The sequence below is a fragment of the Bacteroides uniformis genome (genome assembly GCF_025147485.1).
GTDB classification, from domain to species: domain Bacteria; phylum Bacteroidota; class Bacteroidia; order Bacteroidales; family Bacteroidaceae; genus Bacteroides; species Bacteroides uniformis.
In genome coordinates, this window is record NZ_CP102263.1 from 4,541,392 (window position 1) to 4,599,062 (window position 57,671).

The window sequence follows — 57,671 nt, forward strand, 5'->3', positions numbered from 1 at the left end:
AAAGCCCGGATAGCCTACGAGGTTTCCAAAAAAGAATACGAGCGTATGAAAGCGCTTGTAGGCAACAAAATCGTATCTGAAAAGGAATTCGCGCAAGCCGAACAGATTTACGAAAATGCCCGTATCAGTTACGAGGCAGTCGCAAAGAACCATTCGGCAAGCGGCCAGGCTGTTGTTTCTCCCATCAGCGGTTATGTGAAGAATCTGTTGGTGAAAGAAGGGGACTACGTCAGCGTCGGCCAGCCGTTGGTAAGCGTCACCCAGAACCGCAAGCTTTTCCTGCGTGCGGATGTATCCGAAAAGTACTATCCTTACCTAAACAGCATCGGTTCTGCCAACTTCTGTACTCCTTATAATAATAAGGTATATACATTGAAAGAACTGGGCGGGCGCATGCTTTCTTATGGAAAGGCTTCGGGTGAGAACGGATATTATGTACCCGTAACTTTTGAATTCGACAATAAGGGAGACGTTATTCCCGGCTCGTTTGTAGAAGTATTCCTATTATCCTCACCAATGGAGAACGTGTTGTCTCTTCCTCACAGTGCGCTGACCGAGGAACAAGGCAGCTTCTTTGTCTACCTGCAACTGGATGAAGAGGGCTACAAAAAACAGCTTGTCACCCTGGGTGCCGACAATGGCGAAAGTGTACAAATCCTTTCCGGCATAAAAGCAGGCGATCGCGTCGTAACCCAAGGAGCCTATCAAGTGAAGCTGGCATCGGCAACGAATGCTATTCCGGCACATAGCCATGAACACTAATCTCATGTACAATTTGACAATTTACAAAGTACCATTTCGCTATGCAGTATAAGGGCTACGTGACGAATGGGGAGTGTAAAGTCAGATAAACAAGAAATATTAGATAAAACAGCAAGTGCGGCTGACATTGCGCAGCCCAATTGTACATTGTAAATAGTAAATAAAAAGATGTTAAACAAAATAATTGGTTTTTCTCTTCAGAACCGCATCCTGGTGCTGGTAGCATCGGTGCTGTTGCTGATTGGCGGTACTTATACCGCCATGCATACGGAAGTGGATGTGTTCCCTGACCTCAATGCGCCGACCGTGGTCATCATGACCGAAGCAAATGGTATGGCAGCAGAGGAAGTGGAACAGCTGGTCACTTTTCCCGTAGAAACGGCTGTAAACGGTGCAACGGGTGTGCGCCGTGTACGCTCTTCCTCAACGAACGGTTTTTCTGTAGTCTGGGTAGAATTCGACTGGGATACAGATATCTATCTTGCCCGGCAGATTGTCAGTGAGAAGCTGGCAGTCGTCAGCGAATCCTTACCGGCCAACGTAGGCAAGCCGACACTAGGCCCACAATCGTCCATTTTGGGCGAGATGCTGATTGTAGGTCTGACAGCAGATTCGACCTCTATGCTGGATTTGCGTACCATTGCCGACTGGACCATACGTCCCCGCCTGCTCTCTACGGGCGGTGTGGCACAAGTTGCCGTACTGGGTGGCGACATCAAGGAATATCAAGTGCAGCTGGACCCGGAACGGATGCGCCATTACGGCGTGACATTGAGCGAAGTGATGAACATCACCCGCGAAATGAACCTGAATGCCAATGGTGGAGTACTCTATGAATATGGCAATGAATATATCGTACGCGGCGTACTTTCTACCGACAAGGTAGACCAGATAGCCAAGGCCGTGGTGCGGAGCAACGGAGTCTCCGGCGCCCCTATCCTGCTGGAAGATATTGCCGACGTTCAAATCGGAGCCAAACTTCCTAAACTGGGTACCGCCTCGGAACGCGGTAAGCATGCCGTACTGCTGACAGTCACCAAGCAACCCGCCACAAGCACGCTGGAGCTTACAGACAAACTGGAAGCTTCCCTGCAAGACCTGCAGAAGAATCTACCGGCGGACGTAAAGGTTTCCACAGACATCTTCCGTCAAAGCCGTTTCATCGAAAGTTCCATCGGAAACGTTCAGAAGTCGTTGTTGGAGGGAGGTATTTTCGTTGTCATCGTGCTTTTCCTGTTCCTTGCCAACGTACGTACCACAGTCATCTCGCTGGTGACACTGCCGTTGTCACTGATTGCCTCCATCCTTGCCCTGCACTATATGGGCTTTACGATAAATACCATGAGCCTGGGAGGTATGGCTATCGCCATCGGTTCGCTGGTGGATGATGCCATCGTGGACGTGGAGAATGTCTACAAGCGTTTGCACGAAAACCGACTGAAACCTGCCGGCGAGCAACTTCCTATTCTGGAAGTGGTGTTCAATGCTTCGAAAGAAGTGCGTATGCCTATCCTCAATTCAACGCTGATCATCATTGTCAGCTTCGTACCACTGTTCTTCCTTAGTGGTATGGAAGGTAGGATGTTGGTACCACTAGGCATTGCATTCATCGTGGCATTGGCGGCTTCAACCGTTGTGGCACTGACCGTAACGCCGGTACTTTGCTCCTATCTATTGGGAAAAGAGAAAACGAAAAAACAAAATAACGAAAACAGCGATTCTGCCGTAGCACGCAAGATGAAGCAATGGTATGGTTCAGCACTGACTTTTGTATTGGGGCATAAGAAAGGGGTACTTGGAGGTATTATCGGACTATTTGTAGTGGCACTCGGCTGTTTCTTCACCCTGGGCCGCTCGTTCCTGCCGCCTTTCAATGAAGGTTCGTTCACCATCAATATCTCCTCGCTTCCGGGTATCTCCCTGGAAGAAAGCGACAAGATGGGGCACCGTGCCGAGGAGCTGCTGCTCTCCATCCCCGAAATACAGACCGTGGCCCGTAAAACGGGACGTGCAGAGCTGGACGAACACGCTCTGGGAGTAAACGTCTCTGAGATCGAGGCACCGTTTGAGTTGAAAGACCGCTCACGCAGCGAGCTCGTGGCAGAAGTCCGCGAAAAACTGGGTACCATTGTAGGGGCAAACGTGGAAATAGGCCAGCCTATCAGCCACCGTATAGACGCCATGCTATCCGGTACAAAGGCGAACATCGCCATCAAACTGTTCGGCGACGATCTGAACCGCATGTTCACTCTGGGCAATGAAATCAAGAGTGCCATCCAGGGTATTCCCGGTATTGCTGACCTGAACGTGGAACAGCAGATTGAGCGTCCGCAACTTGTCATTTCACCCAAACGGGAAATGCTTGCCAAATACGGCATTTCACTGCCCGAATTTTCGGAGTTTGTCAATGTCTGCCTGGCCGGTGAAGCCGTTTCCCAAGTTTACGAAAAGGGAAAGAGCTTCGACCTGACCGTACGCGTGAAAGACAACCTACGCGACGAAATGGAAAAAATACGCAACTTGATGATTGATACGGGCGACGGACAGAAAATTCCACTGAACTATGTAGCGGAAATCCGCTCGGCCATGGGTCCGAACACCATCAGCCGCGAGAATGTAAAGCGTAAAATCGTCATCTCCGCCAACGTGGCCGACCGCGACCTGCGAAGTGTAGTCAATGATATACAAGCCCAGGTAGACGCACAAATCAAACTGCCGGAAGGATACCACATCGAATACGGCGGACAATTCGAAAGCGAGCAGGCAGCAAGCCGCACGCTGGCACTTACTTCGTTCATGTCCATCGTGGTGATATTCCTGCTCCTCTACCATGAATTCCGCAGTGTGAAGGAGAGTGCCATCATCCTTATCAATCTGCCGCTGGCATTGATAGGCGGTGTATTCGCCCTGCTCATCACAACGGGAGAAGTGAGTATCCCCGCCATCATCGGTTTCATCTCACTGTTCGGTATCGCCACCCGAAACGGAATGCTGCTCATCAGCCATTACAACCACTTGCAGCAGGAAGAAGGCTATGGCGTCTACGACAGCGTTATCCGCGGTTCGCTCGACCGTCTGAATCCAATCCTGATGACCGCCCTATCCAGTGCACTGGCACTTATCCCGCTGGCTCTCAGTGGCGACCTGCCGGGCAACGAGATACAAAGCCCGATGGCAAAGGTTATCTTGGGCGGCCTTTTAACATCCACGTTCCTGAACGGTTTCATCATTCCGATTGTTTACCTGATGATGCACCATAACCAACAACCTAAAACGTCAGACAATGAATAAAAGATTTTTCATATTCAGCGCCGCCATCCTCGCTTTTGCGGGGATGAGCGCACAAACGTCCGGCATTGATGCCGTGCTCCAGCAGATAGAGGCCAACAACAAGGAATTGCAGGCTAACTCCCACCTCATTTCCTCACAAAAACTGGAGAACAAGACAAACAACAACCTCCCCGACCCTACACTGTCATACGCCCACCTTTGGGACTCCAAGAACAGTGACGAGACAGTCGGCGAAATGGTCATCTCGCAAAGCTTCGACTTCCCCACGCTTTACGCCACCCGAGGGAAGATGAACCGACTCAAGACAAATGCACTGGATGCACAAGCCACCGCCTTCCGCCAGCAGATATTGTTGCAAGCGAAGGAAGTATGCTTGGACATCATCATGCTGCAACGCCAGCAAGCCCTGCTCGACGAACGGTTGAAGAATGCGGAGGAACTGTCGGCCATGTACACCCGGCGTTTGGAAACGGGAGATGCCAATGCACTGGAAACCAACAAGATTAATCTGGAGTTGCTGAATGTACGCACGGAAGCCCGCATGAACCAGACGGCACTTAACAATAAACTGAAAGAGCTGCTTGTCCTCAACGGAAACCAGCCGCTCACACCGGGACGTCCCAGACCCGATACCACACCCGACGCCCAAACACTCGGATTGACAGAATACCCGGCAGTGCCGTTGCCGGCCGACTTCCACCCGCTGGCCGACGAACTGCTGGCTTCAGACCCCACCCTGCAATCCTTGCAGGGTGAAAGTTCTGCCGCCCGGAAACAGATTTCGGCAAGCAAGCAAGGCTGGCTGCCCAAACTGGAACTGGGTTACCGTAGAAATACCGAATCGGGGCATCCGCTAAACGGTGTAGTAGTAGGCTTCTCTTTCCCGCTTTTCGAAAACCGCAATAAGGTCAAGATAGCCAAGACACAAGCGCTCAACATTGACTACCAAAAGGAGAACGCCGCACTGCAAGCCAGCTCTGCCTTGTGGCAACTCTATGAAGAGGCCAAGAACCTGCACGCTTCCATGGAGGAATACGAGCGCACCTTCCATCAACAGCAAGACCTTTCTTTACTGAAACAAGCACTTATGGGAGGACAAATCAGTATGATTGAATACTTCGTTGAAATATCGGTTGTCTATCAAAGCAAGACAAACCTCCTGCAACTGGAAAACCAGTATCAGAAGGCAATGGCACAGATATACAAGAGCCGGTTATAAATAGAAAGAGCTGTCTGCGGTTGACAGACAGCTCTTTCTATTTCAATATATTGTAGTTATAGTTTTGTGACTTTACCCATAAACAGAATAACTCCCGTACTCTTCTCCTTTATCAGAAAGATGAAAGGACGGTCCACATAGAACGGAATTACCGTACTTGGTCCGGGAGCGGCCACGTCCATTCCTCCGACAGTTACAGCCGCAGCTTCCGTCCCCTCTTCATTCACTTTCACATAAGTGAACTGTTGCAGCAAACTGATAAACAAATCCTCATCCGCCATTCCGGAAAAATCGGCCGATGGAGTAAAAGCCTCCTGCATTCCCATTGCCATCATATCGTCAATGAGTTCTTTATCATATTCCATTTCAAACCGGGGTAACTTAAGGTTCAAGGCAGAGCTTGATAAACTACTGTTCCATTCCCCCCAGCGCTCGTCATTCAGCTGCGGCAGGCACTCATCCAACGATTTTCCCTCTGCCGGCAAGAGCACCACCATACTGAAAGCCTCATTGCCGTAAGGCAACTCTGCCATTGAGAAATACTCATTCTCGGCATAGTTGAATCTCTCGTCACGAAGATTCATCATGTGTACAGTCGATTTGCTTCCGTCAGCATTCGTAAAAGCCTCTTCTGCCGTATCCGATTTTTTGAATTGATTCTTCCAAATCCCCTTGAAATAAAGCGCATTCAACAGATAAAGACGCGCCGTCTCCGGAATCTCATTCAAGACTTTGGGGATGCAATTATTCGTTTTCCCGGCACACCAGCCGTTTATAATGTCCGGAGCCTTGGGAGAGGCAAAATCCAGCTCCTGCACTTGCGCGTCATACATCTTTTTGTTTACGCTTACAAAGTCGTCATGAACACCGAACCCTTTCTTTATCCAGATGGAATTGGCAATTCCCAACTGTGTGGTATTGTCCAAATCGAGCAACGCCTCCACCAGCTTCTTATTATAGTTGTTCATTTCTTCCAACGAATAGCCCGAAAAGCCCAGGACATCTGTCATCTCAGATAGTGTGTTTCCCAACGCTCCATTGGCAATCATAGACAGACAGAGCGAAGCGCTCAAAGGAGAGATGAACAGATTGGGCTTTTCCACCTCAGTTTTACAAACCTGATTAAAGAAACGGAAAGCGAAATCCGTTCCTAAATCCATCATCTCCTGCTCGGCACGGGTCAAGGCAATGTCTTTGCGAGGCTTGGGTTGTGGTGAAGAGTTGTCGTCACTCTGGCAGGCTGCAAGGATACAAAGTAGGCTTAAGGCAGTAATCGTTTTTTTAAGCATAAGCAAATAGTATTAGTTTTAAAACAGTTATCTATATATAGAAAATGCTTGAACAAACAAAATACTGCATTGAAGAAACAATAAAAAATAGTACATTCCTACTCTATTATCATACTGCAAAGTTCTGCATATTTTTTGCAGTCGCACTGCATATGTGTTGCAGCACCACTGCATATGTGTTGCAGTCGCGCTGCATATATATTTGCAGTGTCACTGCAACAGCTCTGCAGTGCTACTGCAAAATATATACAGCAGCTTTGCAGTAACGTGATTGATTTCACCCGGTTATTGTTGCCAATTCCAGCACCCCTTCCGGCAAATATCCGCTGCGTATGCGCCATTCCTGGGGATAAAGATTATTGGCACGGTTACCTATATTCTTGACAAATCCTAGAGGTATCTGTTTGTAGGTGAGCAAGACAATGCCGCGCGGAGCAGTCTCCGAAAGGACAACAGCCTCCTTGCGCAGATAGCTGATGGCCTGCTCGCGGCCTATCTCTTCATGGGCAAAGGCATCCGGATTCAGTGCTATACTCATGGCGAGCCCATGAGCAGGCATCCAGTCTTTTCCTTTCAACTCGGCAACATCTACCCCAGCCTGCACGATACGGAGTGACGAACGCAAAGCCGACAGTTCGGAGAGATACGCTTTAGGGAAAGCGCTGACGTTGTTGCCATTGACGATAAATTCGTAATTATCCGGAACCGCAAACCACTCATGCAGTGCCGAAAGCTGTTCTTTGGAAACACCCGGAGTTTTCGCTCCTTTTCCTTGAGGTTTTCTTCCTTTTTCCCAGGATTTCACCTGCCCGGCCCAGGTATTCCCATCGCTCACGCCCGGTTTGCGGAGAACTGCCAAAAAGAATCCTTCCCCCTTCGTCCGATGGGGCAGGAAACGATAGGCGGGAAAGTCCTCTCCCGACAATAGATTACCCGTAATATTCCAGTCAGTAGAAATTTCCAACGGCAATACCTCCGCCCCGAATTCATCCCGTATCCAACGGATGTTCTCTTCGTTTTCCTTTGTATTATAGGTACAAGTACTGTAGATGAGAATGCCTCCGGACTTCAAGCAAGGCCAGATATCCGTAACGATGCGACGCTGGCGCTGCCAGCAGATTTCCACATTCTCCCCACTCCACTCACTTACCGCAACGGGGTCTTTACGGAACATCCCCTCGCCAGAGCAGGGGACATCCGTCAATATGACGTCGAAGAAGTCCGTCAAGGAAGAAAAATCTGCCGGGTCATTATTAGTGACCACCACACCGGAATGCCCCCACTTCGTAAGATTCTCCGCCAATACCTGCGAGCGGTTGCGGATTACCTCATTGGCCACCAGCAGACTGCCTGCGGGCAACACGCTACGGGCATGCGTGGATTTCCCGCCGGGAGCCGCACAGAGGTCAAGCATCACCACCGGTCCTTCGCCCACATACCGCCTCAAAGCCTGCTCCACAAACATAGACGAAGCCTCCTGCACATAGTAGCAGCCTGCATGAAACAGCGGGTCAAAAGTGAATGTCAGCCGCTTGTCCAGATAGTATCCGGCAGTAGACCAAGGGACATGCCTAAAAGAGGAACGAAAAAGACTGAATGAAGATTCCGGTAATTTATCTTCATTCAGTCGGATACTGACCGGCTGCTCCCCTTCCAGGGCGGCAGCCAGCTTTTCATATTCTTCCACACCCAAGAGGGCGCGTGTATAATCGGTGAAAGATGAGGGTAGCTTCATGCTTTGAACTGTTTTATGGCAGCAAAGATAGTGCAAAATACGTTTCACCAATCTACGGGGCTAAACAAAAAGCACGGTTCAATACTCTTTTTAAAAACTGAGTTTCACCCCTGCAAAATAGGAACGCGGTGCACCCGGTCCGTAGATATAACCGGAATCGCGGCTCGCTCCTTTATCAAAATCTTTCTGATAAGAATTGAATATATTCTGTACACCGGCATTGAGCTGCAAACAGAACCCTTGAAAATCAAAGTCGTAAGCTATCTTTGTTCCAAGCTCAAAGAAGTCCGGACTCTTTACCAATACATCCGCCTCACCGTTCACCTCCGAAAGCAAATGGGGAACGTACATCCGCCCGGTATAATTGCCGTTCAAAGCTATTGAGAAGGCTTTAACCGGCATATAGGTAGCTGTAAAGTAGCCGTAGACGTCGGGAGTACGCAGTATCTTGTCGCTGTAACGTTCTTTCTCCGACAAGTGCTCCTCATCCGCACTCCATTCTTCGGGAGAGTCATAGATACTTCGTTGAAGCGTCAGCCCTGCCTGCAACTGAACCTTATCCTTATAGGCAACCTTTCCTTCCAATGTGCCGCCATACACTTTAGCTCCCGAACCATTGATACGGGTCTGTATCAGATAAGCGCTACCATCCGGGTCTTTCACCGGAGGCGTCAGGACAAACGGGTCGGAAAGTTTCGTGTAGAAGCCTTCCACCAGTAGGTTTGCCTGGAAATCTCCGAAATAGTGGTACCAATCTACCGAAGCATTGAAGCTGCGCGAACGCTCTTCCTTCAATCCTTTGGCGCGGACAATGGAAACCAACTCTCCACCCACATTACTGATATGCAGATCTTCATCAAACGCTTGTGGAGCACGGAATCCCTCAGCATAACTGAAACGGATATTCACATCCTGAGTAGGATTGTAACGGATATTGGCACGGGGACTGAAAACAGCCTTGTCCATGATGCTGTTTTTATCTACGCGCCCGCCAATCAGGAAACTCCACTGTTCGTTCTTCCACTCATTCTGGGCATAGACGCTTGCTATATTCACCACTTGGTTCAACGGGGCGGGGGTATATTTCTCAATCAGTTGTTGCAAGCGGTCACCCGTTGCCGTAGGATCTTCGGCCAAAGCAGCATCACGATACTTCTGTACGTCCGTTGCCTTGTCATGCAGATTGTCGTGATTGAACTCAATGCCTCCGGTCAAATCGGCAGGCATAAACAGACACTTGTCAAAATGATAAATATACTGGGCACCCAGCACACCGGTAAAGTCCGTAGTCATTCCATAAGCGCTGTAATAACTATTGCGCACGATGTGCTGAGCCGAAGCATAGGTACTGAACGTATGTTTCTGGTTTTTGGAGAAAGCCGTGAACTTGAGTCCACCCGTGTTGATGGAATGTTTCAGCTGTTCCACCAGTCCGGGCGCCCCGGTACCGTTCAATCCGGCATCCTCGGCTATATGAGGGGGAAGGCTGAAGCCACTTCCACCACGGCGGAATTCCTCCATATGATGGTATTCAAGGCTCAGCTTGGAATAGGCACTTGTCCGGTAGTAAGCATTCAGACCGACAGTCTGGTTCTTCAGCTTCGGTAATTCGGAAAAACCGTCTCCGTTGGAGTCCCATGCCGAACGATGCCTGCTCTGGCCGTACACATAAGCCCCCATCTTACTGTCCGAAGAAACCAAGGAAAGATTCAGGGTCGTGTTGTTGTCGAACGAGCCGGAACCGTCGAAATTGGAAATGGTATGCGAGAAAGAACCGGAATTGCGAATCGGTTCCTTCGTAATGATATTCACCGTCCCGGCAATGGCCGAAGAACCGAACAAGGCTGAACCACCTCCACGCACCACTTCCACACGCTCTATCATGTTGGCGGGAATCTGTTCCAACCCATACACACCGGCCAGAGAGGAAAAGATGGGACGTGAGTCTATCAATATTTGGGTATATTTCCCATCCAGCCCGTTGATGCGCACTTGTGAATAACCGCAATTCTGGCAATCGGTCTCCACCCGCACACCTGGCTGAAAGGCCAGTCCTTGCGACAAAGTATGCGAGTTTGTCTGCTCAAACAGTTTAGGAGTGACCACTTTGACCAAAGTGGGTGCCAAGCGCCGGGCAGTCTCATTGCGGTTGGCTGTGACTACCACCCCGTCCAGTGCCACCATGTCTTCTTCCAACTCAAAGTTCTCTTCCAAGGTCTTACCACGTTTCAGAACGACTTTGCGCTCCTGCGACTTATAACCTACGGCACTGACGGACAACGTGAACTCACCTTCAGGCAGATTCTTTAGGAAATAGTGACCGGTGGCATCGGTCATGGTCCCGATGGTGGTGCCTTTCAGCGAAACTGTCATATAAGGCAAATGTTCCCTTGTACTTTTTTCTATTACATGACCGACAATATTGGCATCGGTACTCTTCAAATCTTCGGCATAAACGGTTGATGAGAGTAACAGACATACTGCTCCCACCACAAAAAATATATATTTTTTCATGTACTTCTAAAATAATATGTTAATCAATGAGGTTGACGCAATCCCACAACGGAATTGCCTTAATCTATCGGATTTGAAAAAAAGAAGGGGGAGCACGCAGGCAAATACCGCCACGAAGCTTTACACACTTGATGCATTCCGTGGTAAGAATGCTCAGTACACACAACAAAACAAGGAAAACCGTCGCGGCAACCGGAAGCAACGGAAGGGAAGAAGAGACGAAAGAGGCTAGATAGAAAATGGTTTCCAACTGCACCTCTGTATGCTCATGCTGGCCCTTGAATGGATGGGAATGCACAATGATAACACCATTCACCACATGCGAGTGGGTAAACAGCGTAATTCCTCCCAGATAGGCAATGAACAGCAGAGGGAGGAAACACTTCATTATATTCCTCAACTTCATCAAGACTTCCCAATAAAAACAGATGCGCAAAGATAACAGTATTTACAATAAGAAACAACCCGGTTTGTATATTTACCTCTATTTACAGTCGCAAATACCTACTTCTTGTTATTCCGGAAAAAAGACAATAAGACATTTTCACGGAAAAATATCGCCTTATTTCCGGTTTTCTAAAAAAAATATCTTCTCTTTGCAACTTTATAAAGGTGACGACACGTCTAACCAACAAAGAAACAAATTAAAAGACCATAGATTATGAAACGTATCATTTTTGGATTAATGCTCGCCATGATGTTCTGCACACTGGTGCAAGGCGCAAACAGAACCGTAACAGAGAACGACGGTCAGGGGAACAAGAAAAGAGTCATCGAATTGAGAGACACTGTCATCAATGGAGAAACCGTAACAGACACACTTAGTGTCATGACTTATGAAAACGGTGCCGGCAGTAGCAATGCTCCGGAAAAATGGAGAACCCACCACAGCAGTATGGACTGGAACGGGTTCGACCTCGGGAGCAAGACCTCGGAGACCGTGATTGCCGTAACAGCCATCGTCTTTGTATTCGGACTGCCGCTACTCATCATATTCGTAGTATTCTTCTTCCGCTATAAAAACCGGAAAGCCAAGTACCGCCTGGCGGAACAGGCCCTGGCCAGCGGACAGCAACTGCCTGAAAACTTCTTCAAAGAAGCCGCAGCAACGGATATCCGCAGCAAAGGCATCAACAACATATTCGTCGGCATCGGCCTGTTCATCTTCCTTTGGGCCATTACCGGAGAATTCGGTCTCGGATGTATCGGCTTACTCGTCATGTTCACCGGCTTCGGACAATTGGTGATTTTCTACAGCCAACAGAAGAAGAACGAAGAAAAATGAGTCAGATGGGTGACATATCGTTAGTCGCACAGGTCGTGGTGTTTCACAACACCAGGGCCTTCGACCAGTTGGTAAAGAAGTACCAGTCGCCCGTGCGGCGGTTCTTCCTGCACCAGACCTGCGGCGACAGCGAGTTGAGTGACGACCTGGCACAAGATACGTTTATCAAGGCCTATACAAACATCGCTTCGTTCAAGAATCTGTCCAGCTTCTCAACCTGGCTCTACCGTATTGCCTATAACGTTTTTTATGATTATATTCGCAGCCGGAAAGAAACGGACGATTTGGATACGTACCGAGTGGACGCTCAATGCAGCACACTGCAGCAGGACGTGGGACAGCACATGGACATTTACCGTGCCCTGGCCACACTGAAGGAAATGGAACGCACCTGCATCACGCTCTTCTACATGGAAGACCAAAGCATCGAAAAGATTACAGGTATCACCGGATGTCCGGCGGGAACGGTAAAAAGCCACCTCTCGCGGGCGAAAGACAAAATGGCTTCCTACTTAAAACAAAATGGTTATGATGGAAAATGATGATAAACTCCTGACTTCATTCTTTGCCGAACACCGGCAGGAAATAGCCGATAACGGGTTCAGCCGCCGCGTACTGCGACATCTGCCCGACCGTAGCCGCCACTTGGCGCAGATATGGACAGCATTCTGCTTTACTCTGGCCCTCGTACTGTTCGTCTCCCTCGACGGAGTGCAGCTGATACTGGACACCTTGCGCGAAACCTTCGATACTGCCATCCGGAGCGGAGCTTCGGAGCTTGACCCCAAGTCGTTAATCATTGCCGGAGTGGTATTGCTCTATTTCGGTTACCGCAAGATTTCATCTATGGCATAGTTGTTTTTCAATGATAAATCGTATCTTTGTCCCCTCATAAAACTAACTAAGAGGAGAAAGTTTTGAGAAAGATTCTATTCATCATATTATTCGTTTTTTCTATTGGGAATGCCGGGGCGCAAGCAACAAGCGATTCCATCGTCATGAATTACTTGAAGGAAATGGGCGCCCCCGTCACTTATAACAATGAAGTGAAATTGCTGATGACCGGCCATGACAAGTTCGTCGATCTCTTCGAGAATATCCGCCATGCCCGGCATCATATCCATTTGGAATACTTCAACTTCCGCAACGACTCCATAGCCAATGCCTTGTTCAGCCTTCTGGCAGAGAAAGTCAAGGAGGGAGTTGAAGTCCGCGCCATGTTCGATGCCTTCGGCAACTGGTCCAACAACCAACCATTGAAAGAACGCCATCTGAAATCCATCCGCGCCCAAGGCATCGAAATCGTTAAGTTCGATCCTATCACTTTTCCCTGGGTGAATCATGCCATACACCGCGACCATCGGAAAATAGTAGTGATTGACGGCAAGATAGGTTATACCGGCGGCATGAACATTGCCGACTACTACATCAACGGATTGCCTAAAATCGGTAAATGGCACGATATGCACATACATCTTGAAGGAGATGCCGTGCGCTATCTGCAGGGCATCTTCCTGACCATGTGGAACCGGGAAACGGGACAACACGTAGGTGGACCTGCCTACTTCCCGGATACTCAGCAACTGCCCGACAGTATTGCCGAAGAAATAGCCATCGTGGACCGCACGCCACGCGAAACACCACGCTCCATCAGCCATGCCTATGCAGCTTCCATACAAGCCGCACAGAAGAGCATCCGAATCGTGAATCCTTATTTCGTTCCGACCAAATCAATCCGCAAGGCAATCAAGAACGCACTGAAAAAAGGTACTGAAGTGGAAATCATGATACCTGCCGTGTCGGACATAGCCTTTACTCCGGATGCCTCATTCTACATAGCACACAAGCTGATGAAGAAAGGAGCCAAGATATATCTCTTCAACGGCGGCTTCCACCATTCCAAGATAATGATGGTAGACAGCACTTTCTGCACGGTGGGTACTGCCAATCTCAACAGCCGCAGCCTGCGCTATGACTACGAGACAAACGCTTTCATCTTCGACCCCAAGACCACCAATGAGCTGAATGCCATGTTCGAACGGGACGTGCAAAACAGTACGCTACTCACTCCCGAAGTCTGGAAAAAGCGTTCCGGATGGAAGAAATTCGTAGGCTGGGTGGGAAACCTGATGACCCCCTTCCTCTAATTATTAATTATTAATTATTAATTATTAATTAATTCTCCTACCTTTGCGTTCGGATAAAAACAGAGCATTACATCATGAAACAATATTTAGACCTGCTGAACCGCGTACTGACCGAAGGCGTAGAGAAAAGCGACCGTACGGGTACCGGCACCATCAGCGTATTCGGCCACCAGATGCGTTTCAACATGGATGAAGGCTTCCCCTGCCTTACTACCAAGAAGCTACATCTGAAATCAATCATATACGAACTGCTATGGTTCCTCCAAGGAGACACCAATGTGAAATATCTTCAGGACAACGGTGTACGTATCTGGAACGAATGGGCGGACGAAAACGGTGACCTGGGACATATTTACGGGTATCAATGGCGCTCCTGGCCGAACTATAAAGGTGGATTCATCGACCAAATCAGCGAAGCTGTAGAAACCATCAAGCACAATCCCGACTCACGCCGGATTATAGTCAGCGCATGGAATGTAGGTGATTTGGACAACATGAACCTCCCTCCCTGCCACGCCTTCTTCCAGTTCTATGTCGCCAACGGACGGCTGAGCCTACAACTGTATCAGCGTAGTGCGGACATTTTTTTAGGAGTGCCCTTCAACATTGCTTCCTATGCCCTGCTCCTGCAGATGATGGCGCAAGTCACCGGACTGAAAGCCGGAGATTTCATCCATACCTTAGGAGATGCTCACATCTATCTGAACCATTTGGAGCAGGTAAAACTCCAACTATCTCGTGAACCGCGGGATTTGCCGCAGATGAGAATCAATCCGGATGTGAAAAACATCTTCGACTTCAAGTTCGAGGATTTTGAGTTGGTCAACTATAACCCGCATCCGCATATTGCAGGAAAAGTGTCAGTATAAATCCTACAATAAAAAGATAGAAAGAGAAAAGAATTTTACACACATATGATTAGTATTATTGCTGCAGTAGACAGAAAGAGAGGTATCGGCTATCAGAACCGGTTGTTATTCTGGCTTCCCAATGATTTGAAGCGTTTCAAAGCCCTCACCACGGGAAATACCATCATCATGGGCCGAAAGACTTTTGAATCTCTCCCCAAAGGTGCGCTTCCCAACCGCCGCAACGTTGTTCTGTCCACTCAAAAAGATTTGATCTGTCCCGGTACAGAAGTTTTTCCCTCATTGGAAGAAGCACTAAGCAGTTGCCAGCCCGACGAACACGTCTACATCATCGGCGGTGCAAGCGTTTATCGCCAGGCACTCCCCTTTGCAGATACCCTCTGCCTGACCGAAGTGGATGCAGAAGCCCCTCAGGTGGACGCCTACTTTCCCGAAGTCGCTCCGACTGTATGGCAAGAAAAAAGCAGGGAGTCCCATCCCGCAGATGAGAAGCATCCCTGCCCTTATGCATTCGTCGATTATATCCGTCGGTAGAATCAATCTTCCTCTTCTTCTACCGTTATAGGCATCTGCCGCTTGATGGCTTCATGGAAAGATATCAAGGTTTCCGTACGCGCCAGTCCCAGCGGTTGCAACTTATCATGTATGATGCTCAGCAAATGATGGTTGTTGCGGGCATAAAGCTTTATGAACATATCATACTTGCCCGTTGTAAAATGGCATTCCACAATCTCGGGAATAGCTTCCAATGCTCTCGTTACAGCATCGAAGGAAGCAGGATCCTTTAGGTAGATACCGATATAGGCGCATGTTTCATATCCTATCTTCTCCGGATCAATCACATATTCAGAACCTTTCAATATACCTAAGTTTGTCAGCTTTTGAATGCGCTGATGAATGGCTGCTCCCGATACATTACAAGCTCTGGCCACTTCAAGGAAAGGAATGCGTGCATTATCGGCTATAAGTTTTAAAATCTGTTCGTCTAAAGTATCCAACTGATGATGTCCCATTTCAAATTCTAATGATTAATAAATTACTATATCTCCCGCATATCTATACGGCAACATGCAAAGTTAGCTATTTTTTCGCCAATAAAAATACGGTTTATAACTTTTCTTACAAAAAAAAGAATAATACCGCATATCAGGCATTTCAAAGTGCATATGCAAAATTCCATCTCGCACGACCGGAAAATTGCAGATGAGCTTTAAAGATATTATCTTTGTAGTAGCAATAATAATGAACCGTTATGAAAAAGTATTCCTTATTCCTATTATGCCTGATGGCAGCAATATCCTTGCATGCCCAAAGTTTTGCCGATTATTTTGCAGATAAAACCCTGCGTGTCGACTATATCTTTACCGGAAATGCAGCCAAACAAGAGATATGCCTGGACGGATTGTCTTGTCTCCCCTCTTGGGCAGGAAGGAAGCATCATTTATCTGAGTTACCCCTGCAAGGAAACGGACAAATCATTATGCGAGATGCAGCCAATGGCAGCGTAATCTACAAAACATCCTTTTCTTCGCTCTTCCAGGAGTGGCTGGAAACGGATGAAGCCAAAGCGGTGACCAAAGGATTCGAAAACACCTTTCTCCTTCCCTATCCCCTCCGTCCTGCAGAAATAGAAATAACACTTCTCGACCCGCGTAGAAATGTACGGGCAAGCATGAAACATACGGTCAGTCCCGACGACATCCTGATACATCAGAAAGGTACTGCCCACATCACACCACATAAATATCTGCTGCAAAGCGGCAATACGGCCAAATGCATCGACGTAGCCATCCTTGCAGAAGGATATACTCCCGAAGAGATGCCGGTATTCTACGAAGACGCAGCCATTGCCTGCGAAAGTCTGTTTGCCCACGAACCCTTCCGGTCCATGAAAAAGCACTTCAACATTGTAGCAGTGGCCAGCCCCTCCGAAGACAGCGGAGTAAGCGTACCACGCCTCGGAGAATGGAAACGGACAGCATTCAGCTCTCATTTCAGCACATTCTATTCAGACCGGTATCTGACAACCTCCCGTGTCAAATCCATACACGATGCGCTGGCGGGAATACCGTATGAACACATCATCATCCTTGCCAATACGGAAGAATACGGAGGCGGTGGAATCTATAATTCCTATACCCTTACTACCGCCCACCATTCCATGTTCCGCCCCGTTGTGGTACATGAGTTCGGGCATAGCTTTGGCGGACTGGCCGATGAATACTTCTACGACAATGACGTGATGACAGATACCTATCCACTAGATGTGGAACCCTGGGAACAGAACATCAGCACAAGAATCGATTTCACTTCCAAATGGAAAGATATGCTTGCTCAAGGAACTCCCGTTCCTACTCCCTCTTCTGAAAGTGGAACATATCCCGTAGGCGTATATGAAGGAGCTGGCTATTCTGCCAAAGGCATCTACCGTCCGGCAGACAATTGCCGCATGCGCACCAATGAATACCCTACTTTCTGCCCGGTCTGCCAACGGGCCATCTGCCGCGTCATTGAATTTTATACTGAATAAAAACAAACTAAACTAAAAGAACTTATGATCAGACTTCAACGTATTACAACAGCTGACACAGACTTGTACAGCTACATGGAGAAATTAATGACTCAATCGTTCCCTTCAGAGGAGTACCGGGAACTGGAGGAATTGCGCAAGTATACAGATACCAAAACGCACTTCTATAACAATATCATCTTCCATAACAACACCCCGGTAGGTCTCATCACTTACTGGGATTTCGGACATTTTTACTATATAGAGCATTTTGCCATTGACCCCGCACAGCGTAACGGCGGATATGGAAAGAGCGTACTGAACCATTTATGCCAACTCTTAAAACATCCCATCGTCTTGGAAGTGGAAATACCCGAAGAAGAAATGGCTAAACGCCGCATTAACTTCTATCAACGGCAAGGATTCTCCTTATGGGAAAAGCCCTACCAACAACCACCCTATAAAACAGGCGACAACTACCTGCCTATGCTCATCATGGCCTATGGAGATATAGAATGTGGAAAGGATTTTGACTCTGTAAAGGAACACATCTACCGCGAAGTATATAATGTGAAATCTTAAAAAAACAATATACTTAAAACAATAAAGGTCGTTTCAACAAATGAAACGACCTTTATTATATCATTAAACTAACTTTTACTGACGCGGTTGCGCAGAATAGTTAATCTTCAAAGCATAAGCCTTACGAAGCGCTTCTTTGATATCTGTTACGATACCCATTTTCGTATCTTGGTCAACTTTCAAAGACACTGTCATCTGCGGCTGATCTTCTTCCTTCATACTGGCACGTTCACCAATAATGTAATCTTGAATTTCAGCAACTTCAGCATAGCTGTCGTTCAACTGGATACGGCTCTCATTACCTAACTTCTTACGAAATTCGGCAGTAGGTTTTCCTACATAGATAAACGTAACCAAAGACTTCTTTTCAAGTTTCTCCAATTCTGTAGCTTGCGGAACCTTAAACTCAACCTTCAATGTTACCTCACGCATCGTTGTTACAATCATGAAGAAGAACAACAAGGTGAAGATAAGGTCAGGCAGAGAAGAAGTGTTCAACGCCGGCATTCCACGTTTACCAGTCTTATTAAATTTTCCCATTACTTCTTTTCTCCGTACTTTTTAGGTTCTGCCTCAGAAATCTTCTGAGAATAAATTTCACGAATTGCATCTTGTTGTTCTTGATCCAACTCCATATAATTCTTCTGCCACTTTTCCTGAGCCAATTCATCACGCAACTCGTTATAAGCTGCTACCAACTCATTCTGTACAGACATATATGCTTTGTATGAAGAACCACGGTCACAACGCAAAGAAATCACATGGCCTTCCGTCACTTGTACTGTACCGAAGAAAGGAACATTCTTAGAAATCTTTTCCGGTTTTGTATCTTCGTTATACGGATTGGCAATAAATTCTTTTGCTTTTGCACGCAATTGGTCAACAGTAATATAATCATTCCCGCACATTAACTGGTCCTGCATGTTCAAGAAGACTTGCAATACGTTGCGTTCCTTCTTCTTTGCATCGTCCAACTTCTGGTCCTTTTCCGGTGGAGGCGGCAAACGTCTTGCCAAACCACGGTCGGTATCCATAGATGTTGTAATCAAGAAGAAAATCAGCAACAAGAAAGCGATGTCCGCAGTAGAACTTGAGTTAATTTCAGGAACTTCTCTTTTCTTTTTAGCCATTGTAATTATATCTTTAAATTGAGTTACCTCAATTGATTATGATAATTTTTTCTTAATGCTACTAAAAATGATTGCCAAGACTGTACCAGCAAACAAGATATAGATAGAATAAAGGAACATGTCAGTAAGCTTCAACCAGAAAGGTACGTTCTCAGTTCCGCTATAACCCGGAATAACAAGTGGTTCTTCACTACCCATAGTCCAAGAAATAACAACAACTGCAACCAATATAACCAAACCAATCAAAGATTTCAACGCTGCTCCCGGATTGTCTTTCAGTGCAGCTCCAAATTGGAACAAAACACCAACCACGGTAGCAATAATAGCTACAAAGAACAGAATGTACATCAAATAAATCAATGCGTCTGTATGAGCCGGTTGCCACATTTCTGCGTCAACGCTTGCCAACACTGCATCGCCCTGAGCATCTCCACCGAAGAAGAACATGCCCAACACTACCAAGATGATAGCGAACATGACATACAGTGCATAGTATGATACTTTATATGATAACTTAGCCATCTTAATTATTTTTTGTATTTCAAGTCATATTTGATAACCATATCCAACAGAGAGATAGAAGAATCTTCCATTTCGCTGGTCAAAGCTTCAATCTTAGCCAGGATGTAGTTATAGAATACCTGCAGAATCAAGGCAACGATCAAACCGAAGATAGTTGTAATCAAGGCAACCTTCATACCACCTGCTACAACCGTCGGAGAGATATCACCTACCTGCTGGATCTTATCAAATGCCTGCACCATACCGATTACAGTACCCAAGAATCCCAAAGACGGAGCCATAGCGATGAACAGTGTAATCCAAGAGCAACCTTTTTCCAGGTAACCAGCTTGTACACCACCGTAAGAAACTACTGACTTTTCTACTACGTCGATACCTTGGTCAATTCTCATCAGACCTTGATAGTAGATAGAAGCGATAGGACCTCTAGTGTTACGTGCGATGTCTTTAGCAGCTTCAACGTCACCTTTTTCCAAAGCAGCTTCAATAGCAGCCAAGAACTTCTTTGTGTTGATTTCAGCCAAGCTCAAATAAATGATACGTTCAATACAGAATGCAAGACCGATAACCAATGCGATAGCTACCAAACTCATGAAAGATGCAGTACCTTCAATAAACTTAGTTTTGAGTTCTTTGTGGATACCACCTTCTGTAGCTTCCATAGCGGCAGGAGCAGCAGCGTCAGCAGCAGGTGCTACAGCTGCTTGTTCAGTTTGTTCAGCTGCAGGAGCATCTTGAGCCTGAGCAAGTTGAGTTGAGCCAAATGTTAAGACTCCCATCACAGCAACAATTGCAAATAACTTTTTCATTGTGTGTCTAATTTTTAAGATTAATTAATTAATTTATTTATTATAATTTGTTGTTTTATCTCCATTTTATCACACTGCGGAGAGACGGGGATTCGAACCCCGGATACCCTTTAGGGGTATACACGCTTTCCAGGCGTGCCTCTTCAACCACTCGAGCATCTCTCCAATAGACGCCTTTTCTGAAATCGGGTGCAAATTACAAAAAAAATGCGAACCACCAGCGTTTTCAGCTACAAATGTATTCTTTTTTTTGTTGTTCTGCCTCATTCTCCCCGTTTTATATTAAATAAAATCTCAAAATTAATAAACTTTAAAATCTTAAAGAGCTTATTTGAGCATTCCGAACACTTTTAAAGCGTTATCAGAAGTAACCTGGGCCACCTTTTCAGGAGAGTTCCCATAGATTCCGGCCACCTTTACCAAAGTATCCTTAACATATGCGCTTTCGTTCCTCTTGCCTCGATTGGGAACCGGAGTCAGATAAGGGGAATCGGTTTCCAGCACGATGCGTTCCAAAGGAATATTCTTCAAGACTTCGGGCAAAGTTGATTTCTTGAAAGTCACCACACCATTTATTCCTATCATGAAATCCGCAAATTCCATAATCCTGCAGGCCTCTTCCGAGGTTCCCGTAAAACTATGGAAAATTCCTTTCAAAGGAGTCTGCTGATAGGGTTTCAACACATTATATATATGGTCAAACGCTTCCCTACAATGCAGCACTACCGGCAAACCGTATTCCAAAGCCCACTCAATCTGCTTGTCCAACACCCTTTGCTGCTCTCTAAGAAAAGTCTTATCCCAATACAAGTCCATACCAATCTCGCCAACCGCAACAAATTCATTCGGTGAAGCCAGCTCCCGGGCCACTATTTCCAACTCCTTTTCATAATCCGCACCCACAGAGGTAGGGTGCAATCCAATCATCGGATAGCAATACCCTTTATATTCACGGCACACCCGAAGCATAGGTCCTATGGTGGTACTATCGATATTGGGCATAAAAATATGCGTGACTCCTGCCTCACGGGCACGAGCCATCACTTGAGGCAAATCCTCTGCAAACTCTTCTAAAAAAAGATGGGAATGTGAATCAATCAATCTCATTCTTCAACTTACTCTTTGCGTTTCTCACCGGTACGGTAATAATAGATTATTCCATAATCACGGCATAAATCCAAACGTTTCTCATTGGGAGTGACCTCCTCGAATTTCTTTTCAACCTGGTTCCATATATCCAAAATCAAACCATCCGCCTCTGCACGCATCGAAGCCAAGGTGTCCAAACTGCGGGCTGTCAAAGATTGAAGATTCTTTTGCTTCTCATAACTATCCATGAAAATATCATAATGCACCCTCACTTTTGCAATCGTAGGGTTATAAATGGGAATTCCTCCCTGGGATATACGTTTGTTTTCCCCATCCACGATTTTACGCCCCCACTCTGCCAAGGCAGGCTCTGTCGATAAATCAGGCACATTATTGTTGCTTGTGTCCAAACCGTAATATTCCTTATGAGCAATACGCACTTCAGAACGGATGACAGCTAAATTCAACACCTGGATAAAATGAGAAATATACAGACGGGCAGTCTTTACATTAGCCTGATGCTTACGTCCCGCCCGAGCCTGCCGCTCAAAACAGTCGGCATAATAAGCTTGCGCAGCTTCAAACTTTGTAAGAAAATTCCGCGCATCAGTCAACGCCTTCAAAGATACGGCCAAATCATACACATTACATATATCACCCTTGACGACCACTGCTTTCAGCGCCCGTATTCTCGCTTGATCTGTATTAGGCAATCTTCTATAAGGCATTTTCTCCCGGATTTAAAGTTATACTTCCCGATGCATCAGGTTAGCCATCAGGTTCTTCAATTCCTCTTTCTTTTCATCTGCCACCTTCACCGCCAACAGACTTTCCATTGCGCGTTCACAATACTCTTCCATCTTTTTCTCACACAGTTCCTTGACGCCAATCCGGTTATACAGTTCCGTCACCGCAGCAACTTTCTCCTCCGGGTTGAATGCAACAGCATCCACCCAAGCATTCAAGCGGGTCAACTGCTCCTCATCCGCATGTTCAAAAGCCTTTATCAGCATGTAGGTCTTTTTATTGCACAGAATATCACCTCCAATATTCTTTCCAAAGACGGCAGCATCGCCATAAACATCCAGGAAATCATCTTTCAACTGAAAAGCGACACCCAAGTTCATGCCAAAATCATACAACTGCTCCGCATCTTCAGAAGAAGCCCCTCCCAAAAGAGCGCCAATCTTCAAGCTTGCAGCCAACAATACCGAAGTTTTCAGACGAATCATTTCCAGATACTCCTCTGCCTTCACATCCTTCCGATGTTCAAACTCCATATCCAGCTGCTGTCCTTCACAGATTTCCAGTGCAGTCAGGCTAAATATATCCATCACCTCTTTCAGGTGTTCAACCGGGCATTGAGCCATAAACTGATAAGCTAATACAAGCATTGCATCCCCCGAAAGGATGGCAGCATTGTCATCCCAAACTTTATGTACCGTCTCCTTACCACGGCGACGGTCTGCACGGTCCATCAAGTCGTCATGCAAAAGAGTATAATTATGATACACTTCAATCCCCGTTGCAGGGTTAAAAATACGGGTAATATCCTCCTGATACAGATTGTAGGCCATCAACATCAATACCGGACGGATTCTTTTTCCGCCCATGGACAACACATAGGTAACGGGAGCATATAAACCTTGAGGAGTACGGGTAAACTGCAATTCTGCAATATGAGAATTTATTCTTTCTAAAAGCTCGGAAGCTGTAAACATGGCATTTTCAGAATTTAGGGAATAGCGGATAATGAAAAGAGGCTGCATTCCGGCAGCCTCTCCCACTTATAGATATTTTATTACTGCAATCTAAACATTACAGGCACGGTATACTTAACACGAACGGGTTTACCACGCTGCATACCGGGTTTCCACTTCGGCATGCCCATAATCACGCGGACAGCTTCTTTGTCCAAATACGGGTCAACGCCTCTCAGAACTTTAGCATCTACGATACTACCGTCCTTATTAACCACGAACTGTACAGTTACACGGCCTTGAGTTCCGTTTTCCTGTGCAATAGTAGGATATTTAATATTCTTGCTCAAATACTGCATCAAACCAGCCATACCACCATTCGGGAACTCAGGCATCTGTTCTACCACCTCGAAGATAGTCTGTTCTTCCGGTTCTTCCTCTTCCACTGCTACGGGAACATATTTGATTTCCACAGCCTGGTTCAATTCTTCAGAAGATACAATGGCCGTTTCTTCCACGTCAGCATCGTCTTCAACGATAGTCAACGTCTCTGCAATTGAAGGGGCTTCGGGAGGCGGAGGAGTAACCTGCTCCGGCTGTTCTGTAATAGGGATGATTTCCTCTTCAAAAAATACGTCGGTAATAGCCTGGCTCGTGTCAATCTTGATGTCACGCTTTGTCCACTCGAACGCAACAAACATGAAAGCGAGCACGATTACATAACCGACAAGCAGCCAAGTCGACTTCTTACTCTCCAGGTCTGCCTTAGGTGATTTCTTAATTTCCATAATTTATAATATAATTTTAGTGTTTCTCATTTGGGGCAAATATAGCACTTTTCCCAAGAATGTTCACGCTCTGCTGTTTTTTTTTACACAATAGGCGCTCCATTTTCATTTTTTTAATCCTTCAAAAACCTCCATGTGCTTTTGTGCCACAAATGTAACGAGATATTTTAAAAATACCGTATCTTTGGCAAGAATTTTAAATGAAATATTGAAATTTTCTGTTTTGCAGGTGTTATACCTATATAACTATAGCATAAAAGTCATGAAAAAGATAACAATAGCAATCGACGGTTTTTCCTCTTGCGGGAAAAGCACTATGGCCAAAGACCTCGCCCGCGAAATCGGTTACATATATATAGATAGTGGTGCCATGTATCGGGCAGTAACATTATATAGTATAGAGAATGGTATTTTCCAGGGTGACCGCATAGATGCCGAAAAACTGAAAAGTCTAATAAAGGATATACATATTTCTTTCCGCCTGAACCCCGAAACCGGACGCCCGGATACCTACCTGAACGGAGTAAATGTAGAAAACAAAATCCGTACCATGGAAGTATCTTCACGTGTCAGCCCCATTGCAACATTGGATTTCGTACGCGAAGCTATGGTGGCACAGCAACAAGAGATGGGCAAGGCCAAGGGTATCGTTATGGATGGGCGCGACATCGGCACTACCGTTTTTCCGGATGCCGAGCTGAAAATTTTTGTAACCGCCACCCCCGAGATACGGGCACAACGCCGCTATGACGAACTAAAGGCCAAAGGGGAAGAAGCCAGCTTTGACGAAATTCTGGAAAATGTGAAACAACGGGACTATATTGACCAAAACCGGGATGTAAGTCCGCTGCGCAAAGCTTCTGACGCTTTATTGTTGGACAACAGCCACCTGAGCATTTCCCAACAAAAGGAATGGCTGGCGGAACAATTCGAACGGGTTATAAAGGAGAAGAACTGAACCGGATATGGCAAAAGTAGAAATAGACGAAGGCTCCGGCTTCTGTTTCGGAGTTGTCACCGCAATAAACAAGGCAGAAGAGGAACTGGCGAAAGGAGGAACCCTCTATTGTCTGGGAGACATCGTGCACAACAGCCGTGAAGTGGAACGCCTGAAGGCAATGGGGCTGATTACCATCAACCATGAGGAATTCAACCACCTCCACAACGCCAAAGTGCTGCTGCGTGCTCATGGAGAGCCCCCTGAAACTTATGACATTGCCCGCCGCAACAATATAGAAATCATTGACGCAACCTGCCCGGTCGTACTCCGCCTGCAAAAGAAGATTAAGCAAGAGTACGTCCAGGAAGACAACCGCGACAAGCAAATTGTCATCTATGGCAAAAATGGACACGCCGAAGTACTGGGTCTGGTAGGACAAACCACCGGAAAGGCCATCGTCATCGAAAAGCAGGAAGAGGCAAGGAAACTGGATTTCAGCAAAGACATCCGTCTCTACTCCCAGACCACAAAGTCTCTGGACGGATTTCAAAACATTGTGAAATACATAGAGGGACATATCTCACCGAAAGTCACTTTCGAGTCCTATGACACTATCTGCCGACAAGTAGCAAACCGGATACCTAATATCCGGAAATTTGCAGCTTCCCATGATTTAATATTCTTTGTCAGCGGCAAAAAAAGCTCTAACGGCAAGATGCTGTTCAGTGAGTGTAAAAAAGTCAATGCCAATTCACATTTGATAGACAGTGCCGAAGAAATAGATAGTTCTCTGTTAGCCGGTGCCAATTCCATCGGTGTCTGCGGAGCCACTTCCACCCCCAAATGGCTGATGGAAGAAATTTCAGAAGCCATAAAGTCAAAACTTAAATAACAGTTTGTCATCCTTTTGGAACAGCAAATTAACGTAATTTATTAGTCACCGCCTCAGCTTTTTACTATCTTTGCGGCATGAAAAAATAGTCCAAATCTATTTTTCATCATGATTATTAATACTAAACAAAAAGATTGTTATGGGAACAGTTAAGTGCATTGGTATCTTGACATCAGGAGGTGATGCTCCGGGAATGAACGCAGCCATACGTGCCGTGACACGTTCGGCTATTTACAACGGACTTTCAGTTAAAGGTATATATAGAGGTTACAAAGGTCTGGTAACCGGCGAAATCAAAGAATTCAAAAGCCAAAATGTCAGCAACATCATCCAGCTGGGTGGTACAATCCTGAAGACAGCCCGCTGCAAAGAGTTCACGACTCCCGAGGGCCGCCAGATTGCTTACGACAACATGAAGAAAGAAGGCATTGACGCCTTAGTGATTATCGGAGGCGACGGTTCGCTGACCGGTGCTCGTATCTTTGCACAAGAGTTTGACGTGCCTTGTATCGGGCTGCCGGGAACTATCGACAATGACCTTTATGGAACAGATACCACTATCGGCTACGACACCGCGCTGAACACGATCCTGGATGCTGTGGACAAAATCCGTGATACAGCCACTTCCCATGAGCGCTTGTTTTTCGTAGAAGTCATGGGACGCGATGCCGGTTTCCTCGCTCTGAACGGCGCCATCGCCTCCGGAGCAGAAGCAGCCATTATCCCGGAATTCAGTACGGAAGTGGACCAACTGGAAGAATTCATCAAGAACGGTTTCCGGAAATCCAAGAACAGCAGTATCGTACTGGTAGCCGAGAGTGAACTGACCGGCGGTGCAATGCACTATGCAGAGCGTGTAAAGAACGAATACCCCCAATATGACGTACGCGTAACCATCCTCGGTCACTTGCAACGCGGCGGTAGCCCTACGGCACACGACCGTATCCTTGCCAGCCGTCTGGGCGCAGCCGCCATCGACGCCATCATGGAAGGACAGCGCAATGTCATGATAGGCATTGACCACGATGAAGTGGTATACGTTCCCTTCACGAAGGCCATCAAGAATGACAAACCCATCAAGAAAGACCTTGTAAATGTATTGAGAGAACTGTCTATCTAATGACAGACAGTTCAGATACCCCATAAACAGAGAAGGCGACATATGCGCCTTCTCTGTTTTTTACAACCATTTTTTCACTATACTTTCCGTCCTCTCCCACAGTTCTTCCATCTGTACATGCCGGGTGTACTTCTCCGAAAGAGACTTGGGACGGCAACTGGCATTCAATGTCCCCGTACGTTTACCGGCATCCTCATCCAGCAATAAGCCGACAGCTGTTGCAGCTCCCTTACGGGGAGTACGGATAAAAGGCCTGAAAAGTATATCTGTCAGCGGGTCAAACCACATATGCATGGTGATGATATTGGTAGACACAATCCCCGGGTCGGCCGCATTCACAACAATACCTTTGTGTTTGACGCGACTGGCCAAGTCGATGGTGAACAGAGTCAATGCCAGCTTCGTGTTGCTATATATAGGAATGCGCCAAAAGCCACCCTTCCTTCCCCGGAGGAAAAAATCCGGAAAGTCAAGATGACCGATGGCATACGTACAAGATACCATATTCACAATACGGCTCCCCTCTCCCATCAATGGTAGCAGCTTGCGGGTCAGCAGGTAAGGCCCTACATAATTGACACTCACCGTCCGTTCCAGTCCGTCTTCGGTAATGCGGCGTTCCGTTTCCATGGTTCCGGCATTGTTCATCAGCAACGCCAACGGCTCTCCCCGCTTCAACAGATGCTCTGCAAATGCGGCCACTGAAGCCAGAGATGCCAAATCAATGGGAGCAGTCTCAATACGCGGATTACCGGTTTCACGCATCAGTAGTTGCCGCTTGGGTTCGGCAGCTTGGGGGTCACGGCATGCCATGATGACCTGATAGCCGGCAGTTGCCACTGCGCGGGTAATTTCCATGCCCATGCCACCGTCTGCCCCAGTTATAACAGCTAAATTCACTTTAATAATTAAAAATTGAAAATTAAAAACTAAAAATCAGCCTTTCGCTTCGATTTTCTCTATCTCCTTTTTCAGACAAGGTGGAAGCTCCTCCTTCAAATGCTGATGGCATACCATCTCGATGGAATACATCCGGGCAATGCAATAATTACTATGCCGGCAGTTGCAACGTGCATTCTCTTCGGCACGCATGCGGTTGACGAACCCCGGCTCATTGAGCAGAGCACGTGCCATTTGCACAGCCTCGAAACCGTCATCCAGCACCTCATCTATCTTGTCCCTGGAAACCAGGCCACCCACATAAACCAACGGTATCTTCAAGGCGGCACGGAATTTCAAGGCATCTTCCAGGAAATAGGCTTCCTTAAACGGTACGCTCGGTATCATCCATTTGCCTACCATGCGTACACCGTATTTCAACCACCAGCAGGTCATGTAATGCGTCATGCTGCGGATAGGCATTTCGCCCCGCATGACATACATCGGCGCCTTACTGACGAACCCACCGCTCAAGACCAGCGCATGTGCTCCCGACTGCTCCAGCCTCCGGGCCACCTGCATCGTCTCATCCAGTTCCATCCCTCCACGGAAACCGTCACGCATGTTCATCTTCACCAGCACAGCCATATCACTGCCGGCAGCCTTCATCACTTCTTCCATCACCATATCCATAAAACGCATACGGTTCTGCAACGAGCCTCCGAACTCGTCTTTCCGATGGTTGGTGGACGGGGACAAGAACTGGCTGATGAGATAGCCATGCCCTGCATGAATCTCTACAGAATCAAATCCGGCCTCCCGTGCCAGATTCACCGAACGTCCATAAGCGCGCGCCATCTCCGGCAGCTCATCGGCACGAAGTCCGCGCACAAAAGTAGGAGAATAAAGATTGAAACCGGAAGATGCGCCGACAGGCATACAACCGCAAATACTCTTATGGGACATATTGCCACAGTGTCCCAACTGGATGCCTGCCGCAGCCCCCTCCGCATGTATGGCATCAGTCAGCCTACGGAGTCCGGGGATAATCTCAGGACGCATCCACAACTGGCGGTCAAAAGACAAGCCGCTCTGAGTAACTGCCGCATAAGCAACAGTAGTCATACCTATACCGCCCGCCGCTACCGACCGATGATAGTCGAGCAACATGTCCGACGGAGCGTTTCCGGGACACATGCTCTCGAAAGCAGCCGAACGGATGGTACGGTTACGCAAAGTCAACGGTCCGAAAGTGACGGGGGTGAATAACTTGGATTCCATCGTTATGAGTTATGAGTTATAAGTTATAAGTTATGAATTATTCATTTTCCATTTTCAACTCTCCATTTTCCATTAATAAAGAAATGGAATGATGCGTTTGCGCTTTCCTACCGCCTCATCACCAAACTCCTCCCGATAACGGCGGTGAATGGCATCGGCACGGGGAACAAGGTTGGCAAACGTCCACCAGACGAACACCCAGGCGGCGGGAGAAGCTGTGAGTATGGCAAACCCCGTCCATTCCACCAGTTCACCGAAGTAATTGGCAGAAGTGACGTATCGGTAAAGCCCTTTTCCGGGAAGATAATGCTTCGTATCACCTGGCCTGCGCAGATGACGTATCACATAGTCGGAATGCAAATTGACGAACATACCTGCAAAAAACAGAATGATTCCCAACAAGGCATGAGGTTTCAGCAAATAGGCCCAGCCATCGGCATACAAGCCTTCGGGAGCGAAATAGAACAAACCGCCCGCCTGCATCATCCCGTTCAAAAGGTTGAAGACGATACCCATCGCCATAATAGCTACCGGCATCCGGCTTTTACCTTTCAGCAGGAACGGAAAAATAAAGGCCCGCTGAAGATAGTGCAACTGAAACAGCAGGAAGAAGAAATATACCGGCACGGCAAATCCCGCTCCACTCTTCCCCCACAACCCAAACATGACGATGAATACCGGCGCTTCCATAAGCACCCACGCCAGTTTATTATTGATGGAGATTCCCCACGAGGCAGTACGGAACATGCCATAACCCGCTTTGACAAAATAGAGTGCAATAAAGACAACCAATGCCACAGCACTCATTACCCACAGAAATATCTGAAAAGTTTCCTGATTCATAGTTCTTTATTTATGCGAAGCAAAGATAAAGAAAACTCACAACAAACAAATCGTTTTCCCCGGATAATTGTTTTTTCATGCAAAAACCAGTGTTTTTTACTGAGAAGATTAAGCAGTAGAGATACGAAAATCTAATCGTTCCATCATGGAGTAAATTTCATTCCACCATGGAGAAAAAACCGTTCCACCATGGTGGAACGATTTTTTCCCCGTGATGGAACGATTTAAAAGATACAAGTCTAATCCTTACCGTTTCTTAATGGGCACATAAGCCACCTCATCCAAAACATTCTTATAGGCAGGACGGATAATACGCTTGCCTTCGAAATTCAATTCTTCATTGCGATGTGCACACCAACCGACAATACGTGCCATGGCAAACAAAGGCGTGAAGATTTCCTGCGGCAGCCCAATCATCTCGTAGACAAAGCCCGAATAGAAATCCACATTACTCGAAACCGTCTTGCCATTATTCTTCACACGGCCAAACACATCAATGGCGCGCTCCTCGAGCAGTTCAAGGAAAGCGAACTCGCGTTCTTTCCCTTTTTCGCGGGCAAGGTCGCGGGCAAGCTCTTTCAGCAGAATGGCGCGCGGGTCGGAAATGGTATAGACGGCATGTCCGATACCATATATCAAGCCGGTCTTGTTATAGGCTTCCTTGTTGAGCATGCGGGTGAAGTAAGTATCAATCTCATCCACATTCGTCCAGTCCTGAATGTTTTCCTGCAGATGGTGGAACATATCGGCAACCTGGATATTGGCACCTCCATGAAGCGGCCCTTTCAAGGAACCGATACCTGCCGCTATCGAAGAGTAAGTATCCGTCCCGGTAGAAGAAGTGACACGTACGGTAAAAGTGGAGTTGTTACCACCACCGTGCTCGGCCTGAAGAACCAGCAGCAGGTCGAGCGTGCGGGCATCCAGCTCCGTGTAGTCCTTCTTCAGCATATAGAGGAAATTCTCGGCAATGGAAAGGTTTTCCTGCGGATGGCGGATATGCAGTGAACGGCCATGGGTGGCATGGCGAAGCATGTTATAGGCATACGCAATGATGGTCGGGAATTTCGAAATAAGCTCAATGCTCTGCCGCATCAGATTATCGCGGGAAGTGTCATCTGCATCAGGGTCAAAACGATACATCTCGAGCACGCTGCGCGCCAGGATGTTCATAATGTTGTTTCCTTCGAGTTCAATGATATTCATCTTGGTCTTCTGCTCCAGCGGCATGTTGTCGTTGATGAGTTCACGGAAAGAAGAGAGTTCTTCCTTGTCGGGCAGGCGACCGGAAAGCAACAAGTAGGCAATTTCCTCAAAACCGAAACGCTTCTCTTTGATGATGGCGTGTGCCAAGTCATCCACATCATAACCGCGGTAGAACAATTTGCCGGGAATAGGCTTCAGCCCTCCACCGGGGATGCGTTCATAGCCGACCACATTGCCTATTTGGGTCAACCCCACCAAGACTCCCGTGCCGTCCTCATTACGCAAACCGCGCTTCACATCAAACTTCCTGAACAGTTCATTCTCAATCCGGGTAGCTTCCTTCAAATCTTCGGAAAGCTTGTAAATCAGATACTCCTTCTTCATAATCGTTTCGTTTTATTCGTTATTCCCATTTTCTATTCTCCTTACAATCTCCCGGGTGAAAGTCGAAGTGGACAGCGAGACGCCACCCGGCATAAAACGGGCCAAGTCGGCAGTAGCACGGGCTTCTGTGAAACTTTCCTCCAAGGCGTTCTCTATAAGAGAGGCTGCTTCCTTCCAACCCAGATATTCAAGCATCATCACAGCGGAAAGGATGATGGAACAGGGATTCACAATGTCTTTCCCGGCAATGTTCGGAGCCGTCCCGTGAGTAGCCTCAAAAATGGCATGCCCCGTTTTATAGTTGATATTCGCACCCGGTGCAATGCCGATGCCGCCTACCATGGCAGCCAGTTGGTCGGACACATAATCACCGTTCAGATTCAACGTGGCAATCACGGAATATTCTTCGGGGATAAGCAACGTGTTCTGCAAGAATGCATCGGCAATGCAGTCCTTGATGACCAGACGCCCTTCTGCCAGCTCTTTACCAAACTCACATTCTGCCAGCTCGTACCCCCACTTCTTGAAACCGCCTTCCGTAAATTTCATGATGTTTCCTTTGTGTACCAAGGTCACGGAAGGCAGATGATGCTCAAGCGCGTATTGGCAGGCGGCACGCACCAAGCGCTCTGTTCCTTCTCTTGAAACGGGCTTCACGCCAAACGAGGAGGTTTCGGGAAAACGGACTTTTGTCACCCCCATGTCATCATGGAGAAAACGATAGAACTTTTCAGCCTCCGGAGTTCCGGCTTCCCATTCGATGCCTGCATAAATATCCTCGGTATTCTCACGGAATACGCACATATCCACCTTCTGCGGCTCTTTGAGTGGAGAAACAATACCCTTATACCAACGTACCGGACGTTGGCAGACATACAAATCAAGCGTCTGACGCAATGCCACGTTCAACGAACGGATACCTCCGCCGACAGGTGTTGTCAAAGGACCTTTGATGCCCACCTTATAAGTGCGGAAGGCTTCCATCGTTTCATCCGGCAGCCAGGAGCCGGTTTCGTGGAAAGCACGTTCTCCTGCCAGCACTTCTTTCCATTCAATGCCACGCCGGTCACCATAGGATTTCCTGACAGCGGCATTCACGACAGCCTGCATGGATGGGGTCACTTCTGCTCCCACTCCATCGCCGGAAATAAAAGGTACAGTAATTTTTTCCATATTCTATCTTGCATTAAGTGCAGAACCGGCCCGGAACCAGGCTATCTGCTGTTCGTTATACGTATGTTGTACTTCAAAACTTTCTTTACTCCCGTCCTCGTGATGAAGAACCACCTTCAACGTACGTCCCGAAGCAAAATCTTTCAACCCCATGACAGAAATCAGGTCGCGTTCCCGAATCTTGTCATAATCGGCCTTATCCGTAAAGGTCAGTGCCAACATGCCTTGTTTCTTTAAATTCGTCTCATGGATACGGGCAAAGCTTTTCGCCAAAATGACGCGTACATTCAAGAAGCGTGGTTCCATGGCAGCATGCTCACGGCTGGACCCTTCACCATAATTCTCTTCGGCAACGACAATGGAAGGGATACCTTCGGCCTTATACAGCTTCGCAGTGCCTGACACTGTTCCATAGGTATTGGTGGAGCGGTTCCAAACCTTGTTCGTCTCTCCATTGAAAGCATTGACAGCCCCCATCAGCATATTGTCCGAAATATTCTCCAAATGTCCCCGGAAACGGAGCCATGGCCCCGCCATAGAGATGTGGTCGGTGGTACATTTCCCTTGCACTTTAATCAATAAGGGCATATTCAGCAAGTCCATGCCATCCCAGGCAGGGAAGGGAGTCAGCAGTTGCAAGCGCTGTGAATGAGGATTGACCGTAATTTCCGTCTGTCCTTTGCCTGGAGCAATGTATCCTTCCTTTCCTCCTATAAACCCGTGTGCCGGCAGTTCTTCACCGACCGGTTCGGACAGTTTCACAACCTCTCCTTTGGCATTGACCAGCGTATCCCTCAACGGGTCGAAACAAAGGTCACCGGCAATGGTCAGCGCCATCGTTATCTCCGGGGAAGCGACGTAAGCAAAAGTGTTGGGATTTCCATCGGCACGTTTGGCAAAATTACGGTTAAAAGAGGTGACGATGGAATTTTTTCGTTCAGGGTCATCAGTATGGCGCTTCCACTGGCCAATACAAGGTCCGCAGGCATTCGCCATTATCGTTGCGCCAATATCTTCGAAAGCGGCAATCATGCCGTCGCGTTCAGCAGTGGCACGTATCTGCTCCGAACCGGGGTTGACAATCAGCGGAGAAGCAACCTTCAAATTCTTTTCCTTTACCTGCCGGGCAAGGGAGGCTGCGCGGCTCAAATCCTGATAGGACGAATTGGTACACGACCCTATCAGGCCGACTTCCATCCGGCGGGGATAGTTATTGGTTATCACTACCTCGGCAAATTTCGATATCGGTGTTGCTGCATCCGGCGTAAAGGGCCCATTGATATACGGTTCCAACAGCGAGAGGTCTATTTCAATGATGCGGTCGTAATATTTTTCCGGATTTGCCAGCACTTCGTCGTCGGCGCGAAGGTCGGCAGCTACGGAAGCAGCCATTTTTGCCACTTCTTCACGTCCGGTAGCCTTCAAATAAGTACCCATGCGCTCATCGTAAGGGAAAAGGGAGGTAGTCGCCCCCACCTCTGCCCCCATATTGCAGATGGTAGCCTTTCCAGTGGCAGACAATGAAGCGGTTCCCGGTCCAAAATATTCAATGATGGCATTGGTTCCCCCTTTTACAGTAAGAATACCCGCCAACTTCAGAATAACATCTTTGGGAGCTACCCAGCCACTCAATTTACCCTTCAAGTGTACGCCTATCAGACGCGGCATTTTCAATTCCCATTCCATGCCAGTCATCACATCCACCGCATCGGCACCACCCACACCAATGGCCACCATGCCCAAACCTCCGGCATTGGGCGTATGAGAGTCCGTGCCTACCATCATTCCACCCGGAAATGCGTAGTTCTCCAATACCACCTGGTGAATAATGCCTGCTCCCAGCTGCCAAAAACCTATGCCATAGCGGGAAGAAACATCACGGAGAAAATTATAGACCTCCTCGTTGGTCTTCGTAGCAGTCGCGATATCTTCTTTTGCACCTTTATATGCTTGAATCAAATGGTCACAGTGCACAGTGGAAGGCACGGCAACCTGCTCACGGCCTGCATTCATAAATTGCAATAAGGCCATTTGGGCCGTTGCATCCTGCATGGCCACACGGTCGGGACGGAAATTCACATAGTCTTCTCCCCGTCTGTAGTTCTTCACTTTATCCCCATCATACAAATGAGCATACAAAATTTTCTCCGCTAAAGTCATCGGACGCTGTAGTACATTCCGTACGCGTTCTATCTTCTCCGAATAAGCGGCATAAAACGTTTTGAGCATCGTTAAATCATATACCATAACCACTATTTTTTAGTTTTTCATTATTGTAAAGATTACAAATTAATATCATAAACAAATAAAAAGGCTGAATAGTTTAACAAAATAAAGCATTTTTTCCGTCGGAAGTGAAGAATGATTACCTTTGCAACCATGAAGGAACAAGATTCAAATAGTCCTATTATTCACCTCCAGCAGCAACAACTTTTGCTGCGCATGGAATACGAATACGAAAAAGAGGAATTCAAACGCCAAACCGAAAACATGGGGATTGCCCGGAAAGTGAAACGGGGACTTTGCTGGTATCCTGCCACTCCGGGACGAAGTTACTATAATTCACTGAATCAATTAGTAATAGAAATTACACACACAGAAAATACCGATATAGAACATAATTTTGAGTTCGGCCGTCCCGTATGTTTTTTCCGCCAGTCTGCCGATGGAAAAATAACCTATATGAACTTCACCGCTACCGTAAGCTATGCCGACGAGACACGGATGGTAGCGATAATGCCCGGAGCCGGTGCCGTTATGGAAGTGCAGGAAACGGACAACCTCGGCGTGCAACTTTATTTCGACGAAACATCCTATCGGACCATGTTCGAAGCCTTGGAAGATACGTTACGCTCCAAAGGCAACCGCCTGGCCGAATTGCGGGACATATTGCTGGGAACCTCGAAAGCCGGTTTCCGAGAGCTCTACCCCGTACGGTTTCCCTGGCTGAACTCCACGCAGGAGACAGCTGTAAACAAAGTGCTGTGTGCCCGCGACGTGGCCATTGTACATGGTCCTCCGGGAACCGGAAAAACGACCACCTTAGTGGAAGCCATCTATGAAACCCTGCATCGGGAACCGCAGGTACTGGTATGTGCCCAAAGCAATACTGCCGTCGACTGGATTTCGGAAAAACTTGTGGACCGTGGCGTCAATGTCCTGCGTATCGGCAATCCGACCCGTGTCAACGACAAGATGCTTTCCTTTACCTACGAGCGTCGTTTCGAGAACCATCCGCTTTATCCGGAACTGTGGAGCATCCGGAAAAATCTCCGTGAACTGGGCAGCCGTGCCCGCCGTGGCAGCTATGACGAACGCGAAGGAGTACGCAGCCGTATGAGCCGCCTGCGCGACCGCGCCACCGCATTGGAAATACAAATCAATTCAGAGCTTTTTGATGGGGCACATGTCATAGCCTCCACGCTGGTAAGCAGCAATCACCGGCTACTGAACGGACGCCGTTTCGGCACCCTTTTCATTGATGAAGCAGCCCAGGCCTTAGAGGCTGCCTGCTGGATAGCTATCCGAAAAGCAGACCGCGTGGTATTGGCGGGTGACCACTGCCAACTTCCGCCCACCATAAAATGCTACGAAGCCGCCCGTGGAGGTCTGGAACGAACATTGATGGAGAAAGTGGTGTCCAACAAACCTGCCGTTGTCTCTTTGCTGAAAGTACAATACCGCATGCACGAGGAAATCATGAAATTTCCTTCCCAATGGTTTTATAATGGCGAGTTGGAAGCCGCTTCCGAAGTGCGTTACCGGGGCATCCTGGACTGGGATACCCCCATCCACTGGATTGACACCTCCGAAATGGATTTCAAAGAAGAATTTGTGGGAGAGACTTTCGGGCGCATTAATAAGGCGGAAGCGGACCTGCTCCTATCAGAACTGAAAATCTACATCAACCGTATCAGTGGCAACCGCATTCTGGAAGAAAAAATAGACTTCGGCATCATCTCCCCTTACAAGGCACAAGTGCAATATCTCCGCAACAAGATAAAGGCAGACGCTTCACTCAAGCCTTATCGCAGCTTGTTCACTGTAAATACGGTGGATGGCTTCCAAGGGCAAGAGCGCGATGTTATCTTCATCAGCCTTGTCCGTGCCAACGAAGAAGGGCAGATAGGATTCCTGAATGATTTAAGGAGAATGAATGTAGCCATCACCCGGGCACGTATGAAGCTGGTGATATTGGGAGAGGCAGAGACGCTGAAACATCACGGTTTTTACCGGAAGCTATTGGAGTTTATTCAAAATATAGGGAATCAATAATAAAGAAATACCCCCTCCGGTAACACCGAAGAGGGTATTTCACCTATTTATATAAAGCTGATTAATTGTTTTCCGGACGAAGTTTACGAACTGTAACAGCTGTCTGCCACATTTCGCTTTCACGCAAGGCTTTCAATTCTGCATTCAGCTTCTCACGATAATCGGGTTTGGAGTTACTGTCGATAGAAATCTGAGCTTCGTTACCCGACTTCACACTTGCATACAATTTCTGTACAACCGGCTTGATGGCATCATGGAACGGGGTCATCCAATCCAGCGCACCACGCTGTGCCGTAGTAGAACAGTTGGCATACATCCAGTCCATACCATTCTTGGCAAACAATGGCATCAAAGATTGAGTCAACTCTTCCACTGTTTCATTGAATGCTTCAGAAGGAGTATGGCCGTTTTCGCGCAATACCTCATACTGAGCCAACAGTAATCCCTGGATAGCACCCATCAAGGAACCACGTTCACCGGTCAAGTCGGAAGTGGCTTCACGGATGAAAGTTGTCTCGAACAAATATCCCGAACCGATGCCGATACCCAGTGCAATCGTCTTGTCAAAAGCCTTACCCGTAGCATCCTGATAGACGGCATATGATGAGTTCAAGCCACGACCCTCGAGGAACATGGTACGAAGTGAAGTACCGGAACCTTTGGGAGCAACCATAATAACATCAATATCTTTAGGAGGAACCACGCCGGTACGGTCGTTCCAGGTAATAGCAAAACCATGAGAGAAGTAAAGAGCCTTTCCGGGAGTCAAATAAGGTTTGATAGTCGGCCATACAGACATTACAGCTGCGTCAGACAACAGACACATGATGATAGTACCTTTCTGACAAGCCTCTTCGATGCCGAACAAAGTCTCACCCGGTACCCATCCGTCAGCCACAGCCTTTTCGTATGTCTTGCCCGGACGTTGTCCTACAATCACATTGAAACCGTTATCACGCAAGTTGCAAGCCTGGCCCGGGCCTTGTACGCCATAACCGATTACTGCAATTGTTTCATCTTTCAAAATCTCACGTGCTTTTTCCAAAGGAAATTCTTCGCGGGTCATTACATTCTCAATAACACCGCCAAAATTCAATTGTGCCATTTTTTGTTTTAATTTTTATTTGTGGCTTACGCCAACGTTGATAAATTTATTTATTTCTCTGTAAACATCACTTTAGAGCGACAGACCACTTCGCTGCCATTCTTTTTCACCTCCACATCGTAAACGCCCTCACCGGCATCATCCATGAACAAAGTCAACTCATCCCCATAATAGCTTTCGGCTACATATGCCATTTCAAAACGACGGATGCGCTTCTCCTTATACATCTCTATCGGGAACAAATCAAGGATATGCTCAATGTAACGGATGCTGTTCACATGCCCGTTAATGTCAATATCACTGTATTTGGCTACCAAAGCAGCAACCGGTTCCTTTGAGGCCACCTTTATCCGCGAAGGTTTTTCTATCGGGCAAGGCTCATCGCAAACATAATCTACAATGCTGCCACTATGAAGAGCCAGCAAATCTGCCGGCTTACGGGTATTCATGCTAATCATCGCCCAAACGGAACGTGCATACCCAATCTTCTTGCCCTCCTTATCGATGATAGCGAAATTACGGTCTGTAAAAAGGCGATAGACATTCTCCACCCAAGTCTGAATGGAGAAATCTTCGTACTGATAAGGCATTTCATCCAGTTCGACAGCCAGACGGGACAATACCCAAGTATAATTGTCCTCGTTTAGAGTCGCGATGCCAAAACCGCGGTCGCTGGCATGGAAACCCGCACAATTCAACAAATGGTTGCCCAATACTCCCATTGTCAGCCGTCCGGTAAAGTCGACATGAAACGGTTCGGCAACAAACTTGTAGGTACCTATTTTATTGTTCTCGCTCATCATGATTCCTGGTGTTTACTTTGACGATATTTTGCTTCACGGTCCGCCAGATATTCATTGACACGCTCAAAGCAGCTGGTCGTAATGGCTACGCGACCCGAACGGACGAACTGAAGTACGCAATCCAACTGGCGCAACTCCTCATAAAGATTGGTTATTTCCTCACTCATGCCATTCTTCTCAACAATGGCAAATACAGCATTCACCTCCACAATACGGGCATTGTACTTACGGATTACTTTGGACACCTCCGGTTTTTCTTCCAGCGTAGGGGTCGTTATTTTATAAAGGGCAATCTCGTGCTGATAGATTTCATCATCCGTGAAATAATGGGCTTGCAGCACATCTATTTTCTTGGTAATCTGCTTGGTCACCTTTTCAATGGTATCCTTATCCGTCCAAGCGGTAATGGTATATTTATGTACCCCCTTGATGGAGGAGGCCGATACATTCAAACTCTCGATGTTTATCTGCCGGCGGGTAAACACAGCCGTCACCTGATTCAGCAAACCGGCAAAGTTTTCCGAATGAACAATGATTGTATATAGTTTTTTATCCATAGATAGAGTAAATTCTTTAATTTCGCATGACTTCAGCATTCCAACAACATCTGATTGACCGAACCGCCCGGAGGTGTCATCGGCATTACATTTCCTTCTTCCTCCACACAAGCTTCGAGCAGGAATGGTCCGTCAGTCGCTATCATCTCGTCAATCGCTTTTGCCAGCTCCTCGCGGGTCATTACCCTGCGTGCAGGAATATCATATGCCGAAGCAATCTTCATATAATCCGGATTCATCATCGGAGTAAACGAATAACGACGATTGAAGAACATCGCCTGCCATTGACGAACATTGCCCAGGAAGTTATTGTTCAACAGAATCATCTTCACCGGAGCCTTTTGTTCCATGATGGTACCCAGTTCCTGCAGGTTCATCTGCAAGCCGCCGTCTCCCATGAATACGCATACCGTGCGGTCCGGACGTCCAAAAGTGGCACCGATAGCTGCCGGAAGGCCGAAGCCCATAGTACCCAGGCCACCGGAAGTAACAATGCTACGTTCCTTGCTGTATTTGAAATAACGGGCGGACATCATCTGATTCTGGCCGACATCAGTCACCAATATCGCCTCGTTATGGGTAGCCTCACTCACAGCACGCACCACCTCACCCATGCTTAGCGCTTTTCCTGCCGGATGTAATTCCGGACGGATTACCTTTTCCTCTTCCACTTCCTCGTATTGCCGGAAACTGTCAATCCATTCCTGATGGTTGGCGGGTTCCAGCAATTGGGTAACGGCAGCCAGTGTCTCTTTGCAATCTCCCAGGACAGCAACATCAGTCTTTACATTCTTATCTATTTCGGCAGGGTCAATATCAAAGTGGATAATCTTCGCCTGCTTGGCATATGTTTCCAATTTACCCGTCACACGGTCATCAAAGCGCATGCCTACGGCGATAAGGACATCACATTTATTGGTATTGATATTGGGCCCCAGGTTACCGTGCATACCAAGCATTCCTTTGTTCAACGGATGGTCCGTAGGCAATGCGGAAAGTCCCAATAAAGTGCATCCGGCAGGCATTCCGGCTTTCTCAATGAAAGCACGAAGCTCTTGCTGGGCTTCTCCCAGCTCCACGCCTTGTCCTACCAGCACCAAAGGCCGTTCCGCACCATTTATTAATTCAGCAGCCTGCCGTATGGCCTCCGGCTCCATTTCGGGAACTGGAAGATAGCTACGGACATAGTCCACCTTAGTAGGCGCATATTCTGTTTTCTCCACTTGGGCGTTTTTAGCAAAATCCAGCACGACCGGTCCCGGACGTCCGCTCTTTGCCACATAGAAAGCACGTGCCACTGCCCAGGCCACATCTTCTGCACGACGAATCTGGTAACTCCATTTCGTGATAGGCTGAGTAATGCCTACCAAGTCCACTTCTTGAAATGCATCCGTACCCAAGAAGTTCGTCCCTACCTGGCCGGCAATGACAACGATAGGCGTACTGTCAATCATGGCATCTGCAATGCCCGTGATAGTATTGGTAGCACCCGGTCCACTGGTAACCAGACAAACGCCAACCTCGCCTGATACACGTGCAAAGCCTTGTGCCGCATGGGTTGCTCCTTGTTCATGGCGAACCAAGATGTGGTTCAATTCCTTCCGGTGGTCGTATAAGGCATCGAATACCGGCATGATGCTCCCTCCCGGATAACCGAAAATAGTCTTTACTCCCTGATGCTCCAGAGAGCGCATCAATGCTTCTGCGCCTGTTATTAGAGCCTCACCCCGACCCTCTCCTTGGGAGAGGGAGGAAAAGTTACTCTTTTTATTATTATCAGCCATACTTTATCTATTCATTATATTTAAAAGCTCAATAGTAGCTTGAAAAATTTGTTTCATTCTCTCCTCCCCTCGCTTTCGGAAAGGGGGGCTTTTAATCAATCAGCCTCACAGCCCCTTTGTCAGCGGAACTCACCATACTGGCATATGCTTTCAATGCTTTGGAGACTTCACGGTTGCGGGTTACCGGAGTCATAGGGCGTGCTGCAAGCTCTTCATCCGTCAACTTCACATTGATAGAACGGTTCGGTATATCAATTTCGATAATGTCCCCATCCTTAATCTTGCCGATATTACCACCGGCAGCCGCTTCGGGAGAAACATGTCCGATACTTAGTCCGGAAGTACCACCACTGAAACGCCCGTCGGTAATCAATGCACACTCCTTACCCAGATGGCGGGATTTGATATAAGAAGTAGGATAAAGCATCTCTTGCATACCCGGTCCACCTTTCGGCCCTTCGTGAGTGATGACGACGACGTCTCCACTGACCACCTTTCCACCCAGAATACCGTCACAAGCCGCATCTTGTGAGTCGAAGACTTTCGCTGGCCCCGTAAATTTCCAGATACTCTCGTCTACACCGGCAGTCTTGACAACGCAACCGTCCTGAGCTATATTTCCCTTCAAAACCGCCAGACCGCCATCCTTGCTGTATGCATGTTCCAAATCACGGATACAACCGGTCGCACGGTCCGTATCGAGTTCCTTATAAGACGCATTTTGTGAGCCGAGTACCAGATTGAACTTTCCGGCTGCCGCACTGGAGTATTTCTTGATTGCCTCTTTACATACATTAGAGCTGGTAATACTATACCGGTCGATTGCCTCTGCCAACGTCATTCCATCCACACGGCGGACATTCGTATCGACCAATCCGCCCTTGGCAAGCTCATCCATGATGGCAATGATGCCACCGGCACGGTTAACGTCTTGTACATGATACTTTTGGGTATTGGGAGCTACCTTGCATAAGCAGGGGGTCTTGCGAGAGAGCATGTCAATGTCGTCCATCTTAAAATCCGCTCCGGCTTCGTGAGCCACAGCCAACAAATGAAGTACTGTATTAGTGGAACCGCCCATCGCAATATCCAGCGTCATGGCATTCAAAAATGCCTCGCGAGTAGCAATACTGCGCGGGAGTACACTCTCATCCCCTTCTTCATAATATCTAAAGGCATTCGCTACAATCAACTTAGCTGCATCCTCAAACAGTCTCTTGCGATTTTCGTGAGTGGCTACAATCGTGCCGTTACCGGGCAGTGCCAATCCAATCGCTTCATTCAGGCAATTCATGGAATTAGCGGTAAACATGCCTGAGCAGCATCCGCAAGTGGGGCAGGCATGTTGCTCAATCTGTGCCACCTCTTTATCGCCCACACTTTCATCAGCAGATTTAATCATGGCATCAATCAAATCCAAATGCTGTCCGTTCCATTCCCCGGCTTCCATCGGACCGCCTGAAACAAACACAGTCGGTATATTCAGCCTCATAGCCGCCATCAACATCCCCGGAGTAATCTTGTCACAGTTACTGATGCAAACCATAGCATCCGCCTTATGGGCATTTACCATATACTCCACACTATCGGCAATGATATCTCTTGAAGGCAGGGAATAAAGCATACCGTCGTGTCCCATAGCGATACCGTCGTCAATGGCAATCGTATTGAACTCCGCAGCAAAACACCCCAGCTTTTCAATCTCTTCCTTTACAAACTGGCCTATTTCGTGCAGGTGTACATGCCCGGGGACGAATTGTGTAAATGAATTGACTATAGCGATAATGGGCTTACCCATCTGTTCCTTCTTCATACCATTCGCCGTCCACAATGCACGGGCTCCCGCCATGCGGCGACCTTGTGTGCTGAACGAGCTGCGTAACTGATGCTTCATTTTCAAATCTCCTTTTAATGAAAAAGCCTCTCCCACTATAGTGAGAAAGGCTTAATAAATTATCTTCTAACGTACGAATACATACATAACCTTTCTCACGCTCTTGATGCCACCACCACGACGCGAATAATATGCAGGACTGCCAGGTTAATAGATGTATGTAAATTCATAACTTAATTCTTCTTTTTTGTTTCAAACGTGCTGCAAAGGTAAGGGCTTTTTTATAATCTCCAAACAAATTGAAGAAAAAAATAAGATAAATATGAATAATCGTAAGAAAATATCGCCCTAAAATCCTATTTTATCACTTAACAGTTCTAAATAGAACCATTCAGACAGCCAATGTAAATGTATTGCCAATCATTGAAACCATTTAATAATCTGAAAATTACCAAAGGCTCTCTACATCCCGAAACAAATAATTCGTATCTTTGTCTCTTCAAATACTCAAAAAAACAGTATTTACTAATTAAATAAAGATAGAAAATTAATGGAAACAGTAGAAAACAAGTACATCACCGTAGCATATAAGCTGTACTCAATCGAAAACGGAGAAAAAGATTTCGAAGAAGAAGCACCCGTAGAGCATCCTTTTCAGTTTATCTCAGGTCTGGGAATGACACTCGAACCCTTTGAAGCCCAGATAAAAGACTTGCAAATAGGCGATAAATTCGACTTTACCATTCCGGCATCAGAAGCTTATGGTGAATATGACGACGACCATGTTATTGACCTCCCCAAAGAAATCTTCATGATAGAAGGAGAATTCGACAGCGATCGTGTAGTAGAAGGTGCCGTTATCCCCTTGATGACTTCTGAAGGTCAACGCATCAACGGAAGTGTGGTAGAAGTGAAGGAAGATATCGTCGTAATGGATATGAACCATCCGCTCGCAGGTTGTGACTTGAACTTCACTGGAGAAGTAGTGGAAAGCCGCCTGGCTACAAACGAAGAACTTGCCGAAGTCGCCCGTATGATGGGTGGCGGTTGCGGCAGCTGCGGTTGTGGTGACTGTGGCGACGGATGCGGCGACCATGAATGTGGAGGCGGATGCTGCCACTAGAAGAATTAAAAATGAAGAATTAAAAATGAAAGAATCAAACTACGCAATATAAGTATGCTGCATGATAATTCTTTCATTTTTAATTCTTCATTTTTTTAATTATTTACTTGTCATTATCTCCAATACCAATTTATCCGTTTCATTCATTCCTTTAGAACCGATTTTTGTCAGATTACGGATACTCTGATCCACATCCTCATCAATAATACCTTCTACGGAAGTTACACAACGGTTTTCCATGGCCATGATGGCTGAAAGTACTGCGGTTGAAACTCCGGTAGTCACTTTCAATGCACAACTAGGTTTGGCACCATCACAAATCATTCCGGTAAGATTGGCAATCATGTTCTGTACAGCATATGCCACCTGCTCATAAGTACCCCCCATTAGCCAAGTTATACCGCAACTGGAACCAGTGGCAGCAACCACACAACCGCATAAGGCGGATAACCGTCCCAAACTCTGCTTGATATAGATTACTGTCAAATGGCTCAACATCAAGGCACGAATCAATTCTTCTTCTGATTTCCCGTTTTCTTCGGCATAAATCAAAACCGGCAACGTAGCGGATATACCTTGATTACCGCTTCCTGAATTACTCATGACCGGAATCATGGCTCCTGCCATACGGGCATCGCAAGCACCGGAAGTATAAGAAAGAATATGGGAAAAAACACTGTCCCCCATAACCTTATGCTCGTAAGTACCACGAAGGATTTTTCCCAAGCCATGTCCGTAATCACCCTCAAAAGAGCTTTCTGCGGCAGCCTTATTCAGACGGGCCGTTTCGAGGATAAAACGAATTTCGTCCAACGGAGCCGTCAAAGCAAAATCATAGACTTTCCGCAAGCTTAAATCCAGCGCACCTTCCTCCTTTTCTGTGCTTGCAACAGCCTGCTTGTTCAACAGCACTTCCCCATTGCGTGCCATGTATACAAAGGAAGTGTGTCCACCTGCAATGATAGCAGTGGACTTTTCATCCCCGACCTCACAACAAACTTCAACATAAAGCTTCTCTTTAATGCCATCTTTCAGTGCTATATGGATGCGCTTTTCATCTATAAAACGTCTTCCTTCTTCCACGGCATCGGGATTACAATCCTTCAATACCTCCAGTTGATATTCCGATTTACCGATTAAGGCACCAAGCGCTACTGCAATAGGCAGCCCAATCATTCCTGTACCGGGAATTCCTACGCCCATCGCGTTCTTCAAGATATTGGCACTTAAAAGAACCGTTATCTTTTCCGGATGTCTGCCCAATACTTCCGCAGCTTTTGCCACACACAATGCCACAGCTATAGGTTCTGTGCAACCTATAGCAGGAACGACCTCGGATTTAACCAAATCAATAATCTGTTGTCTTTCCGTTTTTGTCATATTTATTCAATTTAGATGCAGACAAAGGTAATGTATTTTATTCTATAATAGAAGGAATAGAAGGAATAAAATAAATCCCACTATTAAGACATTGCTTAATAGTGGGATTCCCTATCTTAAGTTGTTATCTTCCTGTCTAAATTAGATTACTTTTTCAAATTCAAACCCAATTCAAACTTTGTAGTTTTTGACATTGCAGTCGGAAGGTCTCCCAATATAGCTTTTATCATAGGACCAAAACTACCTAATGCATCCGGATCATCAGGAATCAATTCTGCAATTGCCGGTCCCATAGCAGCAATAGTAGTCATAAGTTCTTTATCAATAAAGATTTTCACTTCTTCATTATTATTAGACAACGCATAATTCACAGGGATTCCATTCTTCACAAGTTCCAACAATTGAGATATAACAGTAGTTATATCAGCTTTAGTATTAGCATCGGCTATTATTTTTTCCAGATTCAGGAAAAGCAACATTTTACCATTCCCCTGCAATTTAAAGGTTGCATAATCTGCCGGTGAAGTCTCCCATACCGGAGTTATTGGCTTCTCACCTGAAAGATCTATCCCTGCAGAAGAATAAGTGGCCACTATATTACCGTCAGCACTCAAAGTAACATCCTGCAATACCTGCGGCAATATCACAGACCCCATCTGTATAGCTAACGACGGAATAGCACTTACCGGCAAAAATAATAGATATGTGTCCTCAGGTGCCTCCCATGTCATAAAAACACTACCTCCGATCACCGAATTATTTTCATCCAATTCAACAGCCGGAACTTTCCAAGTACCAATAACCGGGTCTTTAATCTTATCATCGTCGTCATCACTACAAGCAGTGAACAAACTCATAGAGCAAATCAACGCAAATAAAAAAAACAAATTCTTTTTCATACTTAAAAAAACATATTTAGTTAATAAAAAAATCTCCCAAGAGATAATTGTCTCCATTTTAAAGAGAAAATGCAAAGGAACACTTTTTAGAAATACTGAGCAAGGTCTTTTCTAAAAAAAGGATGTTCCATTTTTAAGATATCCCTTATTAATCCAAGTAGAAGGATTCCACAAAAAACAATTGTTCGCTTCTTATCAATCATAAGTTGATCTTATATCAATGTAGAGTTTTCAAGTATTGACACTGAAGGTACCAATACATTGAACTGCATTAGGACCGATATACAAATGATATTCAACAACTTAACACAGCTCATCTTTAATATGATTAGTACCGAACCGCTTCTTTTGCCTCTCTACACTGCAAAATAGCCACCACAAGGAACCTATTGTTTGCAAAAAAATACATTCTATTCAAACGAATCCCAAAAAAAGTTGTTATCTTTATAAAGTCAAAAGCATTTCCTATAAAGCGTATTGGCACATTAACCTCATATATAAACCTTTAAAGCATTTGATATGTTCAACTCATTTGGAAATATTCTCCGTCTTACCAGTTTTGGGGAATCACACGGTAAGGGTGTGGGAGGAGTGATAGACGGATTCCCTGCAGGAATAGTCATTGATATGGATTTCGTCCAGGCAGAGCTCGACCGACGCCGCCCCGGACAGTCACGTATCACTACTGCCCGGAAAGAAGGTGATAAAGTGGAGTTTCTCTCCGGCATCTTCGAAGGAAAATCCACGGGCTGCCCCATAGGATTCATTGTATGGAACCAAAACCAGCATTCTGACGATTACAATAACCTGAAAGAGGTCTACCGCCCGTCACATGCCGACTATACTTATAAGGTAAAATACGGCATCCGAGACCATCGCGGAGGCGGACGTTCATCGGCCCGTGAAACAATCTCGCGTGTAGTGGCGGGCGCCTTGGCCAAATTGGCACTAAAGCAGTTGGGTATACACATCACGGCATACACTTCACAAGTAGGCTCTATCCGCCTTGAAGAGAACTATACCGCATACGACCTCGACCTGATAGAGACCAATCCGGTCCGCTGCCCCGACCCGGCGAAGGCGAAAGAAATGGAAGAACTCATCTTCAAGATAAAGGGAGAAGGAGATACTATCGGAGGAGTGGTGACCTGTGTCATCAAAGGATGCCCCATCGGACTGGGACAACCCGTATTCGGCAAGCTCCATGCGGCACTCGGAGCAGCCATGCTCAGCATCAATGCAGCAAAAGCATTCGAGTATGGAGACGGTTTCAAGGGATTAAAGCAAAAAGGCTCAGAGCAGAATGACGTGTTCTACAACAACAACGGACGTATCGAGACCCGCACCAATCATTCGGGCGGTATACAAGGTGGAATCAGCAACGGACAAGACATCTATTTCCGTGTAGCCTTCAAACCCGTGGCAACCGTACTGATGGAGCAACACACCGTGAACATTGACGGTGTAGACACCACCCTGAAAGCCCGCGGACGCCATGATCCGTGCGTATTGCCACGCGCAGTACCCATCGTGGAAGCAATGACAGCAATGACATTGCTGGATTATTACCTGATTGACAGAACAACTCAGCTATAATATTCACCTATGGAAATAAAGAAATATATTACAGAGAACGAGTCTAAAATGCTGGAAGACTTGTTCAGCCTCATCCGTATTCCAAGCATCAGTGCCAAACCCGAGTATCACGACGATATGCTTGCCTGCGCCAAACGCTGGGCACAACTGTTGCTCGAAGCCGGAGCAGACGAAGCTCTGGTAATGCCTTCAAAAGGAAATCCAATTGTTTTTGGACAGAAAATCGTAGACCCGGACGCCAAGACCGTATTGGTATATGCCCACTACGACGTGATGCCGGCCGAGCCTCTCGAACTTTGGAAAAGCGAACCCTTTGAGCCTGAAATACGCGACGGACATATCTGGGCACGTGGTGCTGATGATGACAAAGGGCAGTCTTTCATACAAGTGAAAGCATTTGAATACCTCGTCAGAAACGGACTGCTGCAAACCAACGTGAAATTCATCTTTGAAGGAGAAGAAGAAATCGGCTCGCCCAGTCTGGAAAGCTTCTGCCAAGAGCACAAAGAACTGCTAAAAGCAGATGTCATACTGGTTTCGGACACCAGCATGCTTGGCGCCGACCTGCCTTCACTGACCACTGGATTGCGCGGACTTGCCTATTGGGAAATAGAAGTGACCGGCCCTAATCGCGACCTGCACAGCGGACACTTCGGCGGTGCCGTCGCCAATCCCATCAACGTGCTTTGCCAGATTATCAGCAAAGTAACGGATGCGGAGGAACGTATCACCGTACCGAGTTTCTATGACGATGTGGAAGAAGTTCCCCAAGCTGAGCGCGACATGATAGCCCGCATTCCTTTCGACGAAGAGAAATACAAAAAGGCTATCAATGTAAAAGCGCTTTTCGGAGAGAAAGGTTACAGTACGCTGGAACGTAACAGTTGCCGTCCATCTTTCGACGTATGCGGCATCTGGGGCGGATATACGGGTGAAGGGTCCAAGACCGTGCTCCCATCCAAGGCATACGCCAAGGTATCCTGCCGGTTAGTTCCCCACCAGGACCACCATAAAATATCCAAACTGTTTGCTGACTATATCTTAGACATAGCACCGGATTCGGTGCAGGTAAAAGTCACTCCGATGCACGGCGGACAAGGATATGTATGCCCCATCAGCCTGCCCGCCTATCAAGCCGCCGAAAAAGGTTTTGAAAAAGCATTCGGAAAGAAACCGCTGGCAGTGCGTCGAGGTGGAAGTATCCCCATCATTTCCACCTTCGAGCAAGTGCTGGGTATCAAAACCGTATTGATGGGCTTCGGGCTCGAATCCAACGCCATCCACTCACCTAATGAGAATATACCATTGGACATCTTCCGTAAAGGAATAGAAGCCGTTGTCGAATTCTACCTCAATTATAAATAAAACAAGAAAATCAGGATGAAAGACTTCCAAATTCAAGCCATCGGCCTGATGTCCGGCACCTCTCTTGACGGACTGGACGTATGTTGTTGCACTTTCCGACGACAAGCTAGAAAATGGTCTTTCCACATAGACTGTGCGAAAGGCTATAGCTACCCCGACGCCATGAAGCAGATATTGGGTACCGGTGCACAGACAATGAGTGCTTTGGAGTTCATCACTTTCCACAGCTCCTATGGAAAGTTTCTCGGTGAACGTGTCAACGAGTTCATGCAAGAATTTGGAGTCCACCCCGATATTATCGCCTCCCACGGGCATACTATCTTCCATGAGCCTCAAAAGAGAATCATGTACCAAATAGGTGATGGAGCCGCCATTGCCGCTGAAACCCATATACCTACCGTTTCGGATTTCCGGCGGCTGGACATCATGCTAGGTGGGCAGGGCGCTCCACTCGTACCTATTGGCGACCGGTTGCTTTTTGCTGACTACGACTTCTGTTTGAATATCGGCGGCTTCTCCAACATCTCATTCGAGCAGGACGGGCGGCGCATCGCTTTTGACATCAGTCCGGTGAATTACGTCATCAACCATTACTGCCGGCAAATAGGATTGGAATTTGACCGTGACGGCGAGATAGCACGGCAAGGCAACATTTGCCAAGAACTGCTGGACGAACTGAACGGAATGGATTTCTACCATCAGTCCGGACCGAAATCATTGGGACGGGAGTGGGTGGAAACGCTGGTATATCCCATGCTCGAGCGTTATGGCTTGAGTATGGAAAATATGCTACGTACCTTTTACGAGCATGCCGCCTGGCAAATATCACGCATCATCACCGCCCACCCCTTGCCCGATGGCAATGGAAAGCTGCTGATTACCGGTGGAGGTGCATTCAACAAGTTCCTCATAGAACGTATCGACGCCTTGTGTCCGTGTGAGATCGTGATTCCCAGCCGGCAAATCATAGAGTACAAGGAAGCCCTAATCTTTGCTTTCCTGGGTGCCCTCTATATGGCGGACACACCCGGATGCCTCGCCTCGGTAACGGGAGCCACGGCAGATAATATCGGAGGGATGCTGTTTAAAATATAGTCAATTCTACCATTATGGAAAAATCAAAAGACACCTGGACCGTCTTATCCAGCGAATACCTTCATCGGGCCCCGTGGCTCACTGTGCGTAAGGACCATGTAGTGCTACCCAACGGCAACCATATCCCCTCCTATTATATATTGGAATATCCCAACTGGGTGAATACCATTGCCATCACCCGTGATGGACAATTTGTCTTTATCCGCCAATACCGGCATGGCATACAAGAAACGTCCTATGAGCTCTGTGCAGGGGTATGCGAAGAAGAGGACGGCTCTCCGATGGTTTCCGCACAACGGGAACTTTTGGAAGAAACCGGCTATGGAAACGGAGTATGGAAAGAGTTCATGCAAATCTCTCCCAATCCAAGTACCCACACCAACATTACCTACTGTTTCCTGGCTACGGACGTGGAGAAAATCTCCGAGCAACAGTTGGAAGATACGGAAAACCTGACCGTACACCTGCTTTCCTTGCAAGAGGTCAAGGAATTGCTGCAGCAAGGAAGCATCCGCCAGGCGCTGATGGCTGCTCCCCTCTGGAAATACATGGCGGAGAGAATTATTTAATGTGATTACCCTTATTCAAACGGCTTGCGGAATGTGCATCCGGATTTCCATTCGGAACAACCGTAAGCTGTTTTCCCCTTGATAACGGTACCTTTTCCGCAAAGCGGACAAGACTGACCGACGAAATCGTCAGCTTGTACGGGAACCCACACACTTGAAGCTGCCACAGCGCCCAAAGCCTGTTCCGTCTTTTTACCTGCGGCGGCAGACTTTCTCGGTGATCTTTTCTTCGGCTCCTTTTTCGGCTTATCGGCATCCTCTGTCTTGACAGAAGCCTTACTGCCCTTTTCGGGAGCAGACGCTTGGATGGTGATGTGGCGGTTGCTGTTATCAGAAAGTACACTCATCACGATTTCCGATACCATCTGCTTCAATTCTTCCAAGAATTGTCCGGCATTATATGTCCGCCTTTCTATCTCACGTAGTTTTTTCTCCCAAATACCGGTCAGTTCCGCCGACTTCAACAGCTCCTCATGAATAATCTGTATCAGCTCCACACCGGTAGGAGTGGCTATCAGATTCTTCTTTTCCTTGCGGATATAATTCCGCTTGAACAGCGTCTCGATGATGGCTGCACGGGTAGACGGACGACCGATACCGTTTTCCTTCAGCGCATCACGCAGTTCGTCGTTATCCACCAGCTTGCCCGCCGTTTCCATAGCACGCAGCAGGGTGGCTTCCGTATAAGGCCGGGGCGGTTGCGTCCACTTCTCATATAAATCAGGAACGTGCGGTCCGCTTTCTCCTTTCACAAAAGCCGGAAGCACATTCTCCTCTTCTCCCTTTTCCTCTTTCTCCTCCTGCGATTGTACCGAGGGGGTGCCGAAGATAACACGCCAACCCTGTTCCAGAATCTGCTTGCCGGTGGCCTTGAACTCTATGCTCTCTACCTCGCCCAATACGGTGGTAGTGGCAAACTTACAATCGGGATAGAATACAGCAATGAAACGGCGTGCTATCAAATCGAATACGCGACGTTCCATATCCGTCAGATTCTGCGGATGCTGGCCGGTAGGAATAATGGCGTGGTGGTCTGTTACCTTCGAGTTATCGAAAACCTTTTTGGACTTCAACAATGCAGTTCCTGTCAAAGGGGCTGTAAATGTCTCGTAATCACGCAGACCTTTCAAGATGCCGGGGCATTTGGGATAGATGTCATCACTCAAATAGGTAGTGTCTACACGTGGATAGGTAGCCACTTTCTTCTCATACAAAGACTGGATGATTTTCAGCGTCTCATCAGCGGAATAGGCAAACTTCTTGTTACATTCCACTTGCAAAGAAGTCAAGTCAAACAAGCGAAGTGGCGCCTCCCTCCCCTCTTTCTTGGTGACATCCGTCACAGTAAAAGGAAAATACTTAATCTGATCCAATAGAGCAAGCCCACGTTCGCGGTCGGTAATGGGGTCGATACCTCGATTCTCTTCTTCTTTTTTAGGTTTCTTCCCGGCAGCTATGGCCTCTTTCTGCTTCTCGGCTTCCAGTACCAGTTCCTCCTCACTTTTCCGGAGGATGGCGGAGAAAGTGGTATCACGATAGACGGTCTTCAGCTCCCAGTATTGCTTGGGAACAAAATTCTGTATTTCCAACTGACGGTTTACAATCAGCGCCAGTGTCGGCGTCTGCACACGGCCGATAGAAAGTACCTGCCGGTTCTGCCCATACTTCATGGTGTAGAGGCGGGTGGCATTCATCCCGAGCAGCCAGTCGCCAATGGCACGCGACAAGCCTGCTTCGTACAAAGGCTGGAAATCCGACGCATCACGCAGCTTGGCAAACCCCTCACGAATAGCTTCCTCTGTCAATGAAGATATCCAAAGACGTTTCACCGGACAACGTGCCCCGGCCTTCTGCATCACCCAACGCTGTATCAATTCTCCCTCCTGCCCGGCATCACCGCAGTTTATAATCATATCGGCATGTTGCATGAGGTTCTCTATCGTATGGAACTGGCGCTCGTATGTGGGATTACTAATCAGCTTAATGCCGAAACGGGGAGGTATCATGGGCAGGCTTCCCAAGCTCCATGACTTCCAATTAGGGGTATATTCATGCGGCTCTTTCAGCGTACAAAGATGACCGAATGTCCAGGTCACCTGGTATCCATTTCCTTCGATGTATCCGTCTTTCTTTTCTCTCGCTCCCAATACATCGGCTATGTCACGCGCCACAGAGGGCTTTTCGGCAATACAAACTATCATTCGCTATTTTATTTAGTGGGACAAAGGTAATAAAAAGGGGGCAAGAACGAAACGATAAGCAAGGAACGATAACATAGACCTGGTAATTTTTTCTCTCCAAAAGCTGACATATGAACATAAAAAAAGGAGTACCGCTGTACTCCAACCTTTGTTAACCTTAAATCTAATACTATGAAAAACACATTGCAAAGATACGGACTTCTGATAAATCTGCAAATTATCCAACTAAAAAAATATGTTCTATAACACAGATTAAGAAAAAGGGACGGATATGTAAACATATGCCGTCCCTCTTTTAACATTTAACGTGTCGGATTATTCTTCATCCAACAAGATTTCCAATATCTGGCAAGCAGCCTTGGCAACCGGAGTACCGGGGCCGAAGATGGCAGCTACGCCTGCCTTGTAAAGGAAGTCATAGTCTTGTGCGGGGATTACACCACCAGCAATCACTACGATGTCCTCACGTCCCAACTTCTTGAGTTCTTCGATAATCTGCGGAACCAATGTCTTGTGTCCGGCAGCCAATGAAGAAACCCCCACTACATGAACGTCGTTCTCAACCGCTTCGCGGGCAGCCTCGGCCGGTGTCTGGAACAAGGGTCCCATATCCACGTCGAAGCCACAGTCGGCATATCCGGTTGCAACAACCTTGGCACCGCGGTCGTGACCGTCCTGGCCCATCTTGGCTACCATGATACGAGGCTGACGTCCCTCTTTCTTCGCAAACTTCTCTGCCAATTCACAAGCACGGTGGAAGTCGCTGTCATTCTTACTTTCTGATGAATACACGCCTGATATAGTTCTAATTACTGCTTTATAACGTCCTACAATCTTTTCGCAAGCATAAGAGATTTCCCCCAAAGTGGCACGGACACGGGCTGCCTCCACTGCCAGTTCCAGTAAGTTGCCCTTACCGGTCTTTACACATTCAGTAATAGCCTCCAATGCCTTGTCCACTTCTGCCTGGTTACGTCCTTCCTTCAGACGCTTCAGGTTCTCAATCTGTTCCTGACGAACAGCCGTATTGTCGATTTCAAGAATATCAATCGGAGCTTCTTTCTCCAGACGATACTTGTTCACACCGACAATGGTCTGCGAACCGCTATCGATACGGGCTTGTGTACGCGCAGCAGCCTCTTCGATACGCATCTTGGGGATACCGGTTTCGATGGCTTTTGCCATACCGCCCAGCTTCTCTACTTCCTGAATCAATTCCCAAGCCTTGTGAGCCAACTCATTAGTCAAACTTTCCACATAATAAGAGCCACCCCATGGGTCTACATTCTTGCAAATGTAAGTTTCTTCCTGAATATAAATCTGCGTATTACGTGCAATACGTGCAGAGAAATCCGTCGGCAAGGCAATAGCCTCGTCAAGAGCATTGGTATGCAGTGACTGGGTATGTCCCAATGCAGCAGCCATCGCCTCGATACAAGTACGGCCCACATTGTTGAACGGGTCTTGCTCTGTCAGCGACCAGCCGGAAGTCTGGGAGTGCGTACGCAAAGCCAGCGACTTCGGATTCTTAGGATTGAACTGCTTCACAATCTTTGCCCACAACATACGTGCGGCACGCATTTTGGCAATTTCCATAAAGTGGTTCGTTCCGATGGCCCAGAAGAAAGAGAGACGCGGTGCGAAAGCATCGATGTCAATACCCGCAGCCGTTCCGGCACGCAGATATTCCAAACCGTCTGCCAGGGTGTAAGCCAACTCGATGTCTGCCGTAGCACCCGCTTCCTGCATGTGGTAGCCGGAGATGGAGATAGAATTAAACTTAGGCATTTTCTGGGAAGTATATTCAAAGATATCAGAGATAATCTTCATAGAGAATGCAGGCGGGTAGATATAGGTATTACGCACCATGAATTCCTTCAAGATATCGTTCTGGATAGTACCAGCCATTTCTTCTAACTTGGCACCCTGCTCCAGACCTGCGTTGATGTAGAATGCCATAACAGGAAGTACGGCACCGTTCATGGTCATGGAGACGGACATCTTGTTCAAAGGAATTCCATCGAACAGCACCTTCATATTCTCCAAGGAACAGATAGACACACCTGCCTTACCTACGTCACCCACTACACGTTCGTGGTCGGGGTCGTAGCCACGGTGAGTGGCCAAGTCGAAAGCTACGGACAGACCTTTCTGTCCGGAAGCCAAATTACGACGGTAAAAGGCATTTGACTCTTCCGCTGTAGAAAAACCTGCATACTGACGGATAGTCCAGGGACGCAATGTATACATTACAGAGTACGGACCACGCAAATAAGGAGGAAGTCCGGCAGCATAACCCAAATGTTCCATTCCCTCAAGGTCTTCTTTTGTATAAACAGGCTTCACCTCAATGTGTTCCGGCGTTTTCCAATCAGCATGGATGCCGTTAGCCTTTTGCCACTCAGCACCATTGACGGGTTGAAAAGCGGCATATATATCTAAGTTTTTAAAATCTTTTCGCATCATGTTATTTACGATTTGACGATTTATGATTTACGATTGAAGTTGCTTACTTCAAAAGTTTGGCGTTGAATTCTTTTAATGTCTCTAATACGTTGACACGGACATGGATAAAGTTCTCGATACCGGCAGCCTTCAAGTCGTCCATGCAAGCAGGAGCACCGGCTACGATAAACATGGCACGGCCATTCAGAGCCTTGAAGGCAGGAACAGCATATTCTGCATATTCATCATCACTTGAACACAATACCACGATGTCGGCCTTGGCAGCCATAGCTGCTTCTATACCTTCTTCTACGGTGGGGAAACCGAGGTTATCCACAACTTCGTATCCGGCACAAGCCAGAAAGTTGCAAGAGTACTGTGCACGTGCCTGGCGCATGGCCAGATTACCGATAGTCAGCATAAACGCTTTCGGGCGTTTGCCGGAAGCCTCTGTTTCGAGACGCAACGCTTCAAATTCACTGGCAGCACGGTCAAAGTTCAGTGTCGGAACATCTTTTTCGCAGGTATGTCCGCCGCCGCAACAGCAAGTAGCCTCAACCGGTTTCTTATCTCCCGCCTTTTCATTAAAGTTGGGGAACTGGTTAGTACCCAACAGCACTTCCTTGCGCTTGGCAACTGCGGCATGACGCGCCTTGTTGCTCTCGTTTACGGCAGCCTGCACTTTTCCGGCTTTCACGGAAGCATAGAAACCACCGTCTTCTTCTACAGCGAGGAAGAGGTCCCAAGCCTGCTTGGCAATAGAGACGGTCAAATTCTCAATATAGTAAGAACCTGCAGCTGGGTCAATAACTTTATCGAAGTGCGATTCTTCTTTCAACAGCAGTTGTTGGTTACGCGCCATACGCTCAGAGAATTCGTTAGGAGCATCATAAGTCTTGTCGAACGGAGTAACCGTCATTGAGTCAACGCCGGCAAGGGCGGCACTCATCGCCTCAGTCTGCGTACGCAACAAGTTTACGTGTGCATCAAACAAAGTCAAGTTGAATGAAGAAGTTTCCGCATGAATCTTCATCTTGGCTGCACAGCGGCATTCGTTATCTTTACCCTTGTTGTCGCAGTCGCGCAGACACTCGGGACTGTAAGAAGCCACAATATTAGCCCACAGCATACGTGCAGCGCGGAATTTGGCTATTTCAAGGAAGTAGTTGGAACTGATACCGAAATTGAACTTAATCTTCTTGGCTACCATTGCAGCCGGCAGACCGGCATCAACCAACTGATTCATATATTCATTACCCCAAGCCAAAGCATAACCCAGTTCCTGGAAAATATAAGAACCCGCATTGTTTAATGTCAACGCGTTCACATTCAATACACGGTATTTCGGAAGGGAAGCGGTAGCCTCGAGCAGCGCCTTGGCTGTTGACACCATATCACCTTTTTCTTTACCTTTGGCCAGCATCTTGTTGAAGTAGTCATAGTTGATGGAGCCCCGCAATTTCGTCAAGTCATAATCCTTTTTCTGGAAATAAGCGACAAGAAGTTCTGCAAGTTCCACCACATGCCCCTGGCAGGTAGAGAAATTCAACTCGACACATTCCGCGCAGATATCTTTCAACAAAGTTTCAATATACTCTGCGTTCAATTCCTTGGCCTTTACATGGAAAGAGAGTGAATCTACACCTTTATTCAAGATGTCCAACGCCTTGGCATTGGCCTCT

49 protein-coding genes and 1 tRNA gene (2 of these 50 only partly in view) are annotated in these 57,671 nt (G+C 47.2%); 20 read left to right on the forward strand and 30 right to left on the reverse strand.

Translation table 11 applies throughout. The features are described from left to right. The 3 genes from NQ510_RS18425 to NQ510_RS18435 all read left to right on the forward strand — a co-directional run. Positions 1–762, forward strand: the 3' portion of a protein-coding gene (locus NQ510_RS18425; protein ID WP_005827070.1) for an efflux RND transporter periplasmic adaptor subunit. The gene continues 459 nt to the left of window position 1, outside the view; only the last 762 of its 1,221 coding nucleotides appear in the window; the start codon falls outside the window, past its left edge; the stop codon is at positions 760–762. A 168-nt stretch (positions 763–930) separates the two neighbouring features. Continuing rightward, entirely contained in the window at positions 931–4,053 is a 3,123-nt protein-coding gene (locus NQ510_RS18430; protein ID WP_005827071.1) for an efflux RND transporter permease subunit, read from the forward strand. Continuing rightward, positions 4,046–5,272: a TolC family protein gene (locus NQ510_RS18435; protein WP_005827073.1), complete on the forward strand. Its 1,227-nt coding sequence runs from the start codon at positions 4,046–4,048 to the stop codon at positions 5,270–5,272. Before NQ510_RS18430 ends, NQ510_RS18435 begins: the two co-directional genes overlap by 8 nt. A 56-nt stretch (positions 5,273–5,328) precedes the next feature. On the opposite strand, the gene NQ510_RS18440 is transcribed toward NQ510_RS18435, so the two are convergent. From NQ510_RS18440 to NQ510_RS18455, 4 genes are all read right to left on the reverse strand, one after another. Then, on the reverse strand, positions 5,329–6,561 hold the full coding sequence (locus tag NQ510_RS18440; protein ID WP_005827075.1) for a serpin family protein: 1,233 nt from the start codon (positions 6,559–6,561) through the stop codon (positions 5,329–5,331). Between the two features lie 277 nt (positions 6,562–6,838). Then, entirely contained in the window at positions 6,839–8,296 is a 1,458-nt protein-coding gene (locus NQ510_RS18445) for a methyltransferase RsmF C-terminal domain-like protein (protein ID WP_005827081.1), read from the reverse strand. Positions 8,297–8,386: 90 nt separating this feature from the next. Then, positions 8,387–10,810 carry a TonB-dependent receptor gene (locus tag NQ510_RS18450; RefSeq protein WP_005827082.1) on the reverse strand — a complete coding sequence of 808 codons (2,424 nt, stop codon included), beginning with the start codon at positions 10,808–10,810 and terminating at the stop codon, positions 8,387–8,389. A gap of 64 nt (positions 10,811–10,874) precedes the next feature. Next, positions 10,875–11,216 (reverse strand): hypothetical protein, encoded by a 342-nt coding sequence (locus NQ510_RS18455; protein WP_008664012.1) that lies wholly within the window; start codon positions 11,214–11,216, stop codon positions 10,875–10,877. A gap of 255 nt (positions 11,217–11,471) precedes the next feature. Here NQ510_RS18455 and NQ510_RS18460 point away from each other — a divergent pair, with 255 nt between their 5' ends. The 6 genes from NQ510_RS18460 to NQ510_RS18485 all read left to right on the forward strand — a co-directional run bounded on the left by NQ510_RS18460 (position 11,472) and on the right by NQ510_RS18485 (position 15,645). Then, a complete protein-coding gene (locus NQ510_RS18460; protein WP_005827092.1) occupies positions 11,472–12,095 on the forward strand; it encodes a DUF6249 domain-containing protein in 624 nt (207 codons plus the stop codon). After that, entirely contained in the window at positions 12,092–12,637 is a 546-nt protein-coding gene (locus NQ510_RS18465; protein WP_005827094.1) for an RNA polymerase sigma factor, read from the forward strand. Before NQ510_RS18460 ends, NQ510_RS18465 begins: the two co-directional genes overlap by 4 nt. Continuing rightward, on the forward strand, positions 12,624–12,950 hold the full coding sequence (locus tag NQ510_RS18470) for a DUF5056 domain-containing protein (RefSeq protein ID WP_005827095.1): 327 nt from the start codon (positions 12,624–12,626) through the stop codon (positions 12,948–12,950). Before NQ510_RS18465 ends, NQ510_RS18470 begins: the two co-directional genes overlap by 14 nt. A 62-nt stretch (positions 12,951–13,012) precedes the next feature. Then, complete coding sequence (gene cls, locus NQ510_RS18475) at positions 13,013–14,242, forward strand: cardiolipin synthase (RefSeq protein ID WP_171029041.1); 1,230 nt, start codon at positions 13,013–13,015, stop codon at positions 14,240–14,242. A gap of 74 nt (positions 14,243–14,316) precedes the next feature. After that, positions 14,317–15,111, forward strand: a complete 795-nt coding sequence (locus tag NQ510_RS18480; protein WP_005827101.1) for a thymidylate synthase — start codon at positions 14,317–14,319, stop codon at positions 15,109–15,111. 45 nt (positions 15,112–15,156) lie between these two features. Further along, entirely contained in the window at positions 15,157–15,645 is a 489-nt protein-coding gene (locus NQ510_RS18485; RefSeq protein WP_005827102.1) for a dihydrofolate reductase, read from the forward strand. 2 nt (positions 15,646–15,647) lie between these two features. On the opposite strand, the gene NQ510_RS18490 is transcribed toward NQ510_RS18485, so the two are convergent. Continuing rightward, positions 15,648–16,124: an Lrp/AsnC family transcriptional regulator gene (locus NQ510_RS18490; RefSeq protein WP_005827104.1), complete on the reverse strand. Its 477-nt coding sequence runs from the start codon at positions 16,122–16,124 to the stop codon at positions 15,648–15,650. Positions 16,125–16,363: 239 nt separating this feature from the next. Here NQ510_RS18490 and NQ510_RS18495 point away from each other — a divergent pair, with 239 nt between their 5' ends. Together NQ510_RS18495 and NQ510_RS18500 are read left to right on the forward strand one after the other, a co-directional pair. Further along, positions 16,364–17,641 (forward strand): IgA Peptidase M64, encoded by a 1,278-nt coding sequence (locus NQ510_RS18495; RefSeq protein ID WP_005827109.1) that lies wholly within the window; start codon positions 16,364–16,366, stop codon positions 17,639–17,641. 24 nt (positions 17,642–17,665) lie between these two features. Then, positions 17,666–18,202 (forward strand): GNAT family N-acetyltransferase, encoded by a 537-nt coding sequence (locus tag NQ510_RS18500; protein WP_005827111.1) that lies wholly within the window; start codon positions 17,666–17,668, stop codon positions 18,200–18,202. Positions 18,203–18,277: 75 nt separating this feature from the next. Here NQ510_RS18500 and NQ510_RS18505 read toward each other — a convergent pair whose 3' ends face one another. The 9 genes from NQ510_RS18505 to NQ510_RS18545 form a co-directional block, all read right to left on the reverse strand. Continuing rightward, positions 18,278–18,742 (reverse strand): ExbD/TolR family protein, encoded by a 465-nt coding sequence (locus tag NQ510_RS18505; RefSeq protein ID WP_005827114.1) that lies wholly within the window; start codon positions 18,740–18,742, stop codon positions 18,278–18,280. Then, positions 18,742–19,332 carry an ExbD/TolR family protein gene (locus NQ510_RS18510; RefSeq protein WP_005827116.1) on the reverse strand — a complete coding sequence of 197 codons (591 nt, stop codon included), beginning with the start codon at positions 19,330–19,332 and terminating at the stop codon, positions 18,742–18,744. Before NQ510_RS18510 ends, NQ510_RS18505 begins: the two co-directional genes overlap by 1 nt. A 36-nt stretch (positions 19,333–19,368) precedes the next feature. After that, positions 19,369–19,854, reverse strand: a complete 486-nt coding sequence (locus NQ510_RS18515; RefSeq protein WP_005827118.1) for a hypothetical protein — start codon at positions 19,852–19,854, stop codon at positions 19,369–19,371. Positions 19,855–19,859: 5 nt separating this feature from the next. Continuing rightward, the gene (locus tag NQ510_RS18520; RefSeq protein ID WP_005827120.1) at positions 19,860–20,663 is read right to left on the reverse strand and encodes a MotA/TolQ/ExbB proton channel family protein; all 804 of its coding nucleotides are present in this window, start codon (positions 20,661–20,663) and stop codon (positions 19,860–19,862) included. Positions 20,664–20,740: 77 nt separating this feature from the next. Next, positions 20,741–20,828: transfer RNA gene (locus NQ510_RS18525), tRNA-Ser, on the reverse strand. A gap of 162 nt (positions 20,829–20,990) precedes the next feature. Then, a complete protein-coding gene (locus tag NQ510_RS18530; protein WP_005827124.1) occupies positions 20,991–21,770 on the reverse strand; it encodes a TatD family hydrolase in 780 nt (259 codons plus the stop codon). Positions 21,771–21,778: 8 nt separating this feature from the next. Next, positions 21,779–22,480, reverse strand: a complete 702-nt coding sequence (locus NQ510_RS18535; RefSeq protein WP_005827126.1) for a hypothetical protein — start codon at positions 22,478–22,480, stop codon at positions 21,779–21,781. Between the two features lie 18 nt (positions 22,481–22,498). Next, positions 22,499–23,473, reverse strand: coding sequence for a polyprenyl synthetase family protein (locus tag NQ510_RS18540; protein WP_034525526.1), 975 nt, complete (start codon positions 23,471–23,473; stop codon positions 22,499–22,501). Positions 23,474–23,553: 80 nt separating this feature from the next. Beyond that, the gene (locus tag NQ510_RS18545; protein ID WP_005827130.1) at positions 23,554–24,240 is read right to left on the reverse strand and encodes an energy transducer TonB; all 687 of its coding nucleotides are present in this window, start codon (positions 24,238–24,240) and stop codon (positions 23,554–23,556) included. 262 nt (positions 24,241–24,502) lie between these two features. Between NQ510_RS18545 and cmk the strand changes: the two genes are divergently transcribed. The 3 genes from cmk (at position 24,503) to pfkA (ending at position 27,192) form a co-directional block, all read left to right on the forward strand. Next, positions 24,503–25,198 (forward strand): (d)CMP kinase, encoded by a 696-nt coding sequence (cmk, locus tag NQ510_RS18550; protein ID WP_034525522.1) that lies wholly within the window; start codon positions 24,503–24,505, stop codon positions 25,196–25,198. 7 nt (positions 25,199–25,205) lie between these two features. Further along, a complete protein-coding gene (locus tag NQ510_RS18555) occupies positions 25,206–26,072 on the forward strand; it encodes a 4-hydroxy-3-methylbut-2-enyl diphosphate reductase (protein ID WP_005827134.1) in 867 nt (288 codons plus the stop codon). 139 nt (positions 26,073–26,211) lie between these two features. After that, positions 26,212–27,192 (forward strand): 6-phosphofructokinase, encoded by a 981-nt coding sequence (gene pfkA / locus NQ510_RS18560; protein WP_005827137.1) that lies wholly within the window; start codon positions 26,212–26,214, stop codon positions 27,190–27,192. Positions 27,193–27,252: 60 nt separating this feature from the next. On the opposite strand, the gene NQ510_RS18565 is transcribed toward pfkA, so the two are convergent. The 6 genes from NQ510_RS18565 to NQ510_RS18590 all read right to left on the reverse strand — a co-directional run bounded on the left by NQ510_RS18565 (position 27,253) and on the right by NQ510_RS18590 (position 35,205). Further along, positions 27,253–28,092, reverse strand: coding sequence for an SDR family oxidoreductase (locus NQ510_RS18565; RefSeq protein WP_005827139.1), 840 nt, complete (start codon positions 28,090–28,092; stop codon positions 27,253–27,255). A gap of 36 nt (positions 28,093–28,128) precedes the next feature. Beyond that, complete coding sequence (locus tag NQ510_RS18570; RefSeq protein ID WP_005827141.1) at positions 28,129–29,352, reverse strand: NADH:flavin oxidoreductase; 1,224 nt, start codon at positions 29,350–29,352, stop codon at positions 28,129–28,131. Between the two features lie 72 nt (positions 29,353–29,424). Next, positions 29,425–30,195, reverse strand: coding sequence for a DUF1295 domain-containing protein (locus NQ510_RS18575; protein WP_005827144.1), 771 nt, complete (start codon positions 30,193–30,195; stop codon positions 29,425–29,427). 246 nt (positions 30,196–30,441) lie between these two features. Beyond that, a complete protein-coding gene (locus NQ510_RS18580) occupies positions 30,442–31,785 on the reverse strand; it encodes a citrate/2-methylcitrate synthase (RefSeq protein WP_005827148.1) in 1,344 nt (447 codons plus the stop codon). Positions 31,786–31,797: 12 nt separating this feature from the next. Continuing rightward, positions 31,798–32,958, reverse strand: coding sequence for an NADP-dependent isocitrate dehydrogenase (gene icd, locus NQ510_RS18585; RefSeq protein WP_005827150.1), 1,161 nt, complete (start codon positions 32,956–32,958; stop codon positions 31,798–31,800). A gap of 3 nt (positions 32,959–32,961) precedes the next feature. Beyond that, complete coding sequence (locus NQ510_RS18590; RefSeq protein WP_005827152.1) at positions 32,962–35,205, reverse strand: aconitate hydratase; 2,244 nt, start codon at positions 35,203–35,205, stop codon at positions 32,962–32,964. 132 nt (positions 35,206–35,337) lie between these two features. On the opposite strand from NQ510_RS18590, the gene NQ510_RS18595 reads away from it, so the two are divergent. Then, complete coding sequence (locus NQ510_RS18595) at positions 35,338–37,233, forward strand: AAA domain-containing protein (protein WP_008664043.1); 1,896 nt, start codon at positions 35,338–35,340, stop codon at positions 37,231–37,233. A gap of 61 nt (positions 37,234–37,294) precedes the next feature. Here NQ510_RS18595 and ilvC read toward each other — a convergent pair whose 3' ends face one another. The 5 genes from ilvC to ilvD form a co-directional block, all read right to left on the reverse strand. Beyond that, positions 37,295–38,338 carry a ketol-acid reductoisomerase gene (ilvC, locus tag NQ510_RS18600; protein ID WP_005827157.1) on the reverse strand — a complete coding sequence of 348 codons (1,044 nt, stop codon included), beginning with the start codon at positions 38,336–38,338 and terminating at the stop codon, positions 37,295–37,297. 50 nt (positions 38,339–38,388) lie between these two features. Continuing rightward, complete coding sequence (locus tag NQ510_RS18605) at positions 38,389–39,138, reverse strand: acyl-[acyl-carrier-protein] thioesterase (RefSeq protein WP_034525527.1); 750 nt, start codon at positions 39,136–39,138, stop codon at positions 38,389–38,391. Then, positions 39,138–39,698, reverse strand: a complete 561-nt coding sequence (gene ilvN / locus NQ510_RS18610) for an acetolactate synthase small subunit (RefSeq protein ID WP_005833135.1) — start codon at positions 39,696–39,698, stop codon at positions 39,138–39,140. The genes NQ510_RS18605 and ilvN overlap by 1 nt, the downstream gene beginning before the upstream one ends. A gap of 32 nt (positions 39,699–39,730) precedes the next feature. Further along, positions 39,731–41,482, reverse strand: coding sequence for a biosynthetic-type acetolactate synthase large subunit (gene ilvB, locus NQ510_RS18615; protein WP_005827165.1), 1,752 nt, complete (start codon positions 41,480–41,482; stop codon positions 39,731–39,733). Positions 41,483–41,573: 91 nt separating this feature from the next. After that, positions 41,574–43,376, reverse strand: coding sequence for a dihydroxy-acid dehydratase (gene ilvD / locus NQ510_RS18620; RefSeq protein ID WP_005833140.1), 1,803 nt, complete (start codon positions 43,374–43,376; stop codon positions 41,574–41,576). Positions 43,377–43,866: 490 nt separating this feature from the next. On the opposite strand from ilvD, the gene NQ510_RS18625 reads away from it, so the two are divergent. Then, a complete protein-coding gene (locus tag NQ510_RS18625; RefSeq protein ID WP_005827175.1) occupies positions 43,867–44,439 on the forward strand; it encodes an FKBP-type peptidyl-prolyl cis-trans isomerase in 573 nt (190 codons plus the stop codon). A gap of 99 nt (positions 44,440–44,538) precedes the next feature. Here NQ510_RS18625 and NQ510_RS18630 read toward each other — a convergent pair whose 3' ends face one another. Then, entirely contained in the window at positions 44,539–45,819 is a 1,281-nt protein-coding gene (locus NQ510_RS18630) for an L-cysteine desulfidase family protein (RefSeq protein WP_005827178.1), read from the reverse strand. Between the two features lie 146 nt (positions 45,820–45,965). Further along, entirely contained in the window at positions 45,966–46,775 is an 810-nt protein-coding gene (locus NQ510_RS18635) for a DUF4925 domain-containing protein (protein ID WP_005827180.1), read from the reverse strand. 462 nt (positions 46,776–47,237) lie between these two features. Between NQ510_RS18635 and aroC the strand changes: the two genes are divergently transcribed. The 4 genes from aroC to NQ510_RS18655 are packed head-to-tail and all read left to right on the forward strand — an operon-like array spanning position 47,238 to position 51,343. Continuing rightward, the gene (gene aroC / locus NQ510_RS18640; protein WP_005827187.1) at positions 47,238–48,314 is read left to right on the forward strand and encodes a chorismate synthase; all 1,077 of its coding nucleotides are present in this window, start codon (positions 47,238–47,240) and stop codon (positions 48,312–48,314) included. A 9-nt stretch (positions 48,315–48,323) separates the two neighbouring features. After that, a complete protein-coding gene (locus NQ510_RS18645; protein WP_005827189.1) occupies positions 48,324–49,679 on the forward strand; it encodes a dipeptidase in 1,356 nt (451 codons plus the stop codon). Between the two features lie 15 nt (positions 49,680–49,694). Further along, complete coding sequence (locus NQ510_RS18650; RefSeq protein ID WP_005827191.1) at positions 49,695–50,774, forward strand: anhydro-N-acetylmuramic acid kinase; 1,080 nt, start codon at positions 49,695–49,697, stop codon at positions 50,772–50,774. A 14-nt stretch (positions 50,775–50,788) separates the two neighbouring features. Then, on the forward strand, positions 50,789–51,343 hold the full coding sequence (locus NQ510_RS18655) for an NUDIX hydrolase (RefSeq protein WP_005827192.1): 555 nt from the start codon (positions 50,789–50,791) through the stop codon (positions 51,341–51,343). Between the two features lie 11 nt (positions 51,344–51,354). On the opposite strand, the gene NQ510_RS18660 is transcribed toward NQ510_RS18655, so the two are convergent. The 3 genes from NQ510_RS18660 to mutA form a co-directional block, all read right to left on the reverse strand. Beyond that, on the reverse strand, positions 51,355–53,544 hold the full coding sequence (locus NQ510_RS18660) for a DNA topoisomerase 3 (protein ID WP_005827194.1): 2,190 nt from the start codon (positions 53,542–53,544) through the stop codon (positions 51,355–51,357). 315 nt (positions 53,545–53,859) lie between these two features. After that, positions 53,860–56,007 carry a methylmalonyl-CoA mutase gene (scpA, locus tag NQ510_RS18665; RefSeq protein ID WP_005833154.1) on the reverse strand — a complete coding sequence of 716 codons (2,148 nt, stop codon included), beginning with the start codon at positions 56,005–56,007 and terminating at the stop codon, positions 53,860–53,862. Between the two features lie 46 nt (positions 56,008–56,053). Continuing rightward, positions 56,054–57,671 carry the 3' portion of a methylmalonyl-CoA mutase small subunit gene (mutA, locus tag NQ510_RS18670; protein ID WP_005827197.1) on the reverse strand. Its footprint extends 281 nt past the window's final position, so only the last 1,618 of its 1,899 coding nucleotides appear in the window; the start codon falls outside the window, past its right edge; it ends in the stop codon at positions 56,054–56,056.

Coding starts and splice junctions, on each gene's coding strand:
- NQ510_RS18430 (WP_005827071.1), top strand. CDS start 931: ATGTTAAACAAAATAATTGGTTTTTCTCTTCAGAACCGCATCCTGGTG.
- NQ510_RS18435 (WP_005827073.1), top strand. CDS start 4,046: ATGAATAAAAGATTTTTCATATTCAGCGCCGCCATCCTCGCTTTTGCG.
- NQ510_RS18440 (WP_005827075.1), bottom strand. CDS start 6,561: ATGCTTAAAAAAACGATTACTGCCTTAAGCCTACTTTGTATCCTTGCA.
- NQ510_RS18445 (WP_005827081.1), bottom strand. CDS start 8,296: ATGAAGCTACCCTCATCTTTCACCGATTATACACGCGCCCTCTTGGGT.
- NQ510_RS18450 (WP_005827082.1), bottom strand. CDS start 10,810: ATGAAAAAATATATATTTTTTGTGGTGGGAGCAGTATGTCTGTTACTC.
- NQ510_RS18455 (WP_008664012.1), bottom strand. CDS start 11,216: ATGAAGTTGAGGAATATAATGAAGTGTTTCCTCCCTCTGCTGTTCATT.
- NQ510_RS18460 (WP_005827092.1), top strand. CDS start 11,472: ATGAAACGTATCATTTTTGGATTAATGCTCGCCATGATGTTCTGCACA.
- NQ510_RS18465 (WP_005827094.1), top strand. CDS start 12,092: ATGAGTCAGATGGGTGACATATCGTTAGTCGCACAGGTCGTGGTGTTT.
- NQ510_RS18470 (WP_005827095.1), top strand. CDS start 12,624: ATGATGGAAAATGATGATAAACTCCTGACTTCATTCTTTGCCGAACAC.
- NQ510_RS18480 (WP_005827101.1), top strand. CDS start 14,317: ATGAAACAATATTTAGACCTGCTGAACCGCGTACTGACCGAAGGCGTA.
- NQ510_RS18485 (WP_005827102.1), top strand. CDS start 15,157: ATGATTAGTATTATTGCTGCAGTAGACAGAAAGAGAGGTATCGGCTAT.
- NQ510_RS18490 (WP_005827104.1), bottom strand. CDS start 16,124: ATGGGACATCATCAGTTGGATACTTTAGACGAACAGATTTTAAAACTT.
- NQ510_RS18495 (WP_005827109.1), top strand. CDS start 16,364: ATGAAAAAGTATTCCTTATTCCTATTATGCCTGATGGCAGCAATATCC.
- NQ510_RS18500 (WP_005827111.1), top strand. CDS start 17,666: ATGATCAGACTTCAACGTATTACAACAGCTGACACAGACTTGTACAGC.
- NQ510_RS18505 (WP_005827114.1), bottom strand. CDS start 18,742: ATGGGAAAATTTAATAAGACTGGTAAACGTGGAATGCCGGCGTTGAAC.
- NQ510_RS18510 (WP_005827116.1), bottom strand. CDS start 19,332: ATGGCTAAAAAGAAAAGAGAAGTTCCTGAAATTAACTCAAGTTCTACT.
- NQ510_RS18515 (WP_005827118.1), bottom strand. CDS start 19,854: ATGGCTAAGTTATCATATAAAGTATCATACTATGCACTGTATGTCATG.
- NQ510_RS18520 (WP_005827120.1), bottom strand. CDS start 20,663: ATGAAAAAGTTATTTGCAATTGTTGCTGTGATGGGAGTCTTAACATTT.
- NQ510_RS18530 (WP_005827124.1), bottom strand. CDS start 21,770: ATGAGATTGATTGATTCACATTCCCATCTTTTTTTAGAAGAGTTTGCA.
- NQ510_RS18535 (WP_005827126.1), bottom strand. CDS start 22,480: ATGCCTTATAGAAGATTGCCTAATACAGATCAAGCGAGAATACGGGCG.
- NQ510_RS18540 (WP_034525526.1), bottom strand. CDS start 23,473: ATGTTTACAGCTTCCGAGCTTTTAGAAAGAATAAATTCTCATATTGCA.
- NQ510_RS18545 (WP_005827130.1), bottom strand. CDS start 24,240: ATGGAAATTAAGAAATCACCTAAGGCAGACCTGGAGAGTAAGAAGTCG.
- cmk (WP_034525522.1), top strand. CDS start 24,503: ATGAAAAAGATAACAATAGCAATCGACGGTTTTTCCTCTTGCGGGAAA.
- NQ510_RS18555 (WP_005827134.1), top strand. CDS start 25,206: ATGGCAAAAGTAGAAATAGACGAAGGCTCCGGCTTCTGTTTCGGAGTT.
- pfkA (WP_005827137.1), top strand. CDS start 26,212: ATGGGAACAGTTAAGTGCATTGGTATCTTGACATCAGGAGGTGATGCT.
- NQ510_RS18570 (WP_005827141.1), bottom strand. CDS start 29,352: ATGGAATCCAAGTTATTCACCCCCGTCACTTTCGGACCGTTGACTTTG.
- NQ510_RS18575 (WP_005827144.1), bottom strand. CDS start 30,195: ATGAATCAGGAAACTTTTCAGATATTTCTGTGGGTAATGAGTGCTGTG.
- NQ510_RS18580 (WP_005827148.1), bottom strand. CDS start 31,785: ATGAAGAAGGAGTATCTGATTTACAAGCTTTCCGAAGATTTGAAGGAA.
- icd (WP_005827150.1), bottom strand. CDS start 32,958: ATGGAAAAAATTACTGTACCTTTTATTTCCGGCGATGGAGTGGGAGCA.
- NQ510_RS18590 (WP_005827152.1), bottom strand. CDS start 35,205: ATGGTATATGATTTAACGATGCTCAAAACGTTTTATGCCGCTTATTCG.
- NQ510_RS18595 (WP_008664043.1), top strand. CDS start 35,338: ATGAAGGAACAAGATTCAAATAGTCCTATTATTCACCTCCAGCAGCAA.
- ilvC (WP_005827157.1), bottom strand. CDS start 38,338: ATGGCACAATTGAATTTTGGCGGTGTTATTGAGAATGTAATGACCCGC.
- NQ510_RS18605 (WP_034525527.1), bottom strand. CDS start 39,138: ATGAGCGAGAACAATAAAATAGGTACCTACAAGTTTGTTGCCGAACCG.
- ilvN (WP_005833135.1), bottom strand. CDS start 39,698: ATGGATAAAAAACTATATACAATCATTGTTCATTCGGAAAACTTTGCC.
- ilvB (WP_005827165.1), bottom strand. CDS start 41,482: ATGGCTGATAATAATAAAAAGAGTAACTTTTCCTCCCTCTCCCAAGGA.
- ilvD (WP_005833140.1), bottom strand. CDS start 43,376: ATGAAGCATCAGTTACGCAGCTCGTTCAGCACACAAGGTCGCCGCATG.
- NQ510_RS18625 (WP_005827175.1), top strand. CDS start 43,867: ATGGAAACAGTAGAAAACAAGTACATCACCGTAGCATATAAGCTGTAC.
- NQ510_RS18630 (WP_005827178.1), bottom strand. CDS start 45,819: ATGACAAAAACGGAAAGACAACAGATTATTGATTTGGTTAAATCCGAG.
- NQ510_RS18635 (WP_005827180.1), bottom strand. CDS start 46,775: ATGGAGACAATTATCTCTTGGGAGATTTTTTTATTAACTAAATATGTT.
- aroC (WP_005827187.1), top strand. CDS start 47,238: ATGTTCAACTCATTTGGAAATATTCTCCGTCTTACCAGTTTTGGGGAA.
- NQ510_RS18645 (WP_005827189.1), top strand. CDS start 48,324: ATGGAAATAAAGAAATATATTACAGAGAACGAGTCTAAAATGCTGGAA.
- NQ510_RS18650 (WP_005827191.1), top strand. CDS start 49,695: ATGAAAGACTTCCAAATTCAAGCCATCGGCCTGATGTCCGGCACCTCT.
- NQ510_RS18655 (WP_005827192.1), top strand. CDS start 50,789: ATGGAAAAATCAAAAGACACCTGGACCGTCTTATCCAGCGAATACCTT.
- NQ510_RS18660 (WP_005827194.1), bottom strand. CDS start 53,544: ATGATAGTTTGTATTGCCGAAAAGCCCTCTGTGGCGCGTGACATAGCC.
- scpA (WP_005833154.1), bottom strand. CDS start 56,007: ATGCGAAAAGATTTTAAAAACTTAGATATATATGCCGCTTTTCAACCC.